The organism is Pandoraea oxalativorans (genome assembly GCF_000972785.3).
Lineage (GTDB): Bacteria > Pseudomonadota > Gammaproteobacteria > Burkholderiales > Burkholderiaceae > Pandoraea > Pandoraea oxalativorans.
The window spans coordinates 57672-115012 of record NZ_CP011519.2 but is presented as its reverse complement, the minus strand read 5'-3'; the positions used below and the strand labels follow the sequence as shown (position 1 = coordinate 115012).

Genomic DNA, 57341 nt, shown 5'->3' with positions numbered 1-57341 from the left:
GACCGCGCTTTTTCAGATCGAGCAGCAGTTCGGCCCACGACGCCTTCGATTCCCGATACCCGTCACTGATCGCCACACGCTCTTTCGTTCCGTCCGGTTTGACACCAATGATCACCAACAGGCACTGGCCGTCGGAATCGTCGCTGCGCACGCCGGTGTGAATGCCGTCAGCCCACCAGTACACCCAGCGCGCCAACGACAACTCACGCTGATTCCACTGAGCATGCTCATCGGCCCATTGCGCCTTCAGACGACTCACCACATTTGGCGACAGGCCGCTGACCTGGCCGCCCAGCATGATGCCCATGGCTTCGCTCATGTCGCCCGTCGAGATGCCTCGCAGGTACAGCCACGGTAGTGCGGCCGACACGCGTGCGGATTTGCGAACGTACGGCGGCACGACCGCCGAATTGAAGCGGATGCCCGAACCCGAGCGATCACGCACCTTCGGTACCCGAACCGGCACCGGACCGATGGCCGTGACGACTTCGCGCTCTGGTAGGTAGCCGTTGCGCACCACGGCACGCCGACCGTCGATCGACCTCACGTTGCTGTACTGTTCAAGCATGCTCGCCAGTTCCGCTTCGACTGCCTGCTCGATGATCTGCCGCGCGCCTTGCTGGATCAGTTCATCGAGCGCGCTCTTCGTTTGTGCTTTTCTGCCGTTCGTTTCTTTCATAATCTTCTTCATGGTGGTCGGGGCCGGCTCGCGCCGGCTTTGCTCGGTGTGCCTTCGACAAGCAACATTCTCAGCTAAACCGCCACCGCCTTCTCATATTTCCCAAAGCACTCCGTACACCAGATTCGACAATAGCTCCCGGCCTTGCCAACCACGCATTTCCTGGTTTCCGGATAGCGCTCGCGAACCCACTCCGTTAGTATCTGGCGACAGGGATAGCCCAATGTCCTGAGGGTGAAGGCGAAGCAGCGCCCGTGGTTGACGTAATGCTCGAGTGCTACGTTCTTCTGTTCTTCTGAGTACTTCGGCTTTACGCGAACATACCCCCTCTGCAGATCGCCAATCTTCTCGAATTCGTTACACCACGCCTTGAGAGAATTCTTCGTCGGGTAACCCAACTGGCGAATGGTCGCTTTGCTGCGCTTCCCGAGTTTCAGGTACAGCTCGACCGCCCGAACGCGTTCTTGGTATGAATACATGGACTACCTTCAAAGTAGTCCAAGATTTTGTCCGCATCCCCGGTGGGTCAGATTTAAACCGGCGTTGACACCCAAGCGGTATTGCATGCCGACGAGACGCCGGTGCAGATGTTGGCACCGGGCAAGGGCAAAACCCAGCGCGCTTACGTGTGGGCGTATGCGAGCACGCAATTCGCTGACATTCGCGCAGTGGTTTATGACTTTGCCGAAAGCCGTGCTGGCGAAAACGCGCGTCGATTCTTAGAGGCATGGCAAGGCAAGCTGGTGTGCGATGACTTTAGCGGCTACAAAGAAGGATTCAAACAAGGGCTGACCGAAGTGGGTTGCATGGCGCACGCGCGACGCAAATTCTTTGATCTGCATGTGCAACACAAAAGTGAGCTCGCGGCCCAGGCGCTGACGTACTTCGGTGCGCTCTACGACGTGGAGCGCGAGCTCGCGCAGCTTAGCGCAGGCGAGCGAAGGGAACTACGCGAAGCGCGAGGCCGGCCGATTGCGCAGGGGTTACACGCGTGGATGATCGAGCAGCGTGGGCGAGTCTCGCCGGGATCGGCCATCGCCAAAGCGCTGGACTACAGCCTCAAGCGCTGGGCAGCACTGACACGTTATCTGGCCGATGGGCTGCTGCCTATCGATAACAATTGGGTGGAAAACCAGATCCGCCCATGGGCAACGGGACGCGGCAATTGGTTGTTTGCTGGCTCATTGCGTGCGGGTAAGCGCGGTGCGGCGATCATGAGCTTGATCCGCTCGGCACAACTCAATGGGCACGATCCGTACGTCTATCTGAAGGACGTGCTGACTCGATTGCCGACGCACAAAGCCAGAGACATCGCGCAACTGCTACCGCATCATTGGAAGCCGGCAAACACCTGATTGCCCGGACTCTCCATTGGGGATGGGTTTACCGGAGGCTTACCTTGACGGCCAGGCGAATGAGGCTACGGTCGCGAGGTATGGACGGCGAGCGAGGGGAATGCGGGAGAGTAGATGGCGCAGCAGGTGAATCTAGACGCTCCGCGCGGCGAGCGCGCTACCTGAGCCGCAGGCGGCGAAGCTGTTCACGAGGGCATTGCAAGATGCATGCGACGGGTGACAGCCTCCAGAGTCTGGACAACGGTGAAGTTTGCTGCGAGAGAAATCGACGGAATGAATTGATGCCGAAGATCGGCGTTGTCATATGCGACAAGGCTGACGTTCTTCGGCGCAGCTGGCCAATAGGGCACCGCCTACAGGTGCAGGAGATGGGGAATGTGCTTCGCGGTGTCGCCGTGGCTACAAGACAGCCCAAAGGCCAGTTCGGCCTTCAGTTTCGCGAGGCCCATCGAGATCAGATCACTGATCGGCTGGCCCATCAAGGCCTCGCAGGTCTCTGCCGAAACACTCTTCTCCTCGATGATGTCGCCATTGGCGTCCTTGCGATCAGCCTGGAAGCTGGAGTATCCCGAAAAAGCGGGGACGTTCTCCCATGCCAGCTTGTCTTCCGACTCGCTGATAAAGCCGGCTCCACCAAGACAGACGGCCTCATTCATCAAGCCGTCAAAGAAGACCAGGTCGATATAGCCCACGCATGGGACTTCTGCGCTCCGATTCATTATCCGCCCCCTAGATTCGCTGGAGCAACGCAGTCAGCCCCTTCTTGAGGGCGTCCCGCTCGCGGGTACTCAATGATTGAACAACCAGATCAAGGTGCGAATGCTATGCAGTTGCACGCTTAGCGGCATTCCGGCCTCGTGCCGTCAGGCTGAGGGCCACCGCACGAGCGTCCTCGCGATCGCGCAGCTTTTTCACAAGCCCTTTTTCCACGAGCGTCTTAACTGCTTCACTAAGTGTCGGCGTTGTGAGTCGCATGCCCTCTGCGATCTCACCAAGGCGCAATTCCGTTCCCTGCTCAAGCAAGCGCACAAGCACTTCGCCTTGGGTCGGCGTAATACCGAGCGCCATAGCACCGTCCCAAGCCTGACGACGCATCGCCGCTGCCACTCGCGAAAGCGCTCCACTAACAGAAATGACTTTTTCCAATTCGATAACTCCTGTGGGTTCGTGGTGAATACACAGGAGTATGATATACCCCCACTGGGGGTATATCAAGATTTATTAGCATCCCAATGTAATATTTCTCTGATGTATGCCCACACTACATCCGGCATCGATCTAGCGTCGCTCGTATTCGCTGGGGCGAGCCATTTATCAAGCGTTTTTTCAGGGACACTAATCCGCTTCGCAAATGCTGCGCGCGTCATCTCAAGTCGACTCATGGCATCTCGCAGAAACTCTTGCTGAGTCTGCGAGCGCGCATTTTCTACTTCCATCAAATCACTCCACCTTCGATTGAAAATTAAGCTCGTGTTCTCGTGCGCTTAAATCAGCGCAACTTTGTACCTGGCATGCGCATCGCGAACTTCATGCTCCTCGCTTGACTGCACAGAAGAATCCGTCATAGCAGTGTTCCCCCTTGCCTAGTGCCACCAGAGAATCACACGAGTCTCGGAAGGGAGCGCAAGCACGAAAGCCGCGATTTACTGCCTTTCGTATGCCCCCCAATCGGGGCCGAGGGGGTCAACCTGCTCCGCTGTGACCGGAAGCAATATCTTAAGTCCACACACGTACGGTCGAAATCCTCGCTTGGAAGCGTTTAGGTACTTGTCCGGGAACATGGCCCTCAGCTGTACCGCCTTTGCCCAGTTGATGGCTGCCGGGGACAGAATCTGAATCTGTGCCCCCGGGACAAGCTCCCGCAATCTGTCCTTATCGCGGTTCAACATCACGACCCTGACGCGAGGCTTGCCAATAGAAGCGCAAGCGCTTGTAGTGCTGACGAGTGAGCGTTGCAGTCATGTTGGCTTTTTCCTTGGTGCTTACTTGTCGTAGACCGAGCGCAGGAACCCGGCGTACTCGCTCATGTTGCTCATCAGGAGCATTCGCCCGTCGTCAGGGCCGCGACTGCGCGACGCGTCATTACAGTCAATGCACGCGAGCAGGTAGACGTTCAGAGCGTCGCGCGCCACCTCCAACTTGCGCGCGCACTCCACCGCAGCTTTCTTCCTGGCCGCCTCGGCACGGGCCTGCGCCTTTACGTCACGATCGCTTTTCCAGTCGTCGCCGGTCATGGCTAGTTGCGTAGGTGCCGGTTTGAGATACGGCAGTGTGGGTTCAAAGCTCATGGCTGTTTTCCAGTTGCTAAAGTGAACTGATGCGCGCCGGGTCTGTACCTACAGACCGGATGGCGAGCCATACTTGCAAGCGCTCTTCCGGTTCAGCCACGAGCTATTGTCGAATCTGGTGTACGGAGTGCTTTGGGAAATATGAGAAGGCGGTGGCGGTTTAGCTGAGAATGTTGCTTGTCGAAGGCACACCGAGCAAAGCCGGCGCGAGCCGGCCCCGACCACCATGAAGAAGATTATGAAAGAAACGAACGGCAGAAAAGCACAAACGAAGAGCGCGCTCGATGAACTGATCCAGCAAGGCGCGCGGCAGATCATCGAGCAGGCAGTCGAAGCGGAACTGGCGAGCATGCTTGAACAGTACAGCAACGTGAGGTCGATCGACGGTCGGCGTGCCGTGGTGCGCAACGGCTACCTACCAGAGCGCGAAGTCGTCACGGCCATCGGTCCGGTGCCGGTTCGGGTACCGAAGGTGCGTGATCGCTCGGGTTCGGGCATCCGCTTCAATTCGGCGGTCGTGCCGCCGTACGTTCGCAAATCCGCACGCGTGTCGGCCGCACTACCGTGGCTGTACCTGCGAGGCATCTCGACGGGCGACATGAGCGAAGCCATGGGCATCATGCTGGGCGGCCAGGTCAGCGGCCTGTCGCCAAATGTGGTGAGTCGTCTGAAGGCGCAATGGGCCGATGAGCATGCTCAGTGGAATCAGCGTGAGTTGTCGTTGGCGCGCTGGGTGTACTGGTGGGCTGACGGCATTCACACCGGCGTGCGCAGCGACGATTCCGACGGCCAGTGCCTGTTGGTGATCATTGGTGTCAAACCGGACGGAACGAAAGAGCGTGTGGCGATCAGTGACGGGTATCGGGAATCGAAGGCGTCGTGGGCCGAACTGCTGCTCGATCTGAAAAAGCGCGGTCTGCAGTCAGGGCCGCTGCTGGCTTGCGGAGATGGTGCGATGGGATTCTGGGCAGCGATGGAAGAAGTGTTCCCGCAGACCAAGCATCAGCGCTGCTGGTTCCACAAGATGGGCAACGTGCTCAACGCGCTGCCGAAATCGCAGCAGGCCCGCGCCAAAAAGGCGATGCAGGACATTTGGATGGCCGCCACGCGTGCCGAAGCGCTGGTTGCCTTCAATCACTTCGTTGATACCCACTCGGCAAAGTATCCGAAGGTGGTCGAAAAGCTGACGCAAGATCGCGACGAGCTGCTGGCATTTTACGATTTCCCGGCCGAACACTGGCAGCATCTGCGCACGACGAATCCGATTGAATCGACCTTCGCGACGGTGCGTCACCGCACCAAGCGCACGCGCAACTGCGTCTCGCGCGCGACGTTCCTCGGCCTGGCATTCAAGCTGATCGAGTCGGCCGAAGACTCGTGGCGGCGCATCCGCGCCCCCGAAAAGATCGCGACGATGCTTGACGGGATGACGTTCAAGGATGGAGAGCCGGTGACCGACAGCACACCGGCTCAGCAGCCCCTGGCCGCCTAATCTTGCTCACGCCCCGTACACCAGATTTGACTTTAACTCCCCATCCAGTGGCTTCAGCCACTGGATGGGCGAGATCAATCCCGAAGGGCTTCACAATAGCGAACACCCCGGGCGCAATGTTGTACAGTCGGTCGACTCGCCGCTCGGCTCCTATGACCTCGCGAATTCTCTGGAAAAGGCGCTGCCTCTCCCATCGGACTGGGGACCTAGCCCTAAACGGCAAACCCGATAGGTGCGCTAGGGCAGCGTCTATGTCTGATTCGGATACCACCATCGCCTGCGGTGATCTCCAGAGGGTTGCGAGACTCATATCGCCTTTCCCGTTGTGTCAGTGTTTATACTCGCCGCGCACGCCCAAACGACTGCTTTCGTACAACACTCCTTCGACGTCACGGTGTGCTCGCATTTCCTCGTCACAATCCAGCCCCTCGGACCTATGCTTTCGCAACTCATCAAGCGCTACTTCCGGTGAAACTCTGCACATGACCGAAATCAGTCGGATCGCGTCCTTGAAGACCCATTTCTGAATGTTCTCCAGTTCATGGCCCTGCCAGCTTTCCTCAAGGTAGATTCCACCCCAGCCGCTTCCGTGGGTCTTCGACGCCGCGTCGATTTCGTCCTTCGATCGCATCGTCATCAGGCGGTCGAATCCGTTGTCGTTGTCCTCAGCGGCAGGGATAAAAAAGAAACGCTCCATCGCAGTACGCTTGGCCAGGAGGACCTGCTCGACGGTGATTGGATGATCCATCTTGGCCCTTGGTCAGTTGAAGGCGAGCTGGTCGCGCTCGAACAAGTTCATGCCACGCCGAGACGCTTCGTCGCCGATATGCCGGGCGTTCTTGCGAAGCGACGCGAGCATTTGCGTGGCGGTCTCTTCAGTGCAGCCGGTTTGCAGCAGATAGCTGAGAGCGTGGATCGCACCTTGTTGGACCAGACTTTGTGCGAAGAGCACCTGGTCAGGCATTTCGCGGTACTCGGCAGGGTCTACTGCCCCTCTATTCTCAATCGTGGCCATGTTGGCTCCGCACTCCTTAATTGGGGGTTTCCGCGTCTGGAAAGAGCATGTCGAATCCGGGCACCGGAATGACGCGTCCATCGTTCAAGCATGCTGCTGCGGCGACGAGATGCTCAGACGCGGCACGCTGCGGGTACGGCTTCCACTCAAGACAGTCGAGGGTGACCTTCGCTTCTTCGGTAAAGACCGTCGCAGCCTCTTCAGGTGTGATCCCGATTGACTTGATCTGGGCGTTCACCAGCTCGACAAGCGACTGGCGGAAGACATTTTTTCGATCGGTGGCTTGCATCGTTTTTCCTAGTGGTTCACAGGCGGGTAGACCAAGTCGTCGCCAGGAGTGAATTCGTATCGAGCTGGGTCACCCTCGAACAACACGTATCCCTCGACGCCCTTTTCACGCAGCATTCCCACCGCGCGTCGAGTACTTGCCACTTCAGCTTCGTGAAGTCGGCCCGGGTCGGCCGGTCGGCCACCGCTCGTCGCACCGTCACTGCTGATCAGGAGCGTCATTTCCACCCCTGAACCTGCCTTCCGCCCGAAGATTTGCCTTTTCATCGACTTTTTTCCTCGTTATCCGCGATTGGCCAAGGCGCGCTCGATTTTCTTGTCGGTCTTGTACTGGCTCAGCGCATACACAGACCAGATCGCAGCCGGAATCCAACCGATGATCGTGAGCTGGAGAAGCAAGCAGATGATCCCCGCGAAGGGACGCCCGATCGTGAAAAATTGAAGCCAAGGCAAAATCAACGCAAGCAGCAGGCGCATGTAGTTCCTCTACGATTTCATTGCCGACTTCCGGCCGGTTCGGGGCGTTTCACGCCAGGGAATTCCTCACTCGCAGATCGAAATGATCTGGTTCAATTGCTCACACGCGGCCAGGAAAACCTCATGCGGCGCTTGCTTCCAAGGATGCGGCTTGGCGCCGCGCGCCCGCCAGTCGAAGGACTTCGGCTGATGCCCCAAGACGTAACTGGTGACGTTCTTCGGCCCCTTGAACTTGATAGCGAACGGATTGGTGTCGTTGTACTCCGCCGTCGTCATAGGCAGGCCAATGACGATGCTGGTTGTCTCGTTAAACGCTCTGGGGGACAGGACTAGCATCGGATGCATATTCTTCATTTCTCGACCGACTTGTGGATTGCAGTCGATCCAGATGATGTCGCCGCGATCCGGTGCCCAAGCGACCTTCGACATCAGAAAGCCTCCACACCAACAGGGGATGCAGCCATGGCTTCTCCGCCATGCTTCGACAGGTCGAACTTCGCGAGCTTTTCAGCAAGGGTGAGCTTACGAGGGCCGACAGGCTTTACGGTGACGCCAACCTCATCGGTTGTAACCTCCACCTCAAGACCCACCTCGAAGTGCGCAGAGCGCGCGACTGCGGCAGGAATCCGTACAGCCAAGCTGTTTCCCCATTGCTGAATAGTCAGTGTTGCTGTCTTTGCCATGATGATTTACCTCCATTACGTATCGACAAGTATAGACGCAATCTTTCTGCGTTTCAACATGTATAAACGGTCAGCATCATCAATCAGTGGCGAACATTTCTTCTAGCCCCTCAATCGCTTCGAGAAATTCACGCTCCGTCACTTCAAGATACGGAGAAACGTGATCGAGATGAGCATGGCCGAGCAATATTTGTACGGTTTCGATTGAGTGCCCTTGCGCCAGAAGGCGGCTGGCAAACGTGCGTCGACCGGAGTGGCTGCTGTACCCCTTCCCAAGCCCAGCCGCGCGGTATAGGCCGGTGACATAGCTCTGCAAGCTGTCCGCAGCCAGGTATTCGACTTGCTCTCCGCTGTCGTTCGTCCGGCGCTTGACGCTCAACTCGTAACGGCTCCCCTTATGAGTCAGGATCAGCGACGTCTGAGGCATCAAGCCCCTCCACTTCTGGCGATCCATTGCAGTGCCTTTGCTCCGCTTCCACCGCCATTCGATGTAGCGGTTGAGTGCGGCAAGCGCCTTCGGATGGCTCAGGTACACACAGCGCTGGCGGCAGCCTTTCGTGATCGCCGCCCGCAGGCTCACTTCTTCCCGAATCAGTCCGGACGGCTGGAGAACGTCGGCCACTTCGATGCGGGCAATCTCGGATATCCGCATGCCGCAGGTAAAACCCAACAGCAGAACGAGTGCGTCACGCTCCGGGTGCCGACTGGTGGCCTCGGTCACGCGGAGCAGGTGGCGGATTTGGGCAGGTTTGAGCGTCTTGGCGCGTTTGATGTGCATGGCTTCTCGGTCCTCGTAATGCGCTCGAAATTGAGCTTGTTACGAGAGAGAAACGCCGGGCGCTCCTTTTCATGATAAACGCCCGTGCTCCCTGCGGTCCTCGGAAAATGAGGAGGTCTCGATGTGCTATTCCGCCCAAATCGCGCAGGGATTCCATCAGTACGAGCGGATGTTCGGGGCGCAGCTCGACCTGCCCGCGTTTTTCGACTTGTATGCCGGGCGTGCCGCCGGCGACAGGATCAAGGTGCCAAAGGCCGTTGATGCGGCATTCGCGCACACGGCGAATCCGGAAACTTCGGGTATTTGCGAGTCGATTCGCAGGTTTGAGATTACCCAGGCCGCCATCCTCGAGCAGGAGCTATTCAAGCAGCGCAAGCGCCTGGCCGATGCGCAGCGCAGCTTGCAGACGAAAGTCACGAAGGCCGCCACGGAGAGTCAGCGCATCGCGTCCGACAAGGTCACCGCGACGTTGCGCCGCCTGGACGATCTCCGCCGCACCGAGTTGAAGGACCGCGACTCGCGCATATTCCCCGGCGTGTACGCACCGATCATGGTGATGGAGCAGGGTCGCCGCGTGATCAAACCGATGCGTTATCAGTGCCGGCCCGCCGGCAAGCCGGCGAATTACGACACAAGGTTTCCCGGCACTTACAACGCTCGAAAAAGTTCGCTCGATGGCTTCTGGAAGGGACAGTTCGGTGTCACGCACGGGCTGATGATCGTAAGCGCGTTCTACGAGAACGTGAGCCGCGCGCGCATGGAGCACCGCGAGTTAGCGCCCGGCGAGCAAGACGAAAATGTGGTGCTGGAATTCCGGCCCGACGCCGGCGAACCGATGCTGGTCGCTTGCCTCTGGTCACACTGGACTGGCGCCGGCCAGCCGGACTTGCTGTCGTTCGCCGCCATCACTGACGAGCCTCCTCCGGAAGTTTCGGATGCTGGCCACGACCGGTGTATCGTGCCAATCAAGCCCGCCAACGTCGACGCATGGCTCAACCCATCGCCGGACAATCTGGCGCGGCAGTTCGAGATTCACGACGACCGTGAGCGGCCGTACTACGCTCATCGACTTGCGGCGTAGGCAAACGACGGTAACGAGAACTAAGTGTCGTACCCACCGCATGCCGGTTAGCTGCCGAATACCTTGTCCATGTCGGCAGCACGCCGGCGTTTCTCCGGATGCAGGTACTTCGACGTCGTGGCGATGCTGGCGTGCCCCATGAGCTTTTGCACCACTTCCAACGCGGCACCATGCTCGAGCGCGTGGGTGCCAAAGGTGTGTCGCAGCCAGTGCGGCGTGGCTCGCGCCAATGCATTCCCCGCTTCTCCCGACTCGCTCTCGAGCGCCTGTGCGGCCTCCCGGTAGCCATGCTCGATGACCTGGCGCAATGCGGCGGGCGTGAGCGGCGCATGCAGCGATGGCCCGGCCTTCGCCTGTACCATTCCCTGCGTCGCCCCGGGCGGCAAGTCGCCACCCACCCTGCGTTTCGGCTTGGCGGGCAAGCGCCCGATCAACGCCACCTTGGCCAGCGCCGGGTCACCCACCAGCTGCTGCAAACCGCCGCCGCCGGCACTGGTAATGCCCCGCCCGGCCAGATGCGCCTCAATGCGGCGCACCAGCGAGCCGGCCAGTTCCACCTCGCGCCGTTTGCTGCCCTTGCCAAGCACGGACAAACTCCACAGCGGCCCAGTGTCGCTCAGCACCGTGCAGCGCAGATCGCCCACCGTCGCGCGGGCCAGCTCCGCAAGCCGTAGTCCCGTGGTGCGCCCCAACTGCAAGACAAACAGCGTGCGCTCGGCCGACGCGTCGTGAATCGCCCGCGGGCGCCAGTAGGCTTCGAGGGCGTCCCACACGGCGTCGGTCAGCACATGCTCGACGTGCATCGCGCCGAAACCTTCGTCACCGCCGGCACGGGGCTTGGCGACCAGCTCGAACGGGTTGAAACGCAGGTACTGCGCCTTGACAAGCCACGCGCACATGCGCTGCAGCACCGTCATCGACAGGCGCACGCTTGCCTCATCGAGCGGTTTGGAGAAAGGTCGCCAGGCGGCGGTAAAGCGGGCGGTACCGCGCGGCGCGATCCAGTGCGCCGGCGGTGCGGCGAGGAACGCCCGGTAGGCCGTGACGTCCTCGACCGTGAGCGTGGCGAGCGGGCGGCGGCACACGAAGGCGAGCCAGTTCAGAAAGCGCTCGGCGTGCTGGCGGTAAGACTGTACGGTGCCGGGACTGCGCCCGGCCGCGACCGCCGCGAGCCACACCTTGACCGCGTCGACGTCGTTCGTCGCGCGCGTCTGGCAGGAGGTCGTGCCCTCACCGTGGTTGGGGAGGATCACGGCCGTCATGGTCATCACACCAGTCACCGCCCCGGTGGACGCGGTGCCGGCACTGCCCTGCCCGACCGGCACCTCCCCCGTCCCGCCGACGTCCACGGCGTGGGCGGTGCTGGGCCACACCAGCCACTCCAGCGGTGCGATGCCATCGATCTGCACACTGATCGCGCGCATGGCGCGCTTCGCCTCGCCAGTGAGTTGTCGACGTGGCGTGAGCGCGACGGCAGGCAACGCACGCCCGAGCGGCTCGGCGTGATCTGCAAGCCACTGTTGCAGTCGTTTGGCACCGGCCTCGCCCAGGCCACGCACCTGCATGTACCAGCGCGGGCCGCGTTGTGTGATCACGTCGAACAGATCCGCCAGTTGCACGATGCCGGCGTGCTCGAGGCGGCGCGCGAGCGCCGGGTGAAACCAGCCCGCGCAGTGATGGTGCTGCGCCGGTGCCACCGCCAGCAGGGCCTGCAGCGCACGCAGGGCAGCGACCTGGCGGCGGCGCAGCCGCTCGTTGCGCTCGGCCCGCCGGTCGGGCCTGGCCTCGGGATAATGCTCGGCGAACAGCTCGAGCAGCTCGCGCTGGCTGTAGAAGCCGTCCGGGTCGTGTTCTTCAGCGAACTCTTCGAGGCTCGGCCGGCGAGCGGTCGACGGTGTCGATGTGTTGGGCCCCCCGGTGCCTGCTGCCCCTTCGGTCGAGGCTTGCGCCTTGCCGTCACCGGCCGCGAGCCGCTTGGGCGGGATGGCCAGCAGCCGCGCGGCACTGTAGTCCTGCGCGCGGCGCGCGCCGGCGATCAGTCGCTGCTGAATCCACAGGAGGGTCGAGCGCGCCATGCGCAGATCGAGCCCGGTCTCGAGATACTGGTCGGCCAGCTTGTCGAGCGGCAGGCGCTCCAGGTAACCCCGGAAGAACGCGAAGTGGTCGATGCCGAGGTGTTCACGGCGCTCCCACTCGGCACGCGTGCGCGTCCTGCCCCGCACCGCCCGCGCCAAGCGGCCGCTGTCAGGCTGCGGGGACGGTGATGCCTGCGCGGCACGCGACTCCACATAGGTGACGTCGGTCACCTCCGGGGTGTCTTCGTGCTTCCCGCCTGCGGGGTGAGTCATGGTGGGTCAGCAAAGCCCCGGGGCTTCGTTAAGTGATTGATCTGCCGGTATTTTAGGTCAGAGGTAAATGAAAAAGCCAGAATAAAAGCAGAAAAACCACACTATAGAGTATTGCAGTACTGTACATATCGATTTGAGAACAATTGTTATTTATAGCGTCGCGGCGCGGCCGCACGGACGCGAGGCGCTCGCCTAGAATGCCCTCGGCCAGCGCCAGCGTGGCCACACTCGCCTCGGTTCAGGCGCCGATATCCCGCCCCCCTCCCCCCTGCGTCCTACCCCTTTTTCCGTCCGGCGCGGGGCGAGTGCGGCCAATAGTCCCAGCGTTTCCTCCTGCCATGCCAATTTCCGCCAATTGCGCAGGCGCTGGAGCAGGCGACCACGGACGCGGCCGGTAAGGCGTTTCTAGCCGCCCGGCTCAACTTCGAGTCCGTCACCGACAAAAACGCCGCGAAGCTGACCGAGGCTGGCCGCCACGCGGCGGCGCAGATTGGCAACCAGCTCAATCAGGGCGCCGCGCAGCTCGTCGCGGTGAACCTCGCGCTTGAGCGTAAGGCGCGGCGGTTCGCGCTGCTGCTCGTCGGCTTCGCGCTCGTTGCGGGCTCGGCTGGCGGGCCTTTGGGGCGCGGACGGCATCGTCTCTTGCAATTGCCGCCTGGTCTTATCGTCAACTAAACAAACTGACAACACCTCCGGCTTACAACCCCGAGAAAGTGATCAGAGATTTCGGCCGTATCTGGCAAAATAGATATCTGCCCGCCGAGACATCTGTTTAGCCAACCAATCGAACTGCGTTCGCTCCCCGTCGTGTGCGGCCTGCGCACTCGCCCGTCGGTAGACCTTTGCGGCCAGATCAAACCGATAAATTTCCTCGTAGGCGCGTACGGCCAGCTCAAACATCCCCCCTTTCTCGTAGAAGGGGTAGTGACCACATAGCTGCCAAAAGTGCCATTTGCGAATGCGGACGTCGCCAGATCGTGCAGACTTACGCAGCCCTGCCGCCCGCCGAGCGCGCACAAACGCTCGTCATCACCGGCACAAATCACAGCCGCGCTAGGCTTCAAAGGCACCGGCAAGAAACACCGACTGCTGGACCGGCTTGATACCATGCAGGCCGAGCGACGGCACAGCAAAAATTACGAGCCGGTATCGCGTGCTCGCTACGAGGCTGAGATTTTCACAGACGATACCGCGCGCCTGCCGGCTGTCGTCATGCGCGAGGCCGAGAAGACGGCCGCGCTTGAAATCAGCCAGCTTCGAAGCCATGCCGGGCACGCGCACACGAAGGACGGCTCCCCGAGCGGCAAGCCGCAGAAGCAGAAGGAGCCGGGCGGTCACGAGTTGTCCTACGACGCATAAAAAATTTATGGACATCCTCGTTTTTTTCAGGGCAGGTCAGGGGGAGACGTCGTTCCCATTTTGAGGAACTTGTTCACTTGGATCATCTTTTGCGGAGAGGTGTTTATATTCAAGGTCGATTCTGTCATCCAACAGTTTAAGATCCAAGGCATAGAGTTTAGCTATTGTTTTTTCAGGCGTTTCGGTTATCCCAAATATTCCATATCGATGAGTGCGCAGCAGCTTCTTGAGTTCGTTTTTTACTTCTACAGGAATATCGGGCTCCGGCTTAGCTAGCCCCTTGGGCAAAACGGAGAGTTCGCCCATCAAATAATGGGCCACTCGCTCATTAAAGCGAGCGTTATCGCCTGACAAAAACTCCTTAGCATCCTTCAAAAACTCTCGTAGACTCGTACACGACGCAAGCGAATGGCGGGCCTTGTCCCCCAAAGCATCGTACCGCTTCTTTAACCCGGCAGTGTGCGGGTCGTCAACGTCTGCATGCACGGCAATGACATCGTCGTCTAGAGCACCCAATAGATTTACTGTTTTCGCCGCCGCTGTGGCAAAGAGGCACCGCATCCGCCCGTCGGGGTTGATAACCCACTTCTGCCTGTACGTGGCCTCCGGATGTACGAGTGGCGCGTCCGGCCTCGCCCCTGTGTCCATGTAGAGCTGCTCGTCAGACAGTTTGCTCTCACTGGTGATGGACATCACCATATGGGCCCCGTTCTGCGAAATGGAGAAGTTATTTTTGCACATCCAACCATTAGCGCTGCGATCGAAGCGTGGATCCTTTGCTGCGGCCTCATTCATCAATTCTTGCACTGCGTTGGCGGACAGCATCAGAAAGCCCGCTGAGTTCACCTGAGCAGACGGGAGCGTCCGGTTCTCGTGAAGACGCTCTGCGATTTCAATATTAGCTGCCATGTCAGCGCCCTCGGCCCAAACGTTCTCGGACGTGTAAGGGCCCAGGCCGTCGTTCATCTCGAGCTCGTAGACGCATTGGCCGTGGACAGGGGGTTCCTCATTGAAGATGGCCAACCAATACATAAGACGCGGCGGTGGTTCTCCCCTCTTACGCTCCGGGTCATCCAAAATATCCTTATCTAGTAACGTGCACTCCCGGTTGGCCCAGTCCGTCAGGTGAGCTGTCATGTCAATTTGGAGCGTCGTCGTGGACACGGCAGCCACACCGCCCTCCACGGAGTTCGCTTGCACAGGCTGCCCACTATCCCTCTTCGCCTCCCTCTCCAGAGCCGCGGTCATGACGTCTTGCGGCAAGTCGAGGATCGCTATTGCTTCGGAAGGTAGGGCTGATGCTTCCACTGTCATCGCGACGCCCGTGCCCTTGCCAAGTCGAGCTTCAATGCCGAGGGTAACCAAGCCTGTAGTCGTGTCGTACACCGCGCTAAATCTTGTTCTTTGGGTTTCGGGGGTAGCCATCGCCTTCAACGCGAAGTAATTCTTCGCCTTGGTGACATCGTCCTTCGCGCTCACCGCGGCATGAAAAAGTGTGTTGGCCTCGTTGATTTGGGGGCCGGCGACTCGGGGGCCGGAGAAACAGTCACAAATTGAGTTCCAGATTTTCTTGAACCAATGGTTCCAGGCCGCGGGGTCGGCCTTTTGCATGTCTTCAACGGCAATAAAGAACTGTTTGTATGTGCCGTTTTCGAAGAATTCGAATACTAACGGTTCGTCCGCTGCCGTGCCGGCGTTAATGGCTGGGGGTGGGGCGTTGGTGGAGTCGATGCGCATAGTATGTTCGCCTGACTATCGTTATGATAAAGGACGGCTTGCTAACGAAGGCGGGGGCCGTCAGCCGCAGTTTTCCCGCGATAGCAGTGCCGGCGTTCTTGCCGGCGGCGAGGCCCGGCGCCCGGCAGCACGCGTTTTTCTGCTGCCTCGCAAGCTAAATTCGACAAAACGCAGCGGCTGTGGGGTTTTGACGGTCCGAGCGCGTTCGATGTTTTGCTGTCATTCTGGGCCTCGGCGCAGAGACTGGCATCAGGCGAACGCCTGAAGTCATTGCGATATTGTCGGGCTGTCCGGGGTACCGTCAAGGTCTGCGTTTCCGCCACTGTAGGCCATCGCCGTTGCCTTCACATGTTGGTCAGGTTGGGCGCGTCGTTCGCATCACTGCCCCGCCACTCTGGTAATAGTTCTTGCCCTTGATAAAGATGTCCGAGTCGGCGTTGGTCGCGTTGATGCAGTCGGGCGTAACAGCTTTCGCGGTATTGGGGAATATCGACCACATAGCTGCCAAAAGTGCCATTTGAGTCGCCATACCTCTGGCTGGAATGAGTCAATCTGTCTATCATATGCTTCTATGATTAAATAGAGAGGCAACCCGGTGAAGCGACAATGGGACGAGGGCGAGCTCGACGCGCACTGGACGCTGACCGCAGAGGAGCGGGCACTGCTGCCTGGGCGAACTGGTCATGGCCAGTTCGGGTTTGCCGTACTGCTCAAATATTTTCAGTATGAGGGCCGGTTTCCTGACTCGCGCCGTGAGGTGCCCGCCGAGGTGGTGCGTCACCTGGCCGAACAGTTAGCGATTCCCATCAAGGCGCTCGACGACTTCGATTGGCAAGGACGAACCGCAAAGCGTCAGCGTACTGAGATCCTGTCGTGGCTCGGTATCCGGCGGATGACGGCCGCCGACTGGGATGCCTTGGCGTTGTGGTTGCGTGCCGAGTTGCTGCCGGGCGATCATTCTCTTGAGCAACTGACAGAACGAACGGACGACTGGTTACAAAGTCAGGGTCTCGAATCGCCCGGCACGCATCGACTGGACAGATTGTTACGCGCCGAGGCACATGCGTACGAATCCAGACTGTTGACGGATATTGCCGATCACATTTCCGATACGTCGCGCACTGCACTGGACCGCCTGCTGGGTGCCGCAGATGATGGGGGCGACGAGAGTGGCGATACGTCGGCGCCGGAGCGGGAAATCAGCTTTTCGCATTTGCGCCGGGACGCGGGGCGCGTCAGTCTCGAAACCCTATTGCAGGAACTGGCGAAGCTGAAAGCGATCCGCGGACTTGTGCTGCCGACAGTCACACTGGCAACGGTGCCACCGAAATGGCTGCAGAAATTCCGTCAGCGGGCAGGCGTTGAATCGATCTGGGATTTGCGGCGACATCCTCCACACATTCGCTATGGCCTGGCGGCCTCGTTCTGCTTTCAGCGACAGCACGAAATCGTCGATGGCCTGATTGATCTGCTGATGCAGATCATCCACAAGATCGACAGCAAGGCCGAGAAGAAGGTGGAGGAGCAATTGCTGGAAGATTTCCGTCGCGTGCGCGGCAAGACCGGTGTGCTGTTTCGTCTGGCGGAGGCGGCCGTCGATCATCCGGATGACTCCGTCAAACAGGCACTCTACCCGGTCGTCGGATTGCAGACCCTAAAGGATCTCGTCAAGGAGCACAAGGCGACGGGGCCGGCTTTTCGGCGTGTCGTTCATACTGTTCTGCGGGCGTCGTATAGCAACCACTATCGCCGCATGTTGCCTCACCTGCTTGATGCACTCGAATTTCGCAGCAACAATGAAGCGCATCGCCCGGTAATCAACGCACTGAACCTTTTGCGCCAGTACCGCGATAGCCGTCAGCAGTATTTCGCCGTCGACGAAGTGCCGGTCAAGGGCGTCATCCGCGACAAATGGCGGGAGATCGTGATCGACGAAGACAAGGACGGCAAGGAGCGCATCAACCGGATCAACTACGAAATCTGCGTATTGCAGTCGCTGCGTGAGCGGCTGCAATGCAAGGAAATCTGGGTGATCGGTGCTGAACGCTACCGCAATCCTGACGACGATCTGCCGGCGGATTTCGGGGAGCGACGCGAGGCTTACTATGAAGCGCTTGGGCACCCTGCAGATGTCGAACTGTTCATGGCCGGTATCCGGCGGACGATGATCGAGGCATTGACCGCGTTGAATCAGGGGCTGCCAAAAAATTCACGCGTCACCCTGCGCCCGACAGGCAAGAACCGCATCTGTCTCACGCCGCTCGACGCACAACCCGATCCACCGAACCTGCAGCGTGTGAAAGCGGAGATATTCAAACGCTGGGCGTCGACTGGCCTGCTCGATGTGTTCAAGGAAGCGGATCTGCGCATCGGATTCAGCGATGCATTTCATAGCGCAAGTACGCGCGAAGTCGTGGATCGCGCGACGTTGCAACGCCGACTGCTGCTCTGCCTTTATGGTCTGGGCACCAACACCGGACTGAAGCGCGTGCTGACCGACGAACACGCAACCACCTACAAGGAAATCCGCTACGTTCGCGAACGTTTTGTCCGCAAGGACGCGCTGCGCGACGCCATTGCTCGTGTCGTGAATGCCACATTCGCCGTGCGGCAAACCGCCATCTGGGGAAACGGTAGCACCACCTGTGCATCCGACTCCAAGAAATTCGGCGCGTGGGACCAGAACCTCATGACCGAGTGGCATATCCGCTACGGCGGTCGCGGCGTCATGATCTACTGGCACGTCGAACACAAATCAGTCTGCATTTACTCGCAGCTCAAGCGCTGTTCGTCGTCCGAGGTCGCAGCCATGATCGAAGGCGTGCTGCGGCATGAGAGCAACATGGAGATACAGAATCACTATACCGATAGCCATGGCCAGAGCGAAGTTGGCTTCGCGTTTTGCCATCTGCTCGGCTTCGAGCTGCTTCCACGTCTGAAGGCGATCGCATCACAAAAACTGTATCTCCCGACGGCCGGCAGTGGCGCCGACTACGCGAATCTTGAACCGGTGCTGACGCGCCCGATCAACTGGACACTGATTCGGCAGCAATACGACGAGATGATCAAGTACGCGACGGCGCTGCATCTCGGCACCGCCGAAGCAGAAGCCATCCTGCGGCGCTTCCAGCGCAGCAACCGGCAGCATCCAACCTATCAGGCGCTTGCCGAACTCGGCAAGGCAATCAAGACGATTTTCCTGTGCCGCTATCTGGATTCGGAAGCGTTGCGCCGCGAAATTCATGAAGGGCTCAATGTCGTAGAAAACTGGAACAGTGCGAACAGCTTCATCTTCTTCGGCAAGGGCGGAGAGGTCGCGACGAACCAGCTGGAAGACCAGGAACTGTCAGTGCTGGCCCTTCACCTGCTGCAGATCTGTCTGGTGTATGTCAACACGCTGATGATCCAGCGTGTACTGTCGGAGCCACGTTGGTGGCGAATGATGCAGGCCGCCGACTTCCGCGCGCTGTCGCCGTTAATCTATGCCCACATCAATCCATACGGTCGGTTCGATCTGGACATGGGTAAGCGGCTGTCGCTCGAGGCGTTAGCGGCCTGAGCGAAATCGTCATCCTATCAATAGGGCTTGCCCAAGTGATCGATTTCAGCTACCCCACAAAGGCCAATCAATGAAATCAATTTTCAATTTTGATCGACTTACCGTCACAACCTGTCAGATCCTTGTGATCGGAACATGATCGTCGGCTACGCACGTACCTCTACCGTCGATCAGAACGCCGGATTTGAGGCTCAACTGAAAGAGCTTCGCGCCGTCGGTTGCGAGAAACTGTTTCAGGAGCAGGTTTCGTCGATCGGTGAACGCATCCAGCTTGCTGCTGCGCTTGAATATGTGCGGGAAGGTGACGTGCTGGTGGTCACGAAGCTCGACCGGCTGGCCAGATCCGTCGCAGACCTGATGACAACAGTGCTGACCCTCGATCGCAAGAACGTGGGCCTGCGCGTGCTGAACCTGGGCATGGACACGCATACCCCGACCGGCAAGCTGATGCTGACGGTCCTGGGTGGAGTCGCGCAGTTCGAACGGGAAATGATGCTCGAGCGCCAGCGCGAAGGCGTGGCCAAAGCCAAGGCAGCGGGCAGATACAAGGGGCGCAAGCCGATTGCCCCCGAACTTCGGGATGCGGTCCTGCAGTTGGCGTCGCTCGGAACGACGAAAGTCAGTATTGCCCGCCAACTTAACTTGGGCGAGGCCACCGTCTATCGGATCCTCGCCGCGGCCAAGGCGGCCGAGTCAGGCTGAGACTGTCGGGCCGCGACGTCCTCATTCGCAAATGGCACTTTTGGCAGCTATGTGGTCACTACCTGTAGAAATGTGCGGCCCGCCCGAAGTCATCAATCTCCACGCAGGCATCTGCGGCCGCCTCGTACTCCCCCGCCCGTGCATAGAGACCGGCGGCGGTCCGAAAGGCGTCCACCTCATCGTGGGGCTGGTCTGCCCTCCTGAGGAGGAAGCCGAGCTTCCGGTAGGCGTCTGCGGCCGAGAGAAAATCGTCCTTCTCCAGGTAGTCGCGGGCGGCCTTTGCGCAGGCTTTTATGGCGCGCGAGTATAATTCTGCCCGCTTGTAAGCGGCCGCCGCCGCCGCGGGCAAATCCTCGTCCATGAAGGCTTCTGCGGCCAATATGAAGTCGGCAGCTGCCCCAGCGCTCTCCCCGGCTGCATGGTGGGCGTATGCGGCCATCAGGTAGTAGGTCGCGGCCGACAGGGACTGACGAACGTCATTGCCGCCGAGGGCCGCCGACCGGTAGGCGGTGGCGGCCCGTGCATTGGCGCCTGAGGCCCACAAAGGCTCACCGAGTTCTGTGTGCAGGTCTGCCACGCTGCGCCAGGCGTCGCCGGCCAGGCCGGGCCTACCCGCCTGCTCGTTAGCCTCGGCGGCCTGCTGGTAAGCGGCTAACGCCTTCCCGGTCTCATGCGCCCGAGTGTAGGCGTGGGCGGCCCACAAGTAGGCGTCGGCGGCCAGCGCGGGCTTACCCAAGTCTGTGTAGAGCTTGGCAACGCGCAGGTAGGCGGCCGCCGCCAGCGCGTACCGCGACTCCGCCGGATGGGCGTCGGCGTCGGCGCGGGTGGTGTGGGCGGCCTTAAGGTAGCTGTCGGCTGCCAGCCCTTGCTGCCTCAGGTCTGTGTAGACCTTGGCAACGCGCTCGTAGGCGTTGCCAGCCTGTCCGGGCTGCCCCGCGCACCGGTAGGCGTCGACGGCCTTCTGGCACATCTCCACCGCCTTCATAGGCTGATGCGTCTGAATGTAGAGGTCGGCGGCCCGCAGGTAGGCGTCGCCGGCCAGACCGGGCGCACCCGCCAACAGGTCGCCATTTGCCGCGCTCAGGAAGGCCGCGGCCGCGTTCCGGCGGGCGTCCACCGCCTTCAGGGGCTGATCCGTCTGTGTGAAGAGGTCGGCGGCCTGCAGGCAGGCGTCGGCTACCTTCAGGGGCTGAAAAGCCCCCCGGTAGGCGTCGGCGGCCTGCAGGCAGGCTTCAGTCGCCTTCAGAGGCTGAAAAGACCCTCGGTAGGCGTCAGCGGCCCCCAGGTAGGCTTCCGCGGCCAGACCGGGCTGGCCCGCCTGCGAGAAGAGGTCGGCTGCCTTCAGGTAGTCTGCGGCGGCCTGCGCACTGGCGTCTTCGGGCGTCTTGTCGATGCTTCTTGCCAACAGGGGGGTGCCGGCCCGCTGGAAGTACAGGTGGCCAGCCAGACAATACGCGTCGGCCTGCGCGAAGTATTGGCTGTCAGCGTGGGCGAAGTATCTGGAAAACGCATTATCACCCTGAGGGTTCTCAAAGCTTTGCAGCAACGCCTCCTGCCCGGTGGGCGTGAGACGCACGGCCAGCGTCCTGAGGGCTTCGTCGCGGTCGGGCTCAATCCACTGCGTCGTCTGGTTCCGTTGTGTGGCGAAGTCACACAGTATCAGGGAGGCAAGCGCGCGCCCGACCCCCTCGGGATCCACGCCGTCAAAGGTCTCAGGGGGAAAGATCGTCAGCGCCGACGCCTGCAGACCCTCATGAGCGGCGTTGACCATTGCCTTGCGACCGAAGTCAACCGTAGCCAGTATGGTGCCAAGCGCCGCGGCGCACTCGCGCGGGACTTGACCGGCGTACCCAGTGGACGGGGTCGAGGCTGTCGGGGGGAGCTGCGAAAAGTGCATCGGAAAGCGCCTCGAACATACAGGAGCAAAACCCATAGATACCATCGTCAGCCGCGCTGGGCTTGCGGATTCTGACCAAAACATGTGGCAACGGAGAAGCGCGTGCGCGGGATCGGTGAAACCGGCATGGCGCGCATGACCCCATACGGGCAGAAAGCTCCGGATATGCGGCGTGCCGTAGCGCCCACCGTGTAGAGCCGCGTCGCACCGCGGCTTGGGTATGTAGATTATCTATTTGAGATTTATTCTCATCGCCAACTCCCATTCACCGGCCGCACGGGCGTGGCGGGGGTGCCCGCCCCTCAGCTGCCCTTCTCTCTCGCCCCGCGCCCGGCGACGAGGGTTGCGCACACACACATGACAACGGCGATGCCCCCGTGCGATGGGCAAGCGCCAGGGGCGTGGAGAGAGTCCGCAGGATCGCCAGTTTGGCCTATGTCGGACGCGCTAAAAACGTTAAGATTGCCATCAATTTGCCGGTTGCCGCGTCGTCGATGAGGAAGCGGCGAGTAATCGACCGCTTGCGCGGTGCCGTCTGTTTTTCCATGTGGCTGCCGCTCTACCCCCTGTCAGAGTTCGAACGGAACTTGATAAAAGAGCGCGCCCGGGCCTGTCTAGCGACCGCCCGAGCCCGCAGCCGGGGCCGGTGACCGCGAGCCCAAGCTGAACGAGCAGCAGGTGCGCGAGATCAGGGCGCGGTTGCGCGCGCCGGACCTTCAGGTGGCCGAGGTGGCCCGCCGATATGGCGTGGTGCCGCCCTTTACAAACACGTTGGCGTGGTCGCGCCGCGCCAATGAGGATGAGATGGCATGCTCCAACAACTAGATACCGCTGATCGCGTCCGCCGCGACGTGGCTCCACGCATTGCCCAGAGGCGCAAGTCTGCGCTGGGTCAGTTCATGACGCCTGCGAGTGTGGCCCGCTTCATGGCGAGCCTGTTTCCCCCCAGTACCCTGCAGACCTGTCGCTTGCTGGACGCAGGCGCGGGTGTCGGTGCCCTCTCCTGCGCCTTCCTCGATCGCTGGCTTGCCGGTGGCTTCGGATTCGAGGCCGTCGAAGCGACGGCTTATGAAGTGGACGCGACGCTGCGCGCACACCTTAGCCAGCACCTGAGGAGTTACAGTCAGGTCAAGGCCGAAGTCCTCGCCGAGGATTACATCGAACGGGCAGCCGCCGAGGCTTTGCTCGATAAGGGCTACACTCACGCGATCCTCAATCCGCCCTACAAGAAGATCAACAGCCGATCAGCCCACCGGCTGGCGCTGCGCTCGATCGGTATTGAGACGGTGAACCTGTATTCGGCCTTCGTCGCGCTGGCCGTAGCCCAGGCCGCCCCGGGCGGCCAGATTGTGGCGATCCTTCCGCGCAGCTTTTGCAACGGGCCGTACTACCGCCCGTTCCGTCACTTCATTTTTGCGCGGGCAGCCATTTGCCACATGCACCTGTTCGGAGCGCGCAACAAGGCATTCAAGGACGATGAAGTGCTGCAAGAGAACGTCATCATCCGCCTTGAACGAGGCGGCCACCAAGGGCCCGTGACGATCACCACGTCGAGCGACGACAGTTTCACCGACCTCGTCACGCACGAGCACCCATTCGAGCGAATCGTGTTCCCGGATGACCCCGAGCGGTTTATCCATGTCCCCACCACAGCCGCGAAAAGCGCCATCGAGCTATCGTCAGCGGTGCGCTATTCGCTGGCGGATCTGGGCCTCAAGGTGTCGACCGGGCCCGTGGTGGATTTTCGCGTCAAAGCCCACTTGCGCGACATGCCCGAAGCAGGCACAGCGCCGCTGATCTATCCCGGGCATCTGCGCAGCGCCGGCACGGTGTGGCCGGTGCCAGGTTTGAAAAAGCCGAACGCGATCGTGCGCTGCGCCGAGACGGAAAAGTGGCTGTATCCCAACGGCTTCTACTGCCTGGTGCGCCGGTTCTCATCGAAAGAAGAGAAGCGTCGCGTAGTGGCGAGCGTGGTGGATCCGGCTACCTTTGGGGAACATACCAGGCTGGGCTTCGAGAACCACGTGAATCTCATTCACGAGAACAAGCGCGGCTTGCCGGAGTTGCTGGCCCGAGGGCTCGCCGTGTTCCTGAACAGCACTGCCGTTGACGAGAGCTTTCGCCGCTTCAACGGCCACACACAGGTCAACGCCACTGATCTCAAGTTGATGAAGTACCCAAACCGTGAGGCGCTGATCGGGCTGGGTACGTGGGCCAAGCAGCACAGCGAAATCACGCAGGAAATGATCGATGAACAACTCGCGAAATTGTCCGCATGACCGACAAGAAGAATGACTATATCGAGGCCGCCCACCAGATCATCATTTCCCTGGGCTTACCCCGGGCACAGCAAAACGAGCGTTCGGCCCTCGCGCTGCTGGCCCTGCTGAACCTCACCCCAGACAAGACGTGGGCAGATGCGGGAAACCCACTTGTCGGCATCACACCCATCATGGATTGGGCACGCGAACACTACGGCAAGATCTACGCGCCGAACACCCGCGAGACTTTCCGCCGCCAGACCATGCACCAGTTCTGCGACGTTGGCGTGGCGCTCTACAACCCGGATAAACCCGACCGTGCGGTCAACAGCCCGAAGGCCGTCTATCAAATCGAACCCGCCGCGCTCAAGCTGCTGCGCAGCTTTGGCAGCGAGCAGTGGCACGACAACCTCACCGCCTATCTGGCCGAGCGCGAAACGCTGGTGGCCAAGTACGCGAAGGCGCGCACGCAGACCCGCATCCCTGTTGAGGTTGCGCCGGGCAAGGCAATCACGCTCAGTCCTGGCGAACATAGCGAACTGATCCGGGCCATCATTGAAGACTTCGCGCCCCGCTTTGCGCCGGGTAGCGTGCTGGTCTATGCCGGGGACACCGGTGATAAATGGGGCTACTTCGACGCTGCGCTGATGGCCGAGCTGGGCGTGAATGTGGCCGCGCACGGCAAGATGCCCGATGTGGTGTTGCACTTCACCGAGAAAAATTGGCTGCTACTGGTGGAGGCCGTCACCAGTCACGGCCCGGTCGATGGCAAGCGCCACGCCGAACTCGCCAGACTCTTCGCGGATTCCAAAGCCGGGCTGGTGTTTGTGACGGCCTTCCCGAATCGCTCCGTCATGGGCCGATATCTCGGCGACATCGCATGGGAGACGGAGGTATGGGTGGCCGATGCGCCATCGCACCTGATTCACTTCAACGGTGTGCGCTTCCTCGGCCCCTACGCAAGCGAATAGCGTCCGGGGTCATGCGGTTTCAATACTTCCGTCTTTGTGCTCGCAGGTGCTCGACGTAGACGGACCCTCACTGCCACCGCACCATCCCCTCAAGCTGCCATGTGGCCGACGTTGCGTGTACGTGCCATCGAGCCGGCCGCAACCGTCCACCCGGCGATAACCGGCGCCCCTTCCCCAGGCACCTCAGGCGCTGATGAAGAAAATCCCCCGATTCTGAGAGGGCGTCATTCGAGATGCAGGGGAAAGCGCTCTTAGTTAGCGTTCGCTAACATTGTGACGTCAGGCAGTTACACCGGACATCTTGCTGGCAGCTTGCGCATCGCGCGCAATGCGGCGAGCGCGTCGGCGGCCGCGCTCGTCAACGAACGTGCTGCGTCGTTCTTTTGAAGCAATGGATGAACCTGTTGGGCCCTTGTTACCGGGGGCGGCGACGGATCAGAAGCCGACTGGAACAGCTCGCGGCTCGCGAACCGGTTCGGGGCGTGCGGCACGACCGATTCCGTTTGGCACTTCGCGGCACGCTCACGTTGAGCGATCGCAGCGCCCCGGAGTTGGGCAAGTTCGTGCGCGCCGACCACGCGGAGCGTGCCCTGCTTCACCGACTGCATGAACGCAACCTGCCAGTTCGCCACGCTGCGGCGCACGACCCCTTCGGCAAGGTCCGTGATGGCCAGCGTGCGCCCGCCGTCGTCGACCACGCACTGGCGCAGCCCCGCGGCGTCGACGAAGACTTTGCCCATCGCGGCGCGCACAAACGCCTCGGCGCTGCGCTCTTCCGCGGCAACGACCTCCGCCCGGACTTTCTCGGCGGCTTTGGTGCGCAGAGCGTAGCCGAAGTCCACCGGCGAGGCGAGCAGCTTGCGCAGGTAGTTGATCGGGCGGGCCGCCTTGGCGAGGTTAGGCCAAGTGGCCTCGACGACCTCGGACAGGCGCTTGCCCTGCTCACGCGCCTCTCGCATCAGCCTGAAAATCAAATAGTCATGAAAACCCAAGGGGCGCAGACGCTCGAGGTCATGCGGGAGCTGGCCTGGTTGTCTCTTTTGCAAAGAGGTAGAGGAAAGATCCTTAGTTATAGCACCGTCTGCCACATTGGCATCCCGTACTTGAAAACGTTGAGCCGCCTCGGTTTGAACGTCAGGGGGCGCGGGGGTTGGCGCAGCGTTCTCGGAGGCGACGCGTGCAGCGGTTTCGACGATGGCTTCTACGAGCCCCAACAGGATCGCGGCACGGGCGGTCAGGTGCAGATAGGCGCGGCCAAACAGGCCATGCGAGACGTAGCGGCGTTGGGCCGGACGCTCAATCAGGCCGACCGCTTCGAGATCAGCGAGACTGCGATAGAAGGTCCGTTCGGACTGCATGGCGCGCGCGCTCAACAGTTCTCGCCGCGCGAAGATCGCGCCGTACGGCTGCTTGGCGTCCACCGTACGGGCGAGGGCGGCGAGGACGGCGCGCGCCCTCGCGGGGATGCCGTCGAGGCGACTGGCACGGTGCACTGCACGCAGGATAAGCCACGGCAGATTAGTGGTATCGGACTCGAGGGGGATGTCTTTTTCGGAGGCATACCAGACCCCCTCGCCAGCAACGGAATGTTGCGCGATACACATAGCCAGTCACTCCACTCATGAAAATGGCTTCAAAAAACTTGACTGACTCCTATGATTCGCTACACTCCGAGTTGAGCACTCTCTGCCGGTTCCAGCCGGTGGGTGTAGCGGACAAGGTTCCAGCCAAGTCCGATTTTCAAAAGCCTTCGGTTTGCCGCCGGGGGCTTTTGTCTTTCTGGTTGTTATATCCGCATCACGAATCTCATTCGTAAATGGTTGATTTCAAAGGCATCCCGAGTTGGGAAAAATCTGCAGGCTTGCTATCAAACTTCTAAGCCTTTGATTGGTAAGGAATCCCGACTTGGGAAAATTTATTCCGCCGAATTACCCCTTTGAACTTGTGAAACCATAAATGCCTCAAATTTCTCTGCCCATTGCCGCGCAGCTTCCTCGCTTCCCTTGCCTGTAAAACGGAATCCAATCACGCTGCTTCGAACTGTCACGTCACAAATCTTACGACGCCCGACCAACACCGGGCGGCTAGCGGGCATCACTGCTGTCGGCGCCTTCGGGCGTGCCATTTCGAGTGCGCGCTTTTGCGTCATCGCCTCGTCAGCCACCAATGCCTGAATGGCTTTCGTGACCGACTCCGCGTGTCCGGCGGCGGCAATCGCCGCGAACTCTTCGGCAGCGGTGCCGCCAACGCGATCCGGACGTTCGGCGATTGCGGCGAGCGCTTCGCTCGGGAGCTTCTCGAACGCGAGAATGCGCGCGACGTGCGAGCTACTCAGTCCCGACGCATCAAGAATGTCAGATCGGGTATACCCGGATTCGCTCTGCAAGCGCACGAACTGACGATATTTCTCGTAGTCGGGTAGAGAAGGCGCCAGCAAATTCGAGAATGCTGCGCCAAGCTCCGCGCTTTTCGCTGAACCGGTGTACGGGATGCCGAGGATTTTCGTCCGACCGAGGTCATCGCGGTAGATCGCCACGCGGTTGTTGCCTGAGACGATCTCGTTGCGGCCGTCACCCAGCGGGCGGTAGACGATCGGGTGAATGAGTTCGTTCTTGCAAAGGTTGGCACGCAGTTCCGCGTACTCAGCGGGCGAGAGCTTGCGGCGTCGGCCCGGGACCTCGACCAGCGACTGGATCTCGACTTCCATGGCGCCGGCGCCGCCCGCATGTTGCAGCAGCTCTTCGAGTTGCTTGCGGGCCGCTTCAAGCTCGACTTTGACTTGAGCCGTCTCGGCTTCTGCGGCAATCGCCTTGTCTTCGGCTTGGTTAATTCGGTTTGTCAACTCGAACATACGACCGGGCGCGCTGCGTGCGACGGCGCCCGGTCGGTTCGCGCGATCGGGGGTCTGCTCAGGGTTCAACGACCCCATCCGGTCAAGTAATTTACTCATGCTGTGGCCTCCATCTCCGTGGACCAGACGCGGCAGAACTGATCGTCAATGAATTCTGAAAGCGCGTCCAAAGGGGCTTTTAGACGCTCGTATTGCTCACCCGTCATCCGTGTTTCGCCGTCGGAGTCGACGTCAAGACGCTTCTGGTCGTATACGGTCGAAAGGGCGCCCAGAGCCGCATGCTGGACTTTCGAATCTGGAACGTGTAGCGGGAAAACTCGGTCGCCGTAAGCCTTTCGAATCCACCCCTGCACACCTTTGGATGCTTCGAACGGACGGACCTTCGTCATGAAGATGTTGACGAAATCGTAGCGCTTGTCCTCAGCATGCGGCAGTCGACCCGCGACTTCGGCGAACATCTGCCAGAATTGGGTAGAGCTCGCAAAGTCCAACGCCTCTGGCGGCAGCGGCATGATGATCGCGTCGGCGGCCATCAGAACGTTGGTCGTGAGGTAAGAGAGCGCGGGCGGGGTGTCGATAATCACCACGTCGTATTCGTCGAGCAGGGGCGCCAGGCCGTACTTGATGATGTTCCAGAACTCGAACCGGGTATCGGCCAGGATGTGCGACGGAATTGCGTACTCTGCATCCTGTAGTGCGTTACAGGCCGGAATGAGGTCGAGATTCTTCCAATACGTCTGTCGCACGGCGTAGCGCAGGTCCGACTCGTCGCCGTAGATGAGCGGCAGCAGCGTGTCGACGTCGGCGATCTCTGCATCCGGCGCGTAACCGCAAAGCTGGGTGGCGGAGCCCTGCGGATCGCCGTCGATGAGCAGGACTTTACGCCCGAAAAGGGTCAGCTTCTGTGCTACGCTCACTGACGTAGAGGTCTTGGCGACCCCCCCCTTGAAATTGGCAAAAGCGGTGACACGCCCGCGGATGCCTGTGCGGCGCTGGACTCGGTTCGTCGTGGCCTTGATCCACGTGAGAGTTTCTTCGAGCGAGAACAGCTTCGCGCGACCGGCACCGGTTTGTGTTCCCGTCGGCAGGCCGTGCTTCGTGGTGAGATACTTCATGCGCTGCTTATCGAAGCCGCACATCGCGGCGATATTCGCGGCAGTGAAAGTCGGGGGATGCTTGCGTGGATACGGCTCAAGCATCGTCGCTCGTACCAGCTCAAGCATATGCAAGGCGCGCGCCGCGATATCATCTCGGATGTCTGCAATGGATACCGATTGGTCAATCTCGGGCACTTTGGAGATCAGCAGGTCGTTCGCGGTCACGGGGCTATCCAAGTTGTTTGAGGATTTCCGGGTTTTCCAGAAATGTCTGGCTAACCCGGAGAATAATGGCCGATCCCGTAAACAGCAAGTTAACTTTTCGCCACTACGACCCGTTGCAATCCGGTCCCAGCGGAGTTGGCGCACACAAAAGACGTCCGCCTAGCCCCCGCCGGGACAGCAAATAGCAATTCAGCGCCATTCGACCGTGCCAAGCCAATGATTGCTTCGATGCGCAATACGCACGTTTGCCTGTGAGACCTTCCCAACTCGCCGTCGGGAAGGTGTAGCGCAGGAAAGAGAAGCCAGCCCGGTATTGTCAGGTTGTTGGTTTGTCGACGGGCCAAGGCGCAAAGGCAGGAGACGACACCCGTTATGCCGCCATGCGGGCAGAGCAAGCCCATTCCCAGGCCGCAAAGGCCTGGGTGCGCGCCGTGCGCTTGCGGTCGGCATTGCGGTGATAGCGGCAGTCCGTGAACCGGTTCGAAACCTGACCATGCACTGAAACGAAGCGCTGCAATTGGCGTGCCGACTAAAGCGGCGCATCACCTTCTCCCGCACCCGCGTAGGCTGATGCGAATTCTCCGCCCGGTTGTTCAAACCTTGATGCTGGCGGTGCTCAACGCTTAGCCCGAGCTCGCGGTGGGCCGCCACGTAGCTGCGCAGTTTGTCCGTGACGATCACGCGCGGGCGACCGAAACGCTTGAGCAGGCGGCGCATGAGCCGGTAGGCGGCGGCCGTGTCGCGACGGCTTTGCACCTGCCCCTCAAGCAGGGCGCCGTGCTCGTCGACCGCCCGCCACAGCCAGTGCTTTTTGCCGTGGATCATCACGACCACCTCGTCAAGGTGCCACTTTTCGCCCCGTCCCGGGGATGAGGATCGCATCGCTCGGATGCGCCCGGCGATGGCTAGGCCGAACTTCATCGCCCAGCATCGTACCGTCTCGTAGGTCAGCTCAATCCCGCCGGCGGCCAACGTTTCCTCGACCATGCGCAGGCTCAGCGGAAGCCGGTAATACAGCCACACCGCACTAATAATGTCGGGCGGAAATCGGTAGCCTTTGAACGAGATCGGCCCGCCGATCGAGCGCTGGGGGCGGACTGAGGATTTTTTCATGTCGTATTCTATCCTCCCCTAACCACATAAGCTGACAATACCCATGAACTACCTCCAGGTAGTCCGGGTTTTCGTTCGCCCCCGCCCGACCCACTAAACGCACGCGAAATCACCCGGTGACATGGTCCGGGAACGTCGCCATGCGAAGATGACGTTCGTCACGCCCGCAGCGCGCCCCGGTAAAACAGGTCGGCGATATTGCCGTACTTGGCTGCGCTCGTCAGATCCCCTTCAAACAGGTTCCAATATTCCGGCAGCGCAATGACGGGACTGTGTTTTTTATTTGTCAGCAGCAGAAAATAGACGCCTCGCCTGAAATCGACAATGACGCACTTTCCCGTCCACCCGGTGTGTCCGACGGCTTCGCCGGGGAGGCAAACGTGAGGCGCAATATCGCCATAGAGCTTTGCGGTCGCCGGCGTCAGGAGCTGCCAGCCCAATGCATAACTCTGGTCACGGTTGAACGTGTAGCGGAACAGATCGACCGTTGCCCGCGAGCACAAGGTATAACCGCCCAGCGTTCCGCCATTCAACAGTAGACGACACATTACCCCGAGCTCGTCGGCCGTGGAAAAGAGGCCGGCGTGTCCCGCGATTTGTTCCATCGCGTAAAAGGCCGTTTCGTCCTGCACTTCCCCTTGTATCGTGCGTGCGCGGATGTTCGGAAAATCGACGTGCCCGTCGCGCGTATTGCCACATCGCTCCGAGGCTTCACAGGCGTCGCTCCCCTCGCCCTGACGCAGGGGAGCGTAGCCGGTGTGTCGCAGGCCAAGTTTCGAATAGATTTCGGATTGGACAAAGACGTCCTGGCGCAGGCCTGTCACTTGCTCGATCACGGCCCCGAGCGTGATGAACCCGATGTCGCTGTACAGGGTCCGCGTGCCCGGCGGCGCCGCAAGCGGCACCCGCGGCAGCCGGCGCAAAGTACCGTTTCGTTCCTGCGAATACATGCCTGGCGCGACCTTGTCGGGATCGTAGAACGGATAGTCCGCGGGAAGCCCGGAATTATGGCCGAGCAACAGGCGCAGCGAGATAGCCGGCGGGAAGCCGGGCACGTACTTCGACACTTTGTCATCGAGATGCAGGGCATTGCGATCCACCAGCCAATGAAAGGCAAACGCTGTCGAGAAGATCTTCGTCAATGATGCGAGATCGAATATCGTGTCCTCTCGCATCGGCTGTGGCGTCGGCATCAGGCGGCGTTCGTTGTATCGCCGCTGATGCCCGAACGCGCGCTGATAGATCGGTGCGTCGCGATTGCCGAAGTGGAGCACCGCACCTGACATACCGTTCTCGACGCTCGTCGTCAGCTCAAGTTCGATTTTTCGTAACCAAGCGGCTGAGAACGCCGGTGGGGGCCGTTGTGAGGAGCCGGGCATCCTGGCATCGCTACCGTAGCCCTTTAAGCAGACGAGTGGCAATGTGGCGCCTGAATAGCGCAAGAATTGGCGTCGATTCAACAGCGAGTCCGTTACCATCATGACCGATCCTCTAACGTGTGCCCTGCCAATGCCTCACATTCAGGCGCGCCTGCAATTGCGCCCCGCCACTGCGACGGGCGATCGCCAGCCCGGCGCTGCCCCGCACATCGGCTTTTATCATGAAAATAAAGCGTTCCATTGCCGTGCGGATTGCCGTCTTCCCGTTCGCCCGTGTCCACGCCCTGACCGGCGACTTTGGCGTGCACGCGAATCGAACCTTCATCGTGGGTCTGAGCCCGTAATTTTTTTCTCCAGCGGGCCTCACGTAACCGACGCCACTCACGGCCGGCTACGGCGACTCATAAGCCCATACCTCATTGTCGACGCCGCCGCCCGGCACATCGTTCGGGGAGTACGACGCCTCACCGGTATTCAGGCAATCCGTGGCGTGCGACGGGCGCGTCAGGGAACTCCCCTGGTTCAACAGCTTCGCGGGTGTCTGCGATCACACGTCCGCCCGCATGCACGACTGCGCGGGACGCAGAGTGCATAATCGTCATCGGATGGTCGGAACAAGGTTCGCCCGGTGCGTTACGACACTGAGCCAGGGGCGCCTCCTTGGCGGATTTTGGTTTCGGCCGGAGCGACGCCGGCCGTCGCCGCATGATGGTCCATGCTACGCCAATACCGCCCCACCCGAAAGCCGCATCAATGGTGTCACCTCGTCAGCGGATGCGCGCTCAGATACTATGAAAAATCGGCGCGACGGCGCCAGATATTTGACGGCGGTTCGGCCGCGACGCCCGCGCAACATTGAGCGCTACAAGTCGCGACAGCAAAGCTGGCCTGACGGGTAAGTGAGAGAAATCCTGCGCGCAACATGGCCGGTGCAGAACCCGTTGGGCCCTATTCGGCGGCGGTTAAAGAGGCACGTCACCGCTGGCCTTTCGCGAAATTCCGATTCGATAGAAAACACTTCGATTACTTTGCCACAACGTTCACGCTTTGGAAGTCATGGACGCTCCCTCCACCGCGAATACGCCACCGGGCATGAGGGCGCGTAGCGCGCGCCGGGCGCTAGTCGCTGGCTCGGTCGGAAACTTCATCGAGTGGTACGACTTCGGCAACTACGGCTTCTTCGCCACCCTGATTGCCGCCAATTTCTTCAGTCCGACGCAATCATCAGACATCGAAAGCCTGATCGAGGCTTACGGATCATTTGCCATCACCTTCTTTTGTCGGCCGCTTGGCGCGGTGCTGTTCGGCCGCATCGGCGATCGAGTCGGGCGTCGTCCGACGCTGATCACGGCGCTGTTGCTGATGTCGTTTTCGACTACCGCGATCGGCATTCTGCCGACTTACGCGCAAGCCGGCGGGCTCGCACCACTGCTGATCTTGCTGGTACGGGTCATACAGGGGCTCTCTGCGGGCGGCGAGTTTGGCGGTGCCGTTTCCGTGGTGACCGAATTCGCCCCCCGGGGGCGGCGCGGGCTATATGGCGCGTGGCAATCGTTTACCGTCGCGCTCGGCCTGCTCGCCGGCGCGGCAAGTGCGGCCGCCATAGTTAGGCTCGTGAGTGCCGACGCCCTGCGGGTATGGGGATGGCGCATGCCATTTCTGGCCGCCTTCCCACTCGGCCTGATCGCGTTGTGCCTGCGCCTGAGACTTGAAGAAACGCCGTCCTTCAGGCACGCGCAAGCCGACCCGTCGCGGGGTATCGTCGTGCGGCCCCGACCCGGCGCGGGCGAAGTCCTGGCGACGACTGCGATCGGTATCGGACGGGTGATGGGCTGGTCGGCCGCTGGCTATACGTTGCTCGTCGTGCTGCCGTCGTATTTGCACGCGACGCTTAATACGAGCTTGCGCGAGGCGCTGATGATGACCGTGCTCGCGAACCTTGGATTTGCGCTGTCCATTTTGCCCGCGGGCGCGGCCAGCGACCGGTACGGGCGCCGAGCCGTCATGCTCGCGGGGATGGCCGTTGTCGTCGTGCTGGCGTTGCCCCTGTACACGCTCCTACAGAGCGGGCACGCACCGCTCGGTATTCAGGCGCTGGGCCTGCTGGTCACGGGCGCGGCCGTCGGCCTGGTCGCCGGGCCGGGCCCGGCGATGCTCTCAGAAATGTTCCCCACGTCGGTGCGCTATACCGGCCTCGGCCTCGCCTATTCGTTATCCAACGCGGTGTTCGCAGGGTCGGCGGGGCTGATTATCACGGTCGCGATCAAGATCACCGGCAATAGCAACATTCCCGCCTACTACTTGATTTCCACCGGTTCGATCAGTTTGATCGCGCTCGCGACGTTACGAGGCGATGCGCACCGCCACGCATTGCGCGATTAACGACCACGGGAATCGTCATTGGTATCCTGGGCGTTGTCAACTTAGGGAGGTCGTCGAAGCCGATGCATGAATCCACGGGAGGTCGCCTTGGTTGGCTCCATCAAATCAAGCAGCACGCATGCAACATTTCGGTTAGCTTGGAAGCTCAGTGCTGCACTGCATCGTTGGCATCACTCCCGAGGCGGCGGCCATTGGCGGGCGGTATGTACCAAGCCAGTAGCCACACCGTTTCCCCTCCGATTTCGAGGGACGTTGAAGCCAACGCAAACGAGAGTAACCGCTTATGCGCCCGGTTCAGCTAGATATATTTTTAAAATGTTTCGCGCTTGCGTAATGAAAGTTTTTTGATTTATTGGTTTGCTTACCCATTCGGCGACACCATAAGTTGTGTCTTCCTCCGTGTAAGGAGACATGGGATAGCTCGACATATAATCCAGATAGTTCTCATACGGCATGGACACCTGAGTCCACGGATCGATTGCAATCTTATAAGTGAACCCATTGACATTGAGCTTCATGACGCAAAAAGCGTGATTTCCATTGGATTTCGACTCATATATGTCAGCGTTTATTTCTGCATGCGCGAGACCTCGTTCTGACAAGAACTGCTTTGCGTTCGACTGGACAAGCGCGGCTGCCATCATTGCCATCTCAAGACAATTTCCCGTCGAATATTTTAATGAATCTCCGAGGTGATTCACACACGTTTCCGGCGACAGAGGTTTCCGCGGAGGAGGTTCTGAAGGCTCGACAGACTCCAAATGTTCTGCGGATTTTAACGGCGGCGCACTTTCTTTTCTAGATTTTTCTTTAATAATATCTAAGACTGCCCTATATTCATCGGCTTGTTTTTCCAAAAATTCTTTTCGTTTTTCGTCTTTTTCATTTTCAGCTTCAAGAGCCACTTTTGAGTTGGATTTAAAAATCAAGCGGCTAGCTATCGACTGGCAATGCTCGCCGAAGGCGAGGGCCGCGTTGCGTTCTCTTATACCCGAATGAGAAGCCTGGACTTGGTACGTGGCAGCGTTCAAAAGGTGCGCAGGCGGTCGCAGTGCGACAACTTGTACATGTTGGAAGCGATGGTCCAGTTGCGGGCGGGTACGATCCCAAAGCAAGTTATCGAGCGGACCGGGCGGTTCAATATAAATCCCGGCCCAGCCCAATATCCTCGCGACCCCGTAGAGCAGGATATCGACAAGCGTTGTGCCGCGAAGCGTGAGCATCGTTTTGAGAGCAGCGTCAGGCGTCTCCAGACGACAACGCTGCACCTTGCCGTGCAATGCGAACTGCTTCACCCCATCGGCATTGGGAAACACCATGGGCGCGCCCGTTGCGCCACCTCCCGCCTGTTGGGCGCGCTCAAGCCAAAAACCGGTTACAAAATCTATCTTGAGGACCGGCCGGCCCTCGCTTCCGAATTCGATGGTCTGACCGGTGTCATTGACATAGCTTGCCCATTGCGTTGTCTTGTGCACCAGCACCTCACCGTGTGGTTCCAGCGCAATGTGCGTTGCGCTGACCGGCTCCCCCCTCATCCGATTGCCGGTGGCGCCTTGGACGGCGGTCTGTTCGAGCGTCGCGAACTCCCGGTGGCCCAACTGCGCAACAATTTGCATTGCCGCATATTGCGCAGCCTGCGCATCGGCACCATTCCTTTGCAGCGCCGGCACGAGATGCTGAGCGATGTGCACGAGCACCGCCGGACCGAGCGCCTCGGGCGTGAGCTGCGCGTCGCGAATGATCTTGAAATCGATGATCGTGGGTGGGTCTTCCCCGGCTCCCGAGATCGTCAAAGGTTCTGGCGGGCGATCTGTGCCGCCGAGAAAGCGATCGGCAAGATAGGCACAGACCTCGGGCAGATTTTTGAATTCTTCAAACTTCGGCTGAGCATTCAGTATTGTGTTGAACAGCGGAACTTGTGGCGCAGAAGAGGGGATGAACCGCATATTCGTCCTAGGGTGTGTAAGTCGACAACGATAATGACCTCTACCCTACAAAGCGGTGTCTTTCTTTCGAAATTTGGCGGCAGATTGCAAAATCTGTTATCACCAGGGTCGCTGAGAAGAGGGTAAAGGCTCGAGGAGTACCGTCTTGATGGGAGGCGAGTCTGTGGGTACTTTTGCGTCCACCAAATGAAATGGTGGGCGCAAAAGTGGACAAGGTTTTGAGTGTGGCTGTGGAAGCGGTACCTTACCGACGAGCGAATTTCTCAATGGAGTTCAAGCGCGCAACGGTTGAGGCAACGTTAAGGCCAGGTGCGTCGGTTGCTTTGACGGCGCGCAAGGCAGGCATCAACGCCAACTTGTTATTCAAATGGCGCCGGCATTATCTGGCTGGCGCTTACGGTGATGTCACGCCTGAGCTTGTTACTCGCCAGAGTTCTGCGGCTTCGGTGACCGAGTTTGTTCCCGTGACTATCACGAAGGCTCTCGTTGGTATCGCCACGCCGTCGGCAGACCAAGCAGTCCCGACCTCACGATGTTCATTGCGGCACGAGGGGAAGATCGAGTTGGTGATGCGTGGCGGCACAATGCGCTTCGATGGTCCGCTGAGTTTGGAGTTACTGCGCGAGTTGATCTCGGAGCTACGCACATGATCGGGTTGCCCTCGAACACACGTGTGTGGATCGCCGCTGGCGTGACAGATATGCGCTGCGGCTTCAATGGTTTGGCTGCCAAGGTCGAGTCGGTGCTGCATAAGGATCCGTTCTCGGGGCACTTCTTTCTGTTTCGTGGCCGGCGCGGTGATTTGCTCAAAGCGTTGTACTGGAGCGACGGCGGACTGTGCCTGCTAGCCAAGCGGCTGGAGAAGGGGCGATTCGCGTGGCCACGGGCCGAGGGGGGTGTGGTGGCACTCACCGCCGCGCAGCTCTCACTTTTGCTTGAAGGATTCGATTGGCGCGAGCCCATCGACGCGGCTCGCCCACGCAGTGCGAGATAACGTATTTTTTGGGAGATATCCGATAGGCAGCGGGTGCTCTGGGCGATAGGCTCACGTCATGAGCTTCTCCCGCGCCAATCTGCCTGACGACATCGATGCCCTCAAGGCGTTGGTGCTGGCTAGCCAGCAGGTTTTGCACGAGCGCGAAATACAGCTCGCCGCGCTGCAAACGCGCCTCACATCGCGCGAGCAAGAGATTGCGCATTTGAAGCTGCTCATCGACAAGCTCAAGCGCATGCAGTTTGGGCGCAAGTCGGATAAGCTTGCGCGCCAGATCGAACAGCTCGAGCTGCGCCTGGAGGATCTGCAGGCCGACGAAGGTGCCACCGAGGCTGCCACGCCGATCAAGTCCCAGGCAAAAGTCCGAGTCGAGCGCCAAGCGCCAAGCGCTGCCGGAGCACCTCGAGCGCGAAGTGCGCGTCTACATGCCCGAGGCAGACGATTGCCCTCAATGCGGTGGCGACCTCAAGCCGCTGGGAGAAGACGTCTCGGAGCAGCTCGAATACGTGCGAGCGCACTTCCGTGTGATTCGCCACCGCCGCCCCAAGCTCGCCTGTGCGTGCTGCGACACGATTGTGCAGCAGCCGGCACCGAGTCGCCCGATTGAGCGTGGCATGGCTGGCCCGAATCTGCTCGCGCACATCATTACCAGCAAATTCCTCGATCACCAACCGCTGTACCGCCAGCAGGCGATCTATGCCCGTGACGGCGTGGAACTCGATGCTGGGCAGATGGGGCATTGGCTGGGGCGCGTGAGCTGGTTGTTAAATCCGCTGGTCGAAGCTGTGCGTGCCTACGCGCTGGGCGGCACCAAGGTCCACGGCGATGACACACCATTGCCGGTGTTAGAGCCCGGGCGAGGTAGCACCAAGACCGGGCGACTCTGGGTGTACGTGCGTGATGACCGGCCGTGCGGCTCCAATGAGGCACCTGCCGTTTGGTTTGCTTACACGCCTGATCGACGGGGCGAGCACCCACAGCGACATTTGGCAAGCTTTAGCGGGGTGCTGCAAGCCGATGCGTTTGCCGGTTACGCGCCACTTTATGAAAACGACAGCATCCGCGAAGCGGCGTGCATGGCGCACGCGCGACGCAAGATCTACGACCTGCATGCGGTACGCCCGAACGCCATTACAGAAGAAGCTCTGCACCGCGAGTTAAAGTCAAATCTGGTGTACGGGGCGTGAGCAAGATTAGGCGGCCAGGGGCTGCTGAGCCGGTGTGCTGTCGGTCACCGGCTCTCCATCCTTGAACGTCATCCCGTCAAGCATCGTCGCGATCTTTTCGGGGGCGCGGATGCGCCGCCACGAGTCTTCGGCCGACTCGATCAGCTTGAATGCCAGGCCGAGGAACGTCGCGCGCGAGACGCAGTTGCGCGTGCGCTTGGTGCGGTGACGCACCGTCGCGAAGGTCGATTCAATCGGATTCGTCGTGCGCAGATGCTGCCAGTGTTCGGCCGGGAAATCGTAAAATGCCAGCAGCTCGTCGCGATCTTGCGTCAGCTTTTCGACCACCTTCGGATACTTTGCCGAGTGGGTATCAACGAAGTGATTGAAGGCAACCAGCGCTTCGGCACGCGTGGCGGCCATCCAAATGTCCTGCATCGCCTTTTTGGCGCGGGCCTGCTGCGATTTCGGCAGCGCGTTGAGCACGTTGCCCATCTTGTGGAACCAGCAGCGCTGATGCTTGGTCTGCGGGAACACTTCTTCCATCGCTGCCCAGAATCCCATCGCACCATCTCCGCAAGCCAGCAGCGGCCCTGACTGCAGACCGCGCTTTTTCAGATCGAGCAGCAGTTCGGCCCACGACGCCTTCGATTCCCGATACCCGTCACTGATCGCCACACGCTCTTTCGTTCCGTCCGGTTTGACACCAATGATCACCAACAGGCACTGGCCGTCGGAATCGTCGCTGCGCACGCCGGTGTGAATGCCGTCAGCCCACCAGTACACCCAGCGCGCCAACGACAACTCACGCTGATTCCACTGAGCATGCTCATCGGCCCATTGCGCCTTCAGACGACTCACCACATTTGGCGACAGGCCGCTGACCTGGCCGCCCAGCATGATGCCCATGGCTTCGCTCATGTCGCCCGTCGAGATGCCTCGCAGGTACAGCCACGGTAGTGCGGCCGACACGCGTGCGGATTTGCGAACGTACGGCGGCACGACCGCCGAATTGAAGCGGATGCCCGAACCCGAGCGATCACGCACCTTCGGTACCCGAACCGGCACCGGACCGATGGCCGTGACGACTTCGCGCTCTGGTAGGTAGCCGTTGCGCACCACGGCACGCCGACCGTCGATCGACCTCACGTTGCTGTACTGTTCAAGCATGCTCGCCAGTTCCGCTTCGACTGCCTGCTCGATGATCTGCCGCGCGCCTTGCTGGATCAGTTCATCGAGCGCGCTCTTCGTTTGTGCTTTTCTGCCGTTCGTTTCTTTCATAATCTTCTTCATGGTGGTCGGGGCCGGCTCGCGCCGGCTTTGCTCGGTGTGCCTTCGACAAGCAACATTCTCAGCTAAACCGCCACCGCCTTCTCATATTTCCCAAAGCACTCCGTACACCAGATTCGACAATAGCTCCTGCACCGCATCGGCGAGCTATATTGCATAGAAGCCGAAATCCGGGGCAAACCACCGGACGAGCGACGGCAAGTGCGACAGGCACAGGCTGTACCTCGGCTCGAAGCGTTACGGCAGTGGTACGAATCAGTGCTGCCAACACTCTCTGCGAAGTCCGACACCACCCGCGCGATTCAGTACTCCCTGAACCGCTGGCCCGCGCTCGCCTATTACTGCGAGGATGGGCAGGCGGAGATCGATAACCTGATTGCCGAGCGTGCGCTGCGCGGCGTGGCGATTGGCCGCCGCAATTATCTGTTTGCCGGCGCCGACTCGGGCGGTGAGCGTGCTGCGGCAATGTACAGCCTGATCGGCACGGCGCGCTTGAACGGCATCAACCCCGAAGCCTACCTCGCCTACGTGCTCGAGCGCATCGCCGATCACCCGGTCAATCGGATCGACGAGTTGCTGCCGTGGAACGTGGCCCAGCAACTGCCTGACATCGCCAAGATCGAACCCATTCGCTAACCGCCATTTACCGCCGCGTCAACAACCCGATCTACGGTACACATCGAGCGCTTACCCTCAAAACGAGCGTTGATCGCTCGCTCTTTACCTCGGCCGACCTTGTCAACCGCGGTCTTCATGTTGTCGTAGATCCCCCGGCGAGGCACGCCACCAAATGCTGCAAAAGCTCGAGCATGTGCGTCGAATAGCATCTCGTGGCTCTGCGTGGGATAGGCAACCAACCAGAATGCGCGACTGGCGTTGAGTTTGACGTGGGCGACCTCGAGCCGCCGGCGCAAGCCTCCCACGAAGGCATACGGGGATGCGGACAAAATCTTGGACTACTTTGAAGGTAGTCCATGTATTCATACCAAGAACGCGTTCGGGCGGTCGAGCTGTACCTGAAACTCGGGAAGCGCAGCAAAGCGACCATTCGCCAGTTGGGTTACCCGACGAAGAATTCTCTCAAGGCGTGGTGTAACGAATTCGAGAAGATTGGCGATCTGCAGAGGGGGTATGTTCGCGTAAAGCCGAAGTACTCAGAAGAACAGAAGAACGTAGCACTCGAGCATTACGTCAACCACGGGCGCTGCTTCGCCTTCACCCTCAGGACATTGGGCTATCCCTGTCGCCAGATACTAACGGAGTGGGTTCGCGAGCGCTATCCGGAAACCAGGAAATGCGTGGTTGGCAAGGCCGGTCGACCAACTGCTTCATTGGTGTCCAAGCAGGCTGCGGTGTACGAACTGTGCACACGGGAAGGAAGTGCAGAGGCGGTGGCCCGAAAGCTGGACGTCGACAGGGTGACGCTGTACAACTGGAAGAACCAGTTACTCGGCCGAGAGGCTCCTGCATCCATGAAACGCGACAAAGGCTCGCCCGCAGAGACAGATCGGGACGAACTGGAACGGCAGGTCGAAGCGCTCCAGCGCAAAATTCGCAATCTGCAGCTTGAACAGGACCTGTTGAAGAAGGCGAATGAACTCCTAAAAAAAGACCTGGGCGTCGACCTGCAACTCCTGAGCAACCGGGAGAAGACGACGCTGGTTGACGCCCTGAGAGAGCAGTACGTTTTGGCTGAGCTGCTTGAGCAGCTGGACTTGGCGCGCAGCTCCTATTTCTACCATCGGTCGCCCATGCGGGTTGCCGACAAATATGCCGAAGTTCGTCGTACCGTTGCGGAAATCTTCGAGGACAATCACCGATCCTACGGCTATCGTCGGGTGCAGGCAGCGCTCAGCAGACAACGCGTGTTTCTATCGGAGAAAGTCGTGCGTCGCCTCATGAAACAAGGCGGCCTCTACGCGGCGAGGCCCAAGCGGCGCCGATATCGTTCTTATGTCGGGGAAATTAGCCCTGCCCCAGATAACATCATCAATCGCGATTTCCACGCTACCGCCCCCAACGAAAAGTGGCTGACGGATATCTCCGAGTTCCAGATCCCGGCCGGGAAGGTATATCTATCGCCGATGATCGACTGCTTCGATGGCATGGTAGTCAGTTGGTCGATTGGCACAAGCCCCGACGCCGAGCTCGTGAATACCATGTTAGATGCGGCTATCGAGACCGTGACCGAGGACGATGAGAAGCCGATCGTACATTCCGATCGGGGTGGCCACTACCGTTGGCCTGGCTGGCTATCGCGAGTTGCAAAGGCTAATCTGATCCGATCCATGTCGCGTAAAGCCTGCTCACCAGACAATGCGGCCTGTGAGGGATTCTTCGGAAGGCTGAAGACCGAAATGTTCTATCCAGGGGACTGGCGTTCGACGACCATCGTGCAATTCGTAGAGGCACTGAACGCCTACATTCGCTGGTACAACGAAAAGCGGATCAAGGGCTCCCTTGGCTATCTCAGCCCCATCGAGTACCGTGAAAGCCTCGGGTTAACGACGTAAAACAGTCCAAGAAAATAGCCGCATCCCCAAGGGTCAATTCTCGGTGCACATCAACACGCGGGCGGATTACCTCGCCATCGCGGCGTGACTCAAGCAAAACAGCCTCCGGAAAATCCGGGGTGATTCACTTTATGAAAACGACAGCATCCGCGAAGCGGCGTGCATGGCGCACGCGCGACGCAAGATCTACGTCCTGCATGCGGTACACATCGAGTGCTTACCTTCCAACTGGCGCCATTACGGCGATCATCCCCGGCGTCATTACGCCGATCCGTGACACACATCAACTGGGCCATCGATCCTGACGAGCGCTTTGCCAATCTGCACTTCAATCACGCCCGACAATGGCGTTGCGCCCGCAGACGCGGCATGACGCTTTGCCGGGCTTTCCAACGGCATATCGACCACGTCGACCGGTAGCAGCGTTGTGTTGGACATCAAAGATGCTTTGGGCTCATCCGCTGATCTTCGCCGCCACTGGGCAACCATGTTGGCATTCAACCCGTGGGCGAGCGCCACCTCAGCAATTGAGCGGGTCGGATCATTCGCTTAGGCAACCACCGCCGCCCGGAACTCCTTCGTGTAATTCTTCGAGCCTACTCGTCTGCCGCGCCTGGCCTGCTTCATCACTCTGATTCCCATTACTTCTGATGGGAATCAGAGTGCCTTCCCTGCAACATCACGAAAAGACGGTATGGATCGAACGCTTACGGCGAAGTAGGCCGCAATTTTTTTAACAGATCACGCTCCATATTGACCTCTGCGAGCTCGCGCTTGACGCGGCTCAGCTCTGACTCGGCCTCAGTCTTCGGACGTTGTGTGCTGCCGAAACTCCGGGGTGTAGCTCGCTTTGGGTATTCGATTCATGGTGCTCTGCGTCTCGTCATTGTACGAAACGTTGGCTTCCACTTTTTCCGACCGACCTCACATGCGCTTAGGTCGAACTTGCCCTGACCTCGATGCCGCACTGCTATTCGAGGCCGATGAATGGAAGGCCGCCTTCATCCTCAACAAAAAGGCCCCACCCGACAAACTGCCCCGGCTAAACGAAGTGGTACGGCTCGTCGCCAGACTCGGCGGCTTCCTGGCCCGCAATGGCGACGGCGAGCCTGGCGTCAAAACCATCTGGCTAGGCATGCAGCGAGTGGTCGATTTTGCTGCCGGCATCAGATACGCACGCGAGCTTGAGGAGCAGACTTGTGTGTAATGAAATGGGTTTACAAGGATAGTCACCGATCATAACGTGAACGAGCGGATATACGAAGGTTTGAAGGACCGATTAAGCGCTTTTCTAAAAAGAAAATTGAGCATCTTATCTTTTACTGCCGCGAGATCCCGGGTGTCCAGGAGGTCCATAACAGCCGCCAAATTTTCCAAGAATATAGTTTTGCTTTCCTCGCTGAAATCAGAAATTTCAGGAAGTTCCAAGCGGCGCCCCGTCAACTCCTCATGATATTCAACTAGCTCTCTATTTAGCCCAACAAAATCGCGAAAAAAATTCGGGTTTTGATCAACAAAATTTTTAACGTCATCCCTAAAATCATAAGTACCGTCACCCAAGCTCACAGTGACGTATTTTAATTGTCCGACGCCGACATAATCTCCTTTTAATCTATTTACGTGCCTATCTTTGAATTTTTTATTGGCAAATCCCTCCAGTTTCATGGTTACGTTTATAAATTCCTCTGGTAAAATTTCCTTTTTTAATTTCACGGTGATTTGATTGACGTCGATACCATCGATGATATTTTGACGATCTTCGAACATAATTTTTTTACTATCTTTTGGCAGCACGCCATGAAACATCGCATTGTTAATTTTTATTTCTTCGATAGAAGCCACTCCCTCATATATTTTTGAACATAATTCAATAAAAAAGTCACGAATCTCTTCGTGATCTAAATCGATGATATCAAGATTTACTCCAAACTTTACGCCAGTTAAATCTTGTTCATCCGTAGCGGGATTATTAAATTTTACAATAGTGAATTTTTTATCATTTACAAATGATAACCCCATATTCCTTAGCTCATCGTGAGCGCTTGCTTGTTTTTTTCTCATATCAACAATAGATGCAAGCCTGTTTTCGATCTCGTGACAGAAGATACCCGATAAATATTTATTATTTTTTATTGTGGATAAATCAGTCATTACAACCAAGAAATAAGGTTCCGGCTTATCGGCTGTCTGGATTATTTGATTTTTGAGCGAAGCCTCAAGTCTCTCACCTGACTCGACGTCGCGCCCCCTTATGTGACTGACTACATTTCCAAAGAACTCATACATGGCAGCATTGTCGTTTTCTGGCACCATGACCCGATTAAAAAAATCGGCGAACTTATGATATGCATCGAGATCGGTCTTCGAAAAACCTCGTGGCTCAAGTTCGCGCATTTGAATATCATTTTCTACCACAGCCCACCCTACGCTCTCATATTTTTTATTATTTAGCTTTAAATCTACGCTGCAATTATCGCTTGTAACGTGGTCGCCATTCTCAATTCTATAAATCAAGGCAATAATTTCGTCGGCCGTTGTGTTTTTTATATTGTCTTCTTTAATAATTGCTTTGGCGTATTCCATTATTCGGCACAATACGGTATTAAACGCCTGGTCGTTGCTTCGCGTAAAAATTCCGTTGTCAAGGTGGCCGAAATTTAGGTTCATCCCGCCTTCTTCGAGTTTATCGGAAAATAAATTTCCTACGGCACCGTTAAAGTAATTTTCGGTTGCCCTGTATTTTTTATGGATAAATTCCGCTCTGGCTTTTTTGTCTATGTTTGCCGCCATGAATGCTTCCAGGACCGATTTAATTCTTTTTAAATGCGCTTGCTTCTCTGTGTTTGAAGATTTTTTGAAATCATATATTTTGTCATTGGTGCGATCGGTATTTTTTTCGCTGAATGTCTTGGCTCCAAAATTATGGACCGGGGTAATCTTGATTGATGTCATATCGTCATCCGTATTGACAATAAATTAGGCAATCTCCGATTCTTCGGCGTAGCTTTTGCCCCGCTTCATGCGCATTGAGATTGCTCGGCAGATCGCGCAGGTATCTGAGGACGTGACGAGTGCTCGGTTTAATCGAGATATTTTTTGATGAATTCGCGGGCTTGCTTAAAAAATCCGGTTGATTCACTAGACTGGTCACGGTTTCGTTACGACTGACTTGGGTATGTGAGAATGTGTAAGGCGGGTTGGGATGAGAGGCGACGTATTTCAGATAATCGTCATATGTCATGGACATGCCCAGCCATGGATCGATGACGATCTTATGAAGATGGCCGTTGCTCTTGACCTTCAAGGCGCAAATCACATGATCTCCGTTGGGGCCGCGCCGATTGTCGCAAATCTATACCATCTATCTGACGCCGTCGCCCTTCGCCAGCTTGCCGGCTTCTTCGGCCTGCTCGTACCGACCCGCGTCCAGGTGGCCGTCCGCAAGCTGTCGGTAGACGCTTCTGGCCATCCCCATCCACCCTCCCCGCTTGTAGGCCGTTGCGCCCTGTTCGTACTGACGGGCCCTCATCCACTGTCCTGCGCCCCCAGGCAGGCTTGCTCCTCGGTATGACCTAAACGCATGGGCGGCTTCTACGCTCGGCGCGGGCATCACTCGGTCACTCGTTCCTGCGAAAGGCCGCACGCTACGTTCATTTTTCAACGGTGCCGTCGTCGACAACAGCGCGACGGGTGGGGCGCTGTCACGCCAAGCACGGCGGATATTTTGCTTTCATTGTCAGAGCCGTGTCACGCAGACCACTATCGGGCAAACACCTTAGGTGTGCGCTGTCGCCAACGGCCAACGTCCTGAGGTGGGTCGGAAAAAGTGGAAGCCAACGTTTCGTACAATGACGAGACGGAGAGCACTATGAATCGAATACCCAAAGCGAGCTACACCCCGGAGTTTCGTGCAGAAGCAGTCAAGCTGGCGCACGAGGTGGGCAGTAGCGAGGCGGACAGGCGGCTGTCAATCTCGAGCAAGACGCTGGCGAACTGGCAATGCGCGGATGTTCGGCGCCATCAACGACATGCTCATGGATATGCTCGCTGCCATTGCCCGCCGGGATTACGAGCAACGCCGCGAACGGCAATCGCAGGGCATTGCCAAGGCCAAGTTGGCCGGCAAGTAGCTTGGCCGTCAGGCGGATCACACGCGGTACGGTGCCATCAATCGCTTGCTGGCCAGCGGCAGTTCCTGGTCTGTCGTACAACGGACCATCGGTTGCAGCCGAAGCACGATTAGCCGTGCGATCCGGTACGGCCAGAGCAACACGAAACCGACGGCGTTGGAACCGGATGCTGCACCGGTGAGCGGCGCGTAAATGTCGTGCTGAAGTTCCATGTCAAGAACAGAAGCAAGTTTACTCTTGCGACCTGCTCGGCGATTTCCGGACCGCCGGCACCTCGATCGACTTGGCGAACCGCGACCTCTTACGGAGGCCATCGACATCACCACGCGAGGCGGGCGGTTCATCTTCCTCGTGTTCGGGGCGCTGGCAGAAGGAACGAGAGGGGTTCTGTCGCGATAACGAAGTTGCGCGGAAGCGAAGCCAGGGGCGCGTTGGTTTTTACGCGGCCAGTGCATAGAATTGCTAAGCAGGGGACGCACGGCGTCCCTTTGGGGCAAACATCTGCCCTTTGCGAATCATGTGCATGGCCTCGATGCCGCCCAGGACGATGCGGGCACAACGGAAATTCTGGAAACCCAGCATCGGTCTGACGCGCCGTTTGATCGCGCGGTGGTCCTGCTCGACAAGGTTGTTCAGGTACTTGTTCTGGCGGATTTCGATGGGCGTCTCGCGCTGGGCGCCCAGCGCCTGCAGCGCGGCGCGGTTCGCCCCGCTTTTGTCAACGGTGACGGTCTTGGGCGTGCCCCGCCCGGCGATGGCTTTTTCGAAGAACCGGCGCGCGGCGGCGGTATCGCGGCGTGCGCATAGCAGAAAATCAATGGTGTGGCCCGCCTTGTCCACCGCCCGGTAGAGGTATTTCCACTGGCCTCTGACCCGAATATAAGTCTCGTCCATGCGCCAGCTCTCACCGACTGGGCGCAGGCGGCGACGTATCGCTTTCTCGAAAACCGGCAGCAACTTGATCACCCAGCGATGGATCGTCGAGTGGTCCACCGCCACGCCTCGCTCGGCCATCATTTCCTCCAGATCTCGCGAGCTCAGCGAATAGGCTACGTACCAGCGCACGCACTGCAACATAACCTCCAACGGGTAGTGCAACCGCTTCAGGACCTTGGCGATGCCTGCGGGCAAGGGCTTTCTCGGCGGTGTGGCTGCATGCTTCATCGACTGGGTTCCCAGTGCTCGAAACCGTGGAGTCTACCTGACTACCCCTATTGCGACGGAACCGGAAAATGTCAGGCCGCGATTTTTTCAGAAAAGTATCGCGCGGTGTATGCCGCGGGCGATAAATAATCGAGCCGGGCCTGAATGCGTTGTCGATTGGAGAACAGTTCGATGTACTCAGTGATCGCTTGTCGGGCTTGCTCGCGCGTGGCGAAGCGGCGACTGTACACCAGCTCGGTTTTTAACGTGCCCCAGAACGATTCGATTGGGGCGTTATCGTAACAATTACCTTTGCGGCTCATCGACGCTTGCATCTGAAATTGCCTGAGCAGCTTCTGATAATCGTGGGAGCAATATTGATTACTGGACGGGGGGATCACCGGACGATCTCGTGCGCACGGGCGCGCGGCAGGACCATCCGGCGCGCCGTTCAGTCCGCCACCGGGCGTTCGGTCGGGGCGACCAGCGCGACGCATAGACGCTTCTGTTCTTGCCCGGCTCCCTCATGGAAGGAGAACAGAAGGTCTTCGGTCACGTCGAGCTTTAGCGACGGCCACTGCTTTAGCAACGAGGTAAAGTCGGAATCCGCGCAACGCACGTCCGGCGCGCCGACGAGCAGCACGCCCTCGCGCCTTACACTCGCCTCGTCAATGTCGCGAGTGTAGATGTTGGGCCGCGTCGCGTTTGACCATGCAACGAGGAGACGCGGATTGCCCGGTACGTAAAACGTCAGCCAGTGCGAAAGTGGGTGGCCGCCCACGTAGCGCAACGGAGCACCGTACCGGTCTTGCCAGCGCTGTTCGAGTACCGTGCTCAACGTCTTCAGCCCCAGGAACTTCTGCCCGGCGTTCTTCACGTTAGCGCTCAGAAAAACAGCATAGCCTGCGACGACCAGGGCGGCCACACCCACGAAACCTGTGATGGCGCGACGCAGGAAGAGGTCCCGCCCGGGAGCGGTGCGCGCCACGTACGCGACAAGCAATGCCGGCGCCGGCACGACAAAGGGCTGCAACCATTCCGTTACGCGCCCGCCGTCGAACATCGTGAAATACGCCAGAATCGGCACGAGCGGCAGCAGGAGCACCTGGACGAGCAAACGTAGCGGCGCGCGCGCCTCGGGCGAAGCTGGCCAGTGCAACCGCACCCCGCACAACCGCAGGACGAGGGCGAGAACGGCCACCGGATAGAACGCGCATATCGCGGCTTTCAGCCCACGCAGATTCAGCCCCTCACCGATCTGGTCGCCCACCCATCGGAATGCCGCGAAATCGTGATGAGCGAGCCACCAGGCGTTGGGCATTACCATGACCAGGAAAATCGCTACCCCGAGCGCGAACCATGGCCCCCGGCAGCGGCTGCGCACCTCGGACGAGGCCAGCATGAGTAGGAATGCCGTCCCAATCAGCGCGAACGTTGAATACTTCGTCATGGCGGCGAGGCCGGCCGCGACGGCGAATCGGGGCCACGCCGCTGGCGTGTCGAAGGTGGCACGCACGAGCAAGTACAGCATCCACGGCCACAGCATGACCAGTAGATAGTTATCGTTGTACGGCAGGATATCGATGTTGACTACGCCAGATACATTAAGGCTCAGCATGGCGAGCCACGCCAGATCGCGCCGAAATGTGAGGCGCAGCGCGAGTTGCCAGACACCCAGCAGGCCGATCCCTACGGCGGCGAAGTGCGAGGCGTACCAGTAGAAACTTTGCGCAGGGCCACTCAGCGCGACCGCGGGCCAGAAGGCGAAGCCGGTCAGCCACGGGTTTTTAGGCGTGCCCCATTCGGCGTTGCGCGCCCAGTTCAGCGCTTCGACCGCGTCGTACGGCACGGTCGGGTCAAGCATGCCACTCACCAGCGTCCAGACCAGGCCAAAGAAGGCGGCGAAGGCCAGCGGCGCGCGGTAGAGCGCCCAGAGGCGTTCCACCGCCAAGGCAGCAGACCAGCGGGCCGGTGCTGCTTCGCAGGGCATCGGGACGGAAGGGAGGCCGCGTTGGGCGGAACCAGGCTGGGAGTGGGGCAACGCCATGACTGTTCGGTTATCGAAGTGCTTGTGAGAGAGGGACAGCTGGCGCCGGACTCAGGCCCCGGCGCGGGCGAGCGACGCCGCCATATGACTCGTGGAGTCGCATTGTATGTCTTCCATCCTCTCCCGGACGACAGCTTAATTTACCGCCACAAATTCCGGGTTCGCTTTAAACGTCACTGGCCGTTATCTTTCGAAGCGCGATCTTCCACGGGGGTAACGCCTGCGCAATCGGCCAGCCACGCGCTTCGCATAGTCTCCGTCGCTTGCCTGTGCCAAGCTCGGCGAGCTCGCGCTCCACGTCGTGAAGCGCACCGCACGGCGTCAGCGCCGCGAGCTCACTTGTGTGTAATGCAGGAGCACGAGCAATGCGAGCCAAGCCGGCCCGACATAGAGCGCGATCCGTGTGTCGGGAAAATAAGCCATCAACCCGATCACAAGCGCCAAGAATGCGAGAGCGAACCACGATCCATACGGCCAGAAAGGGACCCGGAACCGCACCGCGCATTGCTCAGACGGGGACAGGCTGGCACGAAACCTCATCTGCGCGACAAGAATGATGCCCCAGGTCCAGATTGCACCGAATGTTGAGATCGACGTTACCCAGACGAAGACCTTCTCCGGGATTAGGTAGTTGAGCAGCACCCCGACGAGCAGCGCTGCCATCGATACCAGAATTGCCCGGCGTGGCACGCCACTTTGCGTCGTCTTGCTAAAGGTGCGTGGCGCTTGGCCTTGCTGAGCGAGGTTATACAACATGCGTCCCGAACTGAACAGCCCGCCGTTACAAGAGGACAGGGCGGCGGTTAGGACGACGAAATTGATAATGCCCGCAGCAGTCCTGATACCAAGCCGTTCGAATGTCATTACAAATGGACTACCTTGCGTTCCGATCTCGTTCCAAGGATAGATCGACAGGATAACGAACAGCGCACCGCCGTAAAAAATCAGGATGCGCCAAAACACCGAGTTGATCGCGCCCGGAATCGACTCCTGAGGATTCGCCGCTTCGCCCGCCGTAAGGCCGATTATCTCGACGCCAAGGTAGGCGAACATCACCATCTGCATCGACATCAACACGCCCTTTGCGCCGTTCGGGAAGAACCCTCCGTGCGTCCAGAGGTTCGAGACACCGAGGGGCACACCGTGGTTGCCGATGCCGAAAACGATCATCGCCCCGCCTACAACAATCATTAGCACGATCGTCACCACCTTGACCAGCGCGAACCAAAACTCAAATTCACCATACGCTTTGACACTGAGAAGGTTGACGGTCCCCATGGAGGCCAGCGCAGCTAGCGCCCAGATCCAACGAGGCACGTCAGGAAACCAGACCCCCATGTAGATGCCAACGGCAGTAATTTCCGCGATGCACGTGACGATCCAGAGAAACCAATAGTTCCAGCCCGTCAGGTAGCCCGCGAGAGGCCCGAGATAGTTATGCGCGTAGCGGCTGAACGATCCGGCGACTGGGTTGTGCACGGCCATTTCGCCAAGCGCGCGCATGATCACGAAGATCACGGCGCCGCCAATGAGGTAGGACAGGATAATGCCAGGACCGGCCAGCATAATGGCGTTGGCCGAACCTAGAAAAAGGCCCACGCCGATCGCTGCCCCAAGCGCGATCAGCCGCATCTGTCGTTGCCCAAGCCCCCGATGTAGATCGTTTGCTTTTGTCTTTCCTTGCTGCATCAGTGCTTTCCTTGTTTTAGATAAAATGACATCATTAAACCCATCGGCTTTGCTAGGCATCAGCAAGCGTGGTGAACCGCCCCGGGAATCGTGGAGGCTGGTTGGTTTAAGTTAATGCGGGTTCAGCGGCAGCTGTTTCAAGTTGCCGATAGTAGTTTGCCTCAGCTTCGGCGGGCGGGATATAGCCGAGGGGCTCCATCAATGGCACTGTCACATTATCGGTAAGTTGGCGTACGGTGAAGCTATGAGAAAACCGAAATCACTCTATCACGGCCACCGATTCCCGGCGTCGGTCATCAGCCATGCCGTGCGTTGGTACTTCCGATTTCAGCTCAGCTTGCGCGACATCGAAGAGTTGCTGTTTGAGCGTGGGGTGATAGTCAGCTACGAGACGATCCGCCGCTGGTGCGACAAGTTTGGCGCGGGCTTTGCTCACCGGGTCAAAGCGGCACGCCGCAAGCCCGGTAGCACGTGGCACCTCGACGAGATGTTCGTGAGCCTGCGCGGTGAGCAGTACCTGCTGTGGCGCGCCGTCGAAGCGCATGGCGCGGAAATCGACATCCTGCTGCAGAAGCGGCGCGACAAGGCGGCCGCCAAGCGCTTCTTCAAGCACGTGCTGCGCTCGAACCCGGTGCCGCACAAGATCGTGACCGATCAACTGCGCAGCTATCGAGCGGCCAAAGCCGACATCGCGGCGCTGGCCAATGTGAAGCATGTGTTCGTCAAAGCAGCGGCTCGGGGCAACAACCGCGCGGAGAACAGCCATCAGCCGACGCGGGAGCGCGAGCGGCGCATGCGGGGCTTTCGCGACCCAGCGCGCACGCAAACCTTCCTCTCGAGCTTCGGGTCAATCCGGCAACACTTCGCACTCAAACGACATTTGCTGCGCGCGCCGCTCTTTCGCAAACAGCTCGCGGTGCACTTTGCTCAATGGCGTGGATTCACCCACGTTGCCCAAACTCCGTCTCATACTTTTTGAATCGCTGTCGATTCGTGCATCGGCTTCGACGACATCCCTAAGTTGACAACGCCTTTCGTACGTGAGTTCGATCCCGCGGGCGGCCAGCATCTCCTCAATCATGCGCAGGCTCAGCGGGAACCGGTAATACAGCCACACTGCGTAGCTGATGATGTCGGACGGAAAACGGTAGCCTTTGAATGAGATCGCGTCCTCGCTCGAGCGCGCGGGGCTGACTGAGGTTTTTTTCATGCCGCATTCTATCCTCCACCGCCTAACAACCTGACAATACCCGCGCGCAGGCGCCTGAGCGCAGCCATCCTCGGCGCGCGTGCACAAGCCTGCGGACAGATCGACAAAATCTGCGAGCTGGCCGTACACGCCTACCTGCCGCCAAGTCGACACGCGTTGGTCTCAGACACCCGCGCGGTAAATGCGGAAATCAAATCTGGCGCTTCGCCGCGAGGCACTCGCGTGAGTAGCACGGAGTTCGTCGGATGCAAGTACGGTCTACCGCGGGGAGAACGGTATGAAACTTGCCGCTTTTGAAAAATGATCACGTTTGACCGTCGGTGGCATAGCCGCCGTCGAGGGAAACGGTGCGACGCGGCGGCTGCCACCGGTTGCCGTCACTCATTTAGCAACTTCGCAAGCCGTTATCGCGCGTCTCCCGCACCGCCTTGCCTGCCCGACGGCCGACGACCCTAACGGGCGCCCCGTTCGTCGCCACCCGGCTTACTCGGCACCCGGGCACGCCGTTGCCTCATGCTTCCCGCAGCACGCGGAACGCGATATTCTTACGATTCCACGTGTACGTGAGATACAAGGCGCCGTCCACACCGATCAACGCCGGGTACGAAAATTCGCCCGCACCGCCCTCGACCTCCAGTTGGTCTGTCCAGCACGCTCCGTTATCGATCGCCAGCGCGAGCCCATGACGCGAGGCTGTCGAACGGTAGCGGAACAGCATGCCGTGTGGGTTCGTATCGGCCCGGCTTAGAAAACGGTCGGCAGGGGCGAATGGGGGGAAGCCAACGGCCCCTATTCATGTGGCGAATTTCCCGCCCGACCATGGATACGTGTCCGTCGCCGCGCGACGCTCATGAAAAGACTATTTGCGAGGCTGCCTCCGATGAGAATTTTTTATGCCATGTCAGTCGTGCTGGCCGCCCTTTGCGTTACAGCGCTCGCCGCCCGTGCCGTGACGGTCCCGCCGAACGTGGGGCTCGCTTCTCAGCAGGACATGACGCGCCAGGTACCCGCCGAAGTGGAGTCGCTCGACCCGGCCCATATCGAATCATGGACGGGCAACACGATCGGCCTCGACCTTTTCGAAGGGCTCACCCGCATCGACGCAGACGGCCAGGTCGTGCCGGGCGTGGCAAAGTCGTGGGAGCGCAAGACGTCGCTGACGTGGTCTTTCACGTTGCGCCACGACGCCAAGTGGAGCAACGGCGAGCCGGTGACGGCCGTCGATTTTGTCTATGCGTGGCAACGTCTCGTCGATCCGAGGACGGGCTCGAAGTACACGATTCTCGTCGAATTCATGAAGAATGCGAAGGACATCATCGCGGGTAAGGCCGCGCCGTCGACGCTGGGCGTGCGCGCAATCGATGCGTTCACGCTCGAAGTGACGACGGATGTGCCCGTCGCATTCTTCCCCGAGCTCACCGCGATGGCGCCGCTGGCGCCGGTCAACAGGAACGTCATCGCGAAATTCGGCGTTTCCTGGACGCGCCCGGGCAACCTCATAAGCAACGGCGCATACCAGCTCAGCGACTGGCAGCCGAATCACCGCATCGTGATGACGAAGAGCGCGAAGTACTGGAACGCGCCCCACGTGGTGATCAATAAGGTGACCTACCTGCCGATCGAAAGCGACGAAACCGCGATGCGCATGTACCAGGCCGGTCAAATCGACTACAGCTACTCAATTCCGTCGGGCCTCTTCCCCCAGCTCAGTAAGCAGTTCGGCGGTGAGCTGCGTGGTGGCCAGCAGCTCGCGACCTACTACTATTACCTGAACAATCGCGACGCGGCATTGAAGGATAAACGCGTGCGCGAGGCGTTGTCGATGGTGATCGATCGCGACGTACTGACCACCAAGCTCACGCAAGCTGGCGAGACGCCGATGTACGGCCTAATACCGCACGGCACAAAAGGCGCGCGCCCCTTCACGCCGGCTTGGGCGGGGTGGCCGATGGCCAAGCGCGTTGCGACCGCGAAGGACCTGCTTAGGCAGGCCGGTTACTCGGACGCGAAGCCGCTGTCACTCACACTCACGTACAACACCAACGCCCTGCACAAGAAGGTTGCGCTGTTCGCGGCGTCGGAGTGGCGTACCAAGCTTGGCATAAGCACGGCGCTTGAGAACGTGGAGTTCAAGGTGCTGATGAAGCAGCGACATGAGGGCAAGGTACAGATCGCGCGCGATGCCTGGTTCGCCGATTACAACGACGCGACGACCTTCTTCGATCTGCTCCGCTGCGGCAGCGCGCAGAACAACCTCGGCTACTGCAACCAGCAGGTCGACGCGCTCGTCGATGAAGGCAACCGGCAGCTCGATGAAACGGCGCGCGCCGTGCTGCTCACGCGGGCGCACGACATGGCGATGAACGAAACGCCTCTAGTGCCGCTGTTCCAGTTCTCTGCCAGCCGTCTCGTGAAGCCCTTTATCGGCGGCTACTCCTTGAGCAACGTACTCGACATGCGCGCCTCACAAGACATGTACCTGATCAAACACTGAGCGGAGCGAACATGTTGGCCTATGCACTCAGGCGCATATTGTGGGCGGTGCCGACGGTGCTCGCCGTCATTACTGCGTGCTACTTGCTGCTGCATTTGACGCCCGGCGGCCCGTTCGACACGGAAAAGCAGATGTCCGCGGCAACGCTGGCGAATCTGAAGGCGAAGTACCACCTTGACGAGCCACTGTGGCAGCAATACCTGCGGTATCTCGGTCTGCTGATGCACGGCGATCTCGGCCCGTCGCTTCGCTACGCCGACTGGTCGGTAAACGATCTTGTGAAGAAGGCGCTGCCGGTGAGTCTGGGGGTGGGCGGCGTGTCGATCCCCCTCTCGATCGTGGTCGGCGTGTTGCTGGGGACCGTCGCGGCGGTGCGTCGCGACAGCATGCTCGATCGCTTCGTGATGTTGATTGGCAACCTCGGCAACGTTGTGCCGCCCTTTGTGCTTGGCCCGGTGCTGGTGTGGATCTTTGCGATCTTACTCAGCACCTCAGCGGGTAACGGCTGGCTCCCCGCTGGAGGCTGGGGTGACGGCGGTTGGCGGCACCGGCTGCTGCCGGTCGCGCTACTCACGCTCATTAACGTGTCGTCGCTCGCACGCGTGATGCGCGGTTCGATGATTGAGGTGCTCTCAAGCACGTACATCCGCACAGCACGCGCAAAGGGCTTGTCGGGCGCCACAATCGTGTTGCGCCACGCGCTCAAGCCCGCGCTCATGCCGGTGGTGTCGCTGATCGGCACCGTTTGCATCACCTCGATCACGGCGGCCGTTGTGACCGAGTCGGTGTTCGCGCTGCCGGGGCTCGGGCAGCTCGTCGTGAACGGCGCAATCAACCGCGACTACACGTTGGTGCTCGGCCTGACAGTGCTCACGACCGCATGCGCGGTGCTCTTCAATCTGCTGGTCGACCTTGCCTACGCATGGCTCGATCCGCGCATCCGTTATTAATCGAGCGTCTGCGATGAGTCCGATTACTCCCGTCGTCTATCATCCCGCGCCAGCGCGCTCGCCCCTCGCGCTCGTGTTCGCGCGCTTCCTTCACAACCGTGCCGCGGTGTTCAGCTTGGTGCTGCTCACGCTCATCACGCTCGCTTGCTTCGTCGGCCCGTGGCTACTCGCGGCGGACCCCGCCGAGAGCGACTGGGACGCGATCAGCCTCGCGCCGGCGCTCGCGAACCAGCACTGGTTCGGCACTGACGAGCTCGGCCGCGACCTGCTCGTGCGCACGCTCATTGGCGGACGCGTGTCGCTCGAGGTCGGCCTGCTCGGCACATTGGTGTCCGGTCTGTTCGGCGTCGCCTGGGGCGCCGCGGCCGGGTTCGCGGGGGGGCGCATCGACGCCCTTATGATGCGCGTCGTGGACATGATGTACGCCATCCCGTACCTATTGATTGCGATCTTGACGATGACGGTGTTCGGCCGCTCGTTCGGGCTGGTCATCCTGACCATCAGCGCGTTCTCCTGGATCGATATGGCGCGCGTCGCGCGTGGCCAAACGCTGTCGCTACGCAACCGCGAGTTCGTCGACGCCGCACGTGCAATGGGCGTTCCGACCACGACGATCTTGCGACGCCATGTCGTGCCCAACCTGATCGGCGTGGTCATCGTGTACGCGACGGTGTCGGTGTCAAACATTGTGCTGACCGAATCGGTACTCTCATTCCTCGGCCTCGGCGTGCAGGAACCGATGACGAGCTGGGGCATGCTGATCCAGGATGGCGCGCAAAAACTGGAATCGATGCCGTGGTTATTGCTGGCGCCCGCCACCCTGCTGTGCGTGACGCTGTATTGCGTCAACTTTGTGGGCGACGGCCTGCGTGACGCCCTCGACCCCAAGGATCGCTGAAATGGCAGTCTTACTGGACGTTGAAAACCTCGGGGTGCGTTTCTCACGCAAGGACGCAGCGCCGCTCGAGGCGGTGAGCGACGTGTCATTTACGCTTGAGGCCGGCAAGACGCTCGGCATCGTGGGTGAATCGGGCTCGGGCAAGAGCCAGACCGTGATGGCGCTGCTGGGCCTGTTGGCCAGCAACGGCTCGGCGAGTGGTGTGGCACGCTATCGGGGCAAGGATTTGCTGGCGATGGATACGCGGGCGCTCAATGCCGTGCGCGGCGCGCGCATCGCAATGGTCTTCCAGGACGCCATGACGTCGCTCAATCCTTTTCTGACGATCGAGCGGCAAATGACGGAGACGCTGCAGCGACATCGCAAGCTCTCGCGCAAGGAAGCCACGTGGCGCGCCATTGGGGCGCTTGAGGCGGTGCACATTGCCGACGCGGCGCGCCGCGTCGGGCAGTATCCGCACCAGTTCTCGGGCGGCATGCGACAGCGCGTGATGATCGCGATGGCGTTGTTAGCCGAGCCGGACCTGCTAATCGCCGACGAGCCGACCACCGCCCTCGACGTGACCGTGCAGGCACAGATCATGGACCTGCTGCGCGAGCTGAACCGCGAGCGCGGCACCGCGATCGTGCTGATCACGCACGACATGGGCGTGGTTGCGGGCCTCGCGGACGACGTGATGGTGATGTATGCGGGGCGCAGTGTCGAGTATGCGTCGGCCGAATCGATCTTCACGGCGCCGTCGCATCCGTACACGATCGGCCTGCTCAACGCGCTGCCTCGCCTGAGTGACGACGGCGACGCGCCACTCGTCGCGATTCCGGGCAACCCGCCGCCCCCAGGCGCCGTGACGCCCG

General features: G+C 59.7%; 46 protein-coding genes and 13 pseudogenes (2 of these 59 cut by a window edge). 25 read left to right on the top strand and 34 right to left on the bottom strand.

The window, feature by feature from the left end:
• Both MB84_RS28010 and MB84_RS28005 read right to left on the bottom strand, forming a co-directional pair.
• Nucleotides 1-691, bottom strand: the 5' portion of a protein-coding gene (locus MB84_RS28010; RefSeq protein ID WP_046290953.1) for an IS256 family transposase. 575 nt of this gene lie to the left of the window's left edge; 691 of the gene's 1266 nt are visible here — the first part of the coding sequence; its start codon is at nt 689-691; its stop codon lies off the left edge, out of view.
• Between the two features lie 80 nt (nt 692-771).
• A pseudogene (locus MB84_RS28005) lies at nt 772-1158 on the bottom strand (IS3 family transposase); the annotation flags it as partial.
• A 72-nt stretch (nt 1159-1230) separates the two neighbouring features.
• Between MB84_RS28005 and tnpC (MB84_RS28000) the strand changes: the two are divergent.
• A pseudogene (gene tnpC / locus MB84_RS28000) lies at nt 1231-2034 on the top strand (IS66 family transposase); the annotation flags it as partial.
• A 353-nt stretch (nt 2035-2387) separates the two neighbouring features.
• On the opposite strand, the gene MB84_RS27995 reads toward tnpC (MB84_RS28000), so the two are convergent.
• The 4 genes from MB84_RS27995 to MB84_RS27980 form a co-directional block, all read right to left on the bottom strand.
• Entirely contained in the window at nt 2388-2726 is a 339-nt protein-coding gene (locus tag MB84_RS27995) for a hypothetical protein (RefSeq protein WP_157123143.1), read from the bottom strand.
• A gap of 130 nt (nt 2727-2856) precedes the next feature.
• A complete protein-coding gene (locus MB84_RS27990) occupies nt 2857-3180 on the bottom strand; it encodes a MarR family winged helix-turn-helix transcriptional regulator (protein WP_157123141.1) in 324 nt (107 codons plus the stop codon).
• Nucleotides 3181-3245: 65 nt separating this feature from the next.
• Nucleotides 3246-3470 carry a transcriptional regulator gene (locus MB84_RS29650; protein WP_084010172.1) on the bottom strand — a complete coding sequence of 75 codons (225 nt, stop codon included), beginning with the start codon at nt 3468-3470 and terminating at the stop codon, nt 3246-3248.
• A 546-nt stretch (nt 3471-4016) separates the two neighbouring features.
• Nucleotides 4017-4322, bottom strand: coding sequence for a hypothetical protein (locus tag MB84_RS27980; RefSeq protein ID WP_052654711.1), 306 nt, complete (start codon nt 4320-4322; stop codon nt 4017-4019).
• Between the two features lie 226 nt (nt 4323-4548).
• Between MB84_RS27980 and MB84_RS27975 the strand changes: the two genes are divergently transcribed.
• On the top strand, nt 4549-5814 hold the full coding sequence (locus MB84_RS27975; RefSeq protein WP_046290953.1) for an IS256 family transposase: 1266 nt from the start codon (nt 4549-4551) through the stop codon (nt 5812-5814).
• Nucleotides 5815-6142: 328 nt separating this feature from the next.
• Here MB84_RS27975 and MB84_RS27970 read toward each other — a convergent pair whose 3' ends face one another.
• The 7 genes from MB84_RS27970 to MB84_RS27935 form a co-directional block, all read right to left on the bottom strand.
• Nucleotides 6143-6562, bottom strand: a complete 420-nt coding sequence (locus MB84_RS27970; RefSeq protein WP_052654710.1) for a hypothetical protein — start codon at nt 6560-6562, stop codon at nt 6143-6145.
• 12 nt (nt 6563-6574) lie between these two features.
• On the bottom strand, nt 6575-6829 hold the full coding sequence (locus MB84_RS27965; protein ID WP_245725627.1) for a hypothetical protein: 255 nt from the start codon (nt 6827-6829) through the stop codon (nt 6575-6577).
• 16 nt (nt 6830-6845) lie between these two features.
• Nucleotides 6846-7118, bottom strand: a complete 273-nt coding sequence (locus MB84_RS27960; protein ID WP_052654707.1) for a hypothetical protein — start codon at nt 7116-7118, stop codon at nt 6846-6848.
• 281 nt (nt 7119-7399) lie between these two features.
• Nucleotides 7400-7594: a YqaE/Pmp3 family membrane protein gene (locus tag MB84_RS27950; protein WP_052654704.1), complete on the bottom strand. Its 195-nt coding sequence runs from the start codon at nt 7592-7594 to the stop codon at nt 7400-7402.
• A gap of 66 nt (nt 7595-7660) precedes the next feature.
• The gene (locus MB84_RS27945) at nt 7661-8023 is read right to left on the bottom strand and encodes a type II toxin-antitoxin system PemK/MazF family toxin (RefSeq protein ID WP_052654702.1); all 363 of its coding nucleotides are present in this window, start codon (nt 8021-8023) and stop codon (nt 7661-7663) included.
• Complete coding sequence (locus tag MB84_RS27940) at nt 8023-8277, bottom strand: AbrB/MazE/SpoVT family DNA-binding domain-containing protein (protein ID WP_052654700.1); 255 nt, start codon at nt 8275-8277, stop codon at nt 8023-8025. Before MB84_RS27940 ends, MB84_RS27945 begins: the two co-directional genes overlap by 1 nt.
• Nucleotides 8278-8356: 79 nt before the next feature.
• Nucleotides 8357-9055 carry a tyrosine-type recombinase/integrase gene (locus tag MB84_RS27935; protein WP_052654698.1) on the bottom strand — a complete coding sequence of 233 codons (699 nt, stop codon included), beginning with the start codon at nt 9053-9055 and terminating at the stop codon, nt 8357-8359.
• A 121-nt stretch (nt 9056-9176) separates the two neighbouring features.
• Here MB84_RS27935 and MB84_RS27930 point away from each other — a divergent pair, with 121 nt between their 5' ends.
• Nucleotides 9177-10136, top strand: a complete 960-nt coding sequence (locus MB84_RS27930) for an SOS response-associated peptidase family protein (protein WP_052654696.1) — start codon at nt 9177-9179, stop codon at nt 10134-10136.
• Nucleotides 10137-10183: 47 nt separating this feature from the next.
• Here MB84_RS27930 and MB84_RS27925 read toward each other — a convergent pair whose 3' ends face one another.
• Nucleotides 10184-12442, bottom strand: coding sequence for a phage integrase family protein (locus MB84_RS27925; RefSeq protein WP_169835101.1), 2259 nt, complete (start codon nt 12440-12442; stop codon nt 10184-10186).
• 408 nt (nt 12443-12850) lie between these two features.
• Between MB84_RS27925 and MB84_RS29645 the strand changes: the two are divergent.
• Both MB84_RS29645 and MB84_RS27910 read left to right on the top strand, forming a co-directional pair.
• Nucleotides 12851-13159 (top strand): annotated as a pseudogene (locus tag MB84_RS29645) (hypothetical protein); the annotation flags it as partial.
• Between the two features lie 432 nt (nt 13160-13591).
• Nucleotides 13592-13843 carry a hypothetical protein gene (locus MB84_RS27910; RefSeq protein ID WP_052653811.1) on the top strand — a complete coding sequence of 84 codons (252 nt, stop codon included), beginning with the start codon at nt 13592-13594 and terminating at the stop codon, nt 13841-13843.
• 36 nt (nt 13844-13879) lie between these two features.
• Here the strand turns inward: MB84_RS27910 and MB84_RS27905 are convergent, their stop codons facing one another.
• Both MB84_RS27905 and MB84_RS30415 read right to left on the bottom strand, forming a co-directional pair.
• Entirely contained in the window at nt 13880-15580 is a 1701-nt protein-coding gene (locus MB84_RS27905; RefSeq protein WP_052654684.1) for a hypothetical protein, read from the bottom strand.
• A 355-nt stretch (nt 15581-15935) separates the two neighbouring features.
• Nucleotides 15936-16097: a hypothetical protein gene (locus tag MB84_RS30415; protein WP_157123035.1), complete on the bottom strand. Its 162-nt coding sequence runs from the start codon at nt 16095-16097 to the stop codon at nt 15936-15938.
• Nucleotides 16098-16175: 78 nt separating this feature from the next.
• On the opposite strand from MB84_RS30415, the gene MB84_RS27900 reads away from it, so the two are divergent.
• Entirely contained in the window at nt 16176-19139 is a 2964-nt protein-coding gene (locus MB84_RS27900; RefSeq protein WP_052654681.1) for a Tn3 family transposase, read from the top strand.
• Between the two features lie 135 nt (nt 19140-19274).
• Complete coding sequence (locus tag MB84_RS27895) at nt 19275-19841, top strand: recombinase family protein (protein ID WP_052653802.1); 567 nt, start codon at nt 19275-19277, stop codon at nt 19839-19841.
• 58 nt (nt 19842-19899) lie between these two features.
• Here MB84_RS27895 and MB84_RS27890 read toward each other — a convergent pair whose 3' ends face one another.
• Entirely contained in the window at nt 19900-21612 is a 1713-nt protein-coding gene (locus tag MB84_RS27890; RefSeq protein ID WP_169835100.1) for a soluble NSF attachment family protein, read from the bottom strand.
• A 692-nt stretch (nt 21613-22304) separates the two neighbouring features.
• On the opposite strand from MB84_RS27890, the pseudogene MB84_RS31375 reads away from it, so the two are divergent.
• From MB84_RS31375 to MB84_RS27880, 3 genes and pseudogenes are all read left to right on the top strand, one after another.
• Nucleotides 22305-22535: pseudogene (locus MB84_RS31375) on the top strand (recombinase family protein); the annotation flags it as partial.
• Between the two features lie 12 nt (nt 22536-22547).
• On the top strand, nt 22548-24017 hold the full coding sequence (locus MB84_RS27885) for an Eco57I restriction-modification methylase domain-containing protein (RefSeq protein ID WP_052654676.1): 1470 nt from the start codon (nt 22548-22550) through the stop codon (nt 24015-24017).
• A complete protein-coding gene (locus tag MB84_RS27880; protein WP_052654674.1) occupies nt 24014-24970 on the top strand; it encodes a BsuBI/PstI family type II restriction endonuclease in 957 nt (318 codons plus the stop codon). The genes MB84_RS27885 and MB84_RS27880 overlap by 4 nt, the downstream gene beginning before the upstream one ends.
• Nucleotides 24971-25257: 287 nt before the next feature.
• On the opposite strand, the gene MB84_RS30410 is transcribed toward MB84_RS27880, so the two are convergent.
• The 5 genes and pseudogenes from MB84_RS30410 to MB84_RS27850 form a co-directional block, all read right to left on the bottom strand.
• Nucleotides 25258-26574 (bottom strand): hypothetical protein, encoded by a 1317-nt coding sequence (locus MB84_RS30410; protein ID WP_157123139.1) that lies wholly within the window; start codon nt 26572-26574, stop codon nt 25258-25260.
• Nucleotides 26575-26885: 311 nt separating this feature from the next.
• Entirely contained in the window at nt 26886-27920 is a 1035-nt protein-coding gene (locus MB84_RS27865; protein ID WP_052654670.1) for a ParB/RepB/Spo0J family partition protein, read from the bottom strand.
• Nucleotides 27917-29143 (bottom strand): ParA family protein, encoded by a 1227-nt coding sequence (locus MB84_RS27860; protein ID WP_211279404.1) that lies wholly within the window; start codon nt 29141-29143, stop codon nt 27917-27919. Before MB84_RS27860 ends, MB84_RS27865 begins: the two co-directional genes overlap by 4 nt.
• Before the next feature lie 370 nt (nt 29144-29513).
• Nucleotides 29514-30256: pseudogene (locus tag MB84_RS27855) on the bottom strand (IS6 family transposase).
• A gap of 158 nt (nt 30257-30414) precedes the next feature.
• Complete coding sequence (locus MB84_RS27850; RefSeq protein ID WP_084010169.1) at nt 30415-31737, bottom strand: serine hydrolase; 1323 nt, start codon at nt 31735-31737, stop codon at nt 30415-30417.
• A gap of 119 nt (nt 31738-31856) precedes the next feature.
• Between MB84_RS27850 and MB84_RS31545 the strand changes: the two genes are divergently transcribed.
• Nucleotides 31857-31979 (top strand): hypothetical protein, encoded by a 123-nt coding sequence (locus tag MB84_RS31545; protein WP_281192337.1) that lies wholly within the window; start codon nt 31857-31859, stop codon nt 31977-31979.
• A 712-nt stretch (nt 31980-32691) separates the two neighbouring features.
• On the top strand, nt 32692-34017 hold the full coding sequence (locus MB84_RS27845) for an MFS transporter (RefSeq protein WP_052654668.1): 1326 nt from the start codon (nt 32692-32694) through the stop codon (nt 34015-34017).
• Between the two features lie 281 nt (nt 34018-34298).
• Here MB84_RS27845 and MB84_RS27840 read toward each other — a convergent pair whose 3' ends face one another.
• Entirely contained in the window at nt 34299-35963 is a 1665-nt protein-coding gene (locus tag MB84_RS27840; RefSeq protein WP_065225916.1) for a hypothetical protein, read from the bottom strand.
• A gap of 191 nt (nt 35964-36154) precedes the next feature.
• Between MB84_RS27840 and tnpA the strand changes: the two genes are divergently transcribed.
• The 3 genes and pseudogenes from tnpA to tnpC (MB84_RS27825) all read left to right on the top strand — a co-directional run.
• The gene (tnpA, locus tag MB84_RS27835) at nt 36155-36613 is read left to right on the top strand and encodes an IS66-like element accessory protein TnpA (protein ID WP_084010168.1); all 459 of its coding nucleotides are present in this window, start codon (nt 36155-36157) and stop codon (nt 36611-36613) included.
• Nucleotides 36610-36957: an IS66 family insertion sequence element accessory protein TnpB gene (tnpB, locus tag MB84_RS27830; RefSeq protein WP_052654661.1), complete on the top strand. Its 348-nt coding sequence runs from the start codon at nt 36610-36612 to the stop codon at nt 36955-36957. Before tnpA ends, tnpB begins: the two co-directional genes overlap by 4 nt.
• 58 nt (nt 36958-37015) lie before the next feature.
• Nucleotides 37016-38111: pseudogene (gene tnpC, locus MB84_RS27825) on the top strand (IS66 family transposase); the annotation flags it as partial.
• 39 nt (nt 38112-38150) lie between these two features.
• On the opposite strand, the gene MB84_RS27820 reads toward tnpC (MB84_RS27825), so the two are convergent.
• Nucleotides 38151-39416 (bottom strand): IS256 family transposase, encoded by a 1266-nt coding sequence (locus MB84_RS27820; protein WP_046290953.1) that lies wholly within the window; start codon nt 39414-39416, stop codon nt 38151-38153.
• Between the two features lie 126 nt (nt 39417-39542).
• Between MB84_RS27820 and MB84_RS27815 the strand changes: the two are divergent.
• A pseudogene (locus MB84_RS27815) lies at nt 39543-40049 on the top strand (IS66 family transposase); the annotation flags it as partial.
• A gap of 56 nt (nt 40050-40105) precedes the next feature.
• On the opposite strand, the pseudogene MB84_RS27810 reads toward MB84_RS27815, so the two are convergent.
• Nucleotides 40106-40345, bottom strand: a pseudogene (locus MB84_RS27810) (IS21 family transposase); the annotation flags it as partial.
• Nucleotides 40346-40387: 42 nt separating this feature from the next.
• Here MB84_RS27810 and MB84_RS27805 point away from each other — a divergent pair.
• Nucleotides 40388-41926, top strand: a complete 1539-nt coding sequence (locus MB84_RS27805; protein ID WP_046289882.1) for an IS3 family transposase — start codon at nt 40388-40390, stop codon at nt 41924-41926.
• 261 nt (nt 41927-42187) lie between these two features.
• Here the strand turns inward: MB84_RS27805 and MB84_RS30405 are convergent, their stop codons facing one another.
• Nucleotides 42188-42364 carry a hypothetical protein gene (locus tag MB84_RS30405; RefSeq protein WP_157123138.1) on the bottom strand — a complete coding sequence of 59 codons (177 nt, stop codon included), beginning with the start codon at nt 42362-42364 and terminating at the stop codon, nt 42188-42190.
• Between the two features lie 490 nt (nt 42365-42854).
• Between MB84_RS30405 and MB84_RS27800 the strand changes: the two are divergent.
• Nucleotides 42855-43133 (top strand): annotated as a pseudogene (locus MB84_RS27800) (IS4 family transposase); the annotation flags it as partial.
• A gap of 29 nt (nt 43134-43162) precedes the next feature.
• Here MB84_RS27800 and MB84_RS27795 read toward each other — a convergent pair.
• Together MB84_RS27795 and MB84_RS27790 are read right to left on the bottom strand one after the other, a co-directional pair.
• Nucleotides 43163-44878 carry a hypothetical protein gene (locus MB84_RS27795; protein WP_065225915.1) on the bottom strand — a complete coding sequence of 572 codons (1716 nt, stop codon included), beginning with the start codon at nt 44876-44878 and terminating at the stop codon, nt 43163-43165.
• A 409-nt stretch (nt 44879-45287) separates the two neighbouring features.
• Nucleotides 45288-45455 carry a hypothetical protein gene (locus MB84_RS27790; protein ID WP_157123136.1) on the bottom strand — a complete coding sequence of 56 codons (168 nt, stop codon included), beginning with the start codon at nt 45453-45455 and terminating at the stop codon, nt 45288-45290.
• A 339-nt stretch (nt 45456-45794) separates the two neighbouring features.
• On the opposite strand from MB84_RS27790, the pseudogene MB84_RS30400 reads away from it, so the two are divergent.
• Together MB84_RS30400 and MB84_RS31370 are read left to right on the top strand one after the other, a co-directional pair.
• Nucleotides 45795-45953, top strand: a pseudogene (locus tag MB84_RS30400) (transposase); the annotation flags it as partial.
• Nucleotides 45925-46177 (top strand): annotated as a pseudogene (locus MB84_RS31370) (recombinase family protein); the annotation flags it as partial. The pseudogenes MB84_RS30400 and MB84_RS31370, both read left to right, overlap by 29 nt.
• A 341-nt stretch (nt 46178-46518) precedes the next feature.
• On the opposite strand, the gene MB84_RS27780 reads toward MB84_RS31370, so the two are convergent.
• From MB84_RS27780 to MB84_RS27765, 4 genes and pseudogenes are all read right to left on the bottom strand, one after another.
• Nucleotides 46519-47220 carry an IS6 family transposase gene (locus MB84_RS27780; protein WP_052654647.1) on the bottom strand — a complete coding sequence of 234 codons (702 nt, stop codon included), beginning with the start codon at nt 47218-47220 and terminating at the stop codon, nt 46519-46521.
• A 71-nt stretch (nt 47221-47291) separates the two neighbouring features.
• Nucleotides 47292-47582 (bottom strand): annotated as a pseudogene (locus MB84_RS27775) (IS3 family transposase); the annotation flags it as partial.
• A gap of 68 nt (nt 47583-47650) precedes the next feature.
• Entirely contained in the window at nt 47651-49246 is a 1596-nt protein-coding gene (locus MB84_RS27770) for a glycosyltransferase family 39 protein (RefSeq protein WP_245725626.1), read from the bottom strand.
• A 321-nt stretch (nt 49247-49567) separates the two neighbouring features.
• Nucleotides 49568-50935, bottom strand: coding sequence for an amino acid permease (locus tag MB84_RS27765; RefSeq protein ID WP_052654641.1), 1368 nt, complete (start codon nt 50933-50935; stop codon nt 49568-49570).
• Nucleotides 50936-51179: 244 nt separating this feature from the next.
• Between MB84_RS27765 and MB84_RS27760 the strand changes: the two genes are divergently transcribed.
• Nucleotides 51180-51914, top strand: a complete 735-nt coding sequence (locus tag MB84_RS27760; RefSeq protein ID WP_052654639.1) for an IS6 family transposase — start codon at nt 51180-51182, stop codon at nt 51912-51914.
• A 54-nt stretch (nt 51915-51968) separates the two neighbouring features.
• Here MB84_RS27760 and MB84_RS30665 read toward each other — a convergent pair.
• A pseudogene (locus MB84_RS30665) lies at nt 51969-52145 on the bottom strand (IS6 family transposase); the annotation flags it as partial.
• A gap of 511 nt (nt 52146-52656) precedes the next feature.
• Nucleotides 52657-52863, bottom strand: coding sequence for a hypothetical protein (locus tag MB84_RS27755; protein ID WP_052654638.1), 207 nt, complete (start codon nt 52861-52863; stop codon nt 52657-52659).
• Between the two features lie 162 nt (nt 52864-53025).
• Between MB84_RS27755 and MB84_RS27750 the strand changes: the two genes are divergently transcribed.
• The 4 genes in view from MB84_RS27750 to MB84_RS27735 are tightly spaced (at most 13 nt apart) and all read left to right on the top strand, a layout consistent with a single transcriptional unit that may run on beyond the window.
• Nucleotides 53026-54639 (top strand): peptide ABC transporter substrate-binding protein, encoded by a 1614-nt coding sequence (locus MB84_RS27750; protein ID WP_052654764.1) that lies wholly within the window; start codon nt 53026-53028, stop codon nt 54637-54639.
• Between the two features lie 11 nt (nt 54640-54650).
• Nucleotides 54651-55589 (top strand): ABC transporter permease subunit, encoded by a 939-nt coding sequence (locus tag MB84_RS27745; RefSeq protein WP_052654763.1) that lies wholly within the window; start codon nt 54651-54653, stop codon nt 55587-55589.
• 13 nt (nt 55590-55602) lie between these two features.
• A complete protein-coding gene (locus MB84_RS27740; RefSeq protein WP_052654762.1) occupies nt 55603-56487 on the top strand; it encodes an ABC transporter permease in 885 nt (294 codons plus the stop codon).
• Nucleotide 56488: 1 nt separating this feature from the next.
• On the top strand, nt 56489-57341 hold the 5' portion of the coding sequence (locus MB84_RS27735; protein ID WP_052654761.1) for an ABC transporter ATP-binding protein. 140 nt of this gene lie beyond the right edge of the window; 853 of the gene's 993 nt are visible here — the first part of the coding sequence; the start codon lies at nt 56489-56491; its stop codon lies beyond the right edge, outside the window.

Excerpts from the sequence above, each read along its gene's own strand:
- MB84_RS29650 (WP_084010172.1), bottom strand. The coding sequence starts at position 3,470 with ATGGAAGTAGAAAATGCGCGCTCGCAGACTCAGCAAGAGTTTCTGCGA.
- MB84_RS27980 (WP_052654711.1), bottom strand. The coding sequence starts at position 4,322 with ATGAGCTTTGAACCCACACTGCCGTATCTCAAACCGGCACCTACGCAA.
- MB84_RS27975 (WP_046290953.1), top strand. The coding sequence starts at position 4,549 with ATGAAGAAGATTATGAAAGAAACGAACGGCAGAAAAGCACAAACGAAG.
- MB84_RS27970 (WP_052654710.1), bottom strand. The coding sequence starts at position 6,562 with ATGGATCATCCAATCACCGTCGAGCAGGTCCTCCTGGCCAAGCGTACT.
- MB84_RS27965 (WP_245725627.1), bottom strand. The coding sequence starts at position 6,829 with ATGGCCACGATTGAGAATAGAGGGGCAGTAGACCCTGCCGAGTACCGC.
- MB84_RS27960 (WP_052654707.1), bottom strand. The coding sequence starts at position 7,118 with ATGCAAGCCACCGATCGAAAAAATGTCTTCCGCCAGTCGCTTGTCGAG.
- MB84_RS27950 (WP_052654704.1), bottom strand. The coding sequence starts at position 7,594 with ATGCGCCTGCTGCTTGCGTTGATTTTGCCTTGGCTTCAATTTTTCACG.
- MB84_RS27945 (WP_052654702.1), bottom strand. The coding sequence starts at position 8,023 with ATGTCGAAGGTCGCTTGGGCACCGGATCGCGGCGACATCATCTGGATC.
- MB84_RS27940 (WP_052654700.1), bottom strand. The coding sequence starts at position 8,277 with ATGGCAAAGACAGCAACACTGACTATTCAGCAATGGGGAAACAGCTTG.
- MB84_RS27935 (WP_052654698.1), bottom strand. The coding sequence starts at position 9,055 with ATGCACATCAAACGCGCCAAGACGCTCAAACCTGCCCAAATCCGCCAC.
- MB84_RS27930 (WP_052654696.1), top strand. The coding sequence starts at position 9,177 with ATGTGCTATTCCGCCCAAATCGCGCAGGGATTCCATCAGTACGAGCGG.
- MB84_RS27910 (WP_052653811.1), top strand. The coding sequence starts at position 13,592 with ATGCAGGCCGAGCGACGGCACAGCAAAAATTACGAGCCGGTATCGCGT.
- MB84_RS27905 (WP_052654684.1), bottom strand. The coding sequence starts at position 15,580 with ATGCGCATCGACTCCACCAACGCCCCACCCCCAGCCATTAACGCCGGC.
- MB84_RS30415 (WP_157123035.1), bottom strand. The coding sequence starts at position 16,097 with ATGGCACTTTTGGCAGCTATGTGGTCGATATTCCCCAATACCGCGAAA.
- MB84_RS27895 (WP_052653802.1), top strand. The coding sequence starts at position 19,275 with ATGATCGTCGGCTACGCACGTACCTCTACCGTCGATCAGAACGCCGGA.
- MB84_RS27890 (WP_169835100.1), bottom strand. The coding sequence starts at position 21,612 with ATGGTCAACGCCGCTCATGAGGGTCTGCAGGCGTCGGCGCTGACGATC.
- MB84_RS27885 (WP_052654676.1), top strand. The coding sequence starts at position 22,548 with ATGCTCCAACAACTAGATACCGCTGATCGCGTCCGCCGCGACGTGGCT.
- MB84_RS27880 (WP_052654674.1), top strand. The coding sequence starts at position 24,014 with ATGACCGACAAGAAGAATGACTATATCGAGGCCGCCCACCAGATCATC.
- MB84_RS30410 (WP_157123139.1), bottom strand. The coding sequence starts at position 26,574 with ATGTGTATCGCGCAACATTCCGTTGCTGGCGAGGGGGTCTGGTATGCC.
- MB84_RS27865 (WP_052654670.1), bottom strand. The coding sequence starts at position 27,920 with ATGAGTAAATTACTTGACCGGATGGGGTCGTTGAACCCTGAGCAGACC.
- MB84_RS27850 (WP_084010169.1), bottom strand. The coding sequence starts at position 31,737 with ATGATGGTAACGGACTCGCTGTTGAATCGACGCCAATTCTTGCGCTAT.
- MB84_RS31545 (WP_281192337.1), top strand. The coding sequence starts at position 31,857 with ATGAAAATAAAGCGTTCCATTGCCGTGCGGATTGCCGTCTTCCCGTTC.
- MB84_RS27845 (WP_052654668.1), top strand. The coding sequence starts at position 32,692 with ATGGACGCTCCCTCCACCGCGAATACGCCACCGGGCATGAGGGCGCGT.
- MB84_RS27840 (WP_065225916.1), bottom strand. The coding sequence starts at position 35,963 with ATGCGGTTCATCCCCTCTTCTGCGCCACAAGTTCCGCTGTTCAACACA.
- tnpA (WP_084010168.1), top strand. The coding sequence starts at position 36,155 with ATGGTGGGCGCAAAAGTGGACAAGGTTTTGAGTGTGGCTGTGGAAGCG.
- tnpB (WP_052654661.1), top strand. The coding sequence starts at position 36,610 with ATGATCGGGTTGCCCTCGAACACACGTGTGTGGATCGCCGCTGGCGTG.
- MB84_RS27820 (WP_046290953.1), bottom strand. The coding sequence starts at position 39,416 with ATGAAGAAGATTATGAAAGAAACGAACGGCAGAAAAGCACAAACGAAG.
- MB84_RS27805 (WP_046289882.1), top strand. The coding sequence starts at position 40,388 with ATGTATTCATACCAAGAACGCGTTCGGGCGGTCGAGCTGTACCTGAAA.
- MB84_RS30405 (WP_157123138.1), bottom strand. The coding sequence starts at position 42,364 with ATGTCCAACACAACGCTGCTACCGGTCGACGTGGTCGATATGCCGTTG.
- MB84_RS27795 (WP_065225915.1), bottom strand. The coding sequence starts at position 44,878 with ATGACATCAATCAAGATTACCCCGGTCCATAATTTTGGAGCCAAGACA.
- MB84_RS27790 (WP_157123136.1), bottom strand. The coding sequence starts at position 45,455 with ATGAGGGCCCGTCAGTACGAACAGGGCGCAACGGCCTACAAGCGGGGA.
- MB84_RS27780 (WP_052654647.1), bottom strand. The coding sequence starts at position 47,220 with ATGAAGCATGCAGCCACACCGCCGAGAAAGCCCTTGCCCGCAGGCATC.
- MB84_RS27770 (WP_245725626.1), bottom strand. The coding sequence starts at position 49,246 with ATGGCGTTGCCCCACTCCCAGCCTGGTTCCGCCCAACGCGGCCTCCCT.
- MB84_RS27765 (WP_052654641.1), bottom strand. The coding sequence starts at position 50,935 with ATGCAGCAAGGAAAGACAAAAGCAAACGATCTACATCGGGGGCTTGGG.
- MB84_RS27760 (WP_052654639.1), top strand. The coding sequence starts at position 51,180 with ATGAGAAAACCGAAATCACTCTATCACGGCCACCGATTCCCGGCGTCG.
- MB84_RS27755 (WP_052654638.1), bottom strand. The coding sequence starts at position 52,863 with ATGCTGTTCCGCTACCGTTCGACAGCCTCGCGTCATGGGCTCGCGCTG.
- MB84_RS27750 (WP_052654764.1), top strand. The coding sequence starts at position 53,026 with ATGAGAATTTTTTATGCCATGTCAGTCGTGCTGGCCGCCCTTTGCGTT.
- MB84_RS27745 (WP_052654763.1), top strand. The coding sequence starts at position 54,651 with ATGTTGGCCTATGCACTCAGGCGCATATTGTGGGCGGTGCCGACGGTG.
- MB84_RS27740 (WP_052654762.1), top strand. The coding sequence starts at position 55,603 with ATGAGTCCGATTACTCCCGTCGTCTATCATCCCGCGCCAGCGCGCTCG.